Annotated in this window: 55 protein-coding genes, 2 tRNA genes and 1 pseudogene (2 of these 58 only partly in view); 20 read left to right on the forward strand and 38 right to left on the reverse strand. The window is 69.9% G+C overall.

Features of this window, described 5'->3' with window-relative positions:
- The 11 genes from MFF01_RS20040 to MFF01_RS20090 form a co-directional block, all read right to left on the reverse strand.
- Positions 1 to 151, reverse strand: the start of a protein-coding gene (locus MFF01_RS20040; protein ID WP_238228027.1) for a murein hydrolase activator EnvC family protein. Its footprint begins 1,220 nt before the window's first position; the window shows 151 of its 1,371 coding nt (coding positions 1-151); it begins with the start codon at positions 149 to 151; its stop codon lies off the left edge, out of view.
- 115 nt (positions 152 to 266) lie between these two features.
- On the reverse strand, positions 267 to 920 hold the full coding sequence (locus MFF01_RS20045; protein ID WP_238228029.1) for a protein-L-isoaspartate O-methyltransferase family protein: 654 nt from the start codon (positions 918 to 920) through the stop codon (positions 267 to 269).
- Between the two features lie 14 nt (positions 921 to 934).
- A complete protein-coding gene (surE, locus tag MFF01_RS20050) occupies positions 935 to 1,699 on the reverse strand; it encodes a 5'/3'-nucleotidase SurE (RefSeq protein WP_238228031.1) in 765 nt (254 codons plus the stop codon).
- Positions 1,699 to 2,982 carry a serine--tRNA ligase gene (gene serS / locus MFF01_RS20055; RefSeq protein WP_238228033.1) on the reverse strand — a complete coding sequence of 428 codons (1,284 nt, stop codon included), beginning with the start codon at positions 2,980 to 2,982 and terminating at the stop codon, positions 1,699 to 1,701. Before serS ends, surE begins: the two co-directional genes overlap by 1 nt.
- An 80-nt stretch (positions 2,983 to 3,062) precedes the next feature.
- Complete coding sequence (gene tatC / locus MFF01_RS20060) at positions 3,063 to 3,863, reverse strand: twin-arginine translocase subunit TatC (protein WP_238228034.1); 801 nt, start codon at positions 3,861 to 3,863, stop codon at positions 3,063 to 3,065.
- Positions 3,860 to 4,330, reverse strand: coding sequence for a Sec-independent protein translocase protein TatB (gene tatB, locus MFF01_RS20065; RefSeq protein ID WP_238228036.1), 471 nt, complete (start codon positions 4,328 to 4,330; stop codon positions 3,860 to 3,862). Before tatB ends, tatC begins: the two co-directional genes overlap by 4 nt.
- A gap of 170 nt (positions 4,331 to 4,500) precedes the next feature.
- Positions 4,501 to 4,752, reverse strand: a complete 252-nt coding sequence (locus tag MFF01_RS20070; RefSeq protein ID WP_238228038.1) for a twin-arginine translocase TatA/TatE family subunit — start codon at positions 4,750 to 4,752, stop codon at positions 4,501 to 4,503.
- Positions 4,753 to 4,961: 209 nt separating this feature from the next.
- Entirely contained in the window at positions 4,962 to 5,969 is a 1,008-nt protein-coding gene (gene nagZ, locus MFF01_RS20075; protein WP_238228040.1) for a beta-N-acetylhexosaminidase, read from the reverse strand.
- Positions 5,970 to 6,133: 164 nt separating this feature from the next.
- The gene (locus tag MFF01_RS20080; RefSeq protein ID WP_238228042.1) at positions 6,134 to 7,564 is read right to left on the reverse strand and encodes an SPOR domain-containing protein; all 1,431 of its coding nucleotides are present in this window, start codon (positions 7,562 to 7,564) and stop codon (positions 6,134 to 6,136) included.
- A gap of 30 nt (positions 7,565 to 7,594) precedes the next feature.
- Entirely contained in the window at positions 7,595 to 9,358 is a 1,764-nt protein-coding gene (gene argS / locus MFF01_RS20085; RefSeq protein WP_238228043.1) for an arginine--tRNA ligase, read from the reverse strand.
- A 100-nt stretch (positions 9,359 to 9,458) separates the two neighbouring features.
- Positions 9,459 to 10,706, reverse strand: coding sequence for a deoxyguanosinetriphosphate triphosphohydrolase (locus MFF01_RS20090; protein ID WP_238228122.1), 1,248 nt, complete (start codon positions 10,704 to 10,706; stop codon positions 9,459 to 9,461).
- Positions 10,707 to 10,802: 96 nt separating this feature from the next.
- On the opposite strand from MFF01_RS20090, the gene MFF01_RS20095 reads away from it, so the two are divergent.
- On the forward strand, positions 10,803 to 11,129 hold the full coding sequence (locus MFF01_RS20095) for a HesB/IscA family protein (protein WP_238228044.1): 327 nt from the start codon (positions 10,803 to 10,805) through the stop codon (positions 11,127 to 11,129).
- 117 nt (positions 11,130 to 11,246) lie between these two features.
- Complete coding sequence (locus MFF01_RS20100) at positions 11,247 to 13,061, forward strand: aq_1923 C-terminal domain (protein WP_238228045.1); 1,815 nt, start codon at positions 11,247 to 11,249, stop codon at positions 13,059 to 13,061.
- A gap of 24 nt (positions 13,062 to 13,085) precedes the next feature.
- Here MFF01_RS20100 and cuyB read toward each other — a convergent pair whose 3' ends face one another.
- The 3 genes from cuyB to rnd form a co-directional block, all read right to left on the reverse strand.
- Positions 13,086 to 13,784 (reverse strand): cysteate racemase, encoded by a 699-nt coding sequence (gene cuyB / locus MFF01_RS20105; protein ID WP_238228046.1) that lies wholly within the window; start codon positions 13,782 to 13,784, stop codon positions 13,086 to 13,088.
- 75 nt (positions 13,785 to 13,859) lie between these two features.
- Complete coding sequence (locus tag MFF01_RS20110) at positions 13,860 to 14,735, reverse strand: LysR family transcriptional regulator (RefSeq protein WP_238228047.1); 876 nt, start codon at positions 14,733 to 14,735, stop codon at positions 13,860 to 13,862.
- Between the two features lie 18 nt (positions 14,736 to 14,753).
- Positions 14,754 to 15,905 (reverse strand): ribonuclease D, encoded by a 1,152-nt coding sequence (gene rnd / locus MFF01_RS20115; RefSeq protein WP_238228048.1) that lies wholly within the window; start codon positions 15,903 to 15,905, stop codon positions 14,754 to 14,756.
- A gap of 258 nt (positions 15,906 to 16,163) precedes the next feature.
- Between rnd and aspS the strand changes: the two genes are divergently transcribed.
- From aspS to MFF01_RS20130, 3 genes are all read left to right on the forward strand, one after another.
- The gene (gene aspS, locus MFF01_RS20120) at positions 16,164 to 17,978 is read left to right on the forward strand and encodes an aspartate--tRNA ligase (RefSeq protein ID WP_238228124.1); all 1,815 of its coding nucleotides are present in this window, start codon (positions 16,164 to 16,166) and stop codon (positions 17,976 to 17,978) included.
- A 74-nt stretch (positions 17,979 to 18,052) separates the two neighbouring features.
- Positions 18,053 to 18,937, forward strand: coding sequence for a glycosyltransferase family 2 protein (locus tag MFF01_RS20125; RefSeq protein ID WP_238228049.1), 885 nt, complete (start codon positions 18,053 to 18,055; stop codon positions 18,935 to 18,937).
- Positions 18,934 to 19,266 (forward strand): hypothetical protein, encoded by a 333-nt coding sequence (locus MFF01_RS20130; RefSeq protein WP_238228051.1) that lies wholly within the window; start codon positions 18,934 to 18,936, stop codon positions 19,264 to 19,266. Before MFF01_RS20125 ends, MFF01_RS20130 begins: the two co-directional genes overlap by 4 nt.
- Positions 19,267 to 19,273: 7 nt before the next feature.
- Here MFF01_RS20130 and MFF01_RS20135 read toward each other — a convergent pair whose 3' ends face one another.
- Both MFF01_RS20135 and MFF01_RS20140 read right to left on the reverse strand, forming a co-directional pair.
- Positions 19,274 to 19,525 carry a DUF3297 family protein gene (locus tag MFF01_RS20135; RefSeq protein WP_238228053.1) on the reverse strand — a complete coding sequence of 84 codons (252 nt, stop codon included), beginning with the start codon at positions 19,523 to 19,525 and terminating at the stop codon, positions 19,274 to 19,276.
- Positions 19,526 to 19,574: 49 nt separating this feature from the next.
- Entirely contained in the window at positions 19,575 to 20,189 is a 615-nt protein-coding gene (locus MFF01_RS20140) for a CatB-related O-acetyltransferase (RefSeq protein ID WP_283207215.1), read from the reverse strand.
- A gap of 84 nt (positions 20,190 to 20,273) precedes the next feature.
- Between MFF01_RS20140 and MFF01_RS20145 the strand changes: the two genes are divergently transcribed.
- Positions 20,274 to 22,607 (forward strand): NADP-dependent malic enzyme, encoded by a 2,334-nt coding sequence (locus MFF01_RS20145; RefSeq protein ID WP_283207214.1) that lies wholly within the window; start codon positions 20,274 to 20,276, stop codon positions 22,605 to 22,607.
- A 114-nt stretch (positions 22,608 to 22,721) separates the two neighbouring features.
- Here MFF01_RS20145 and MFF01_RS20150 read toward each other — a convergent pair whose 3' ends face one another.
- From MFF01_RS20150 to MFF01_RS20170, 5 genes are all read right to left on the reverse strand, one after another.
- On the reverse strand, positions 22,722 to 23,636 hold the full coding sequence (locus MFF01_RS20150) for a PhnA-like protein (protein ID WP_373319824.1): 915 nt from the start codon (positions 23,634 to 23,636) through the stop codon (positions 22,722 to 22,724).
- Between the two features lie 351 nt (positions 23,637 to 23,987).
- Positions 23,988 to 24,062, reverse strand: a tRNA-Gly gene (locus MFF01_RS20155).
- 100 nt (positions 24,063 to 24,162) lie between these two features.
- Positions 24,163 to 24,237, reverse strand: a tRNA-Gly gene (locus MFF01_RS20160).
- A 127-nt stretch (positions 24,238 to 24,364) separates the two neighbouring features.
- Positions 24,365 to 24,850 (reverse strand): NUDIX domain-containing protein, encoded by a 486-nt coding sequence (locus tag MFF01_RS20165; protein WP_238228056.1) that lies wholly within the window; start codon positions 24,848 to 24,850, stop codon positions 24,365 to 24,367.
- Positions 24,851 to 24,852: 2 nt separating this feature from the next.
- The gene (locus MFF01_RS20170; protein WP_238228057.1) at positions 24,853 to 25,551 is read right to left on the reverse strand and encodes a fumarylacetoacetate hydrolase family protein; all 699 of its coding nucleotides are present in this window, start codon (positions 25,549 to 25,551) and stop codon (positions 24,853 to 24,855) included.
- A gap of 102 nt (positions 25,552 to 25,653) precedes the next feature.
- On the opposite strand from MFF01_RS20170, the gene MFF01_RS20175 reads away from it, so the two are divergent.
- The 3 genes from MFF01_RS20175 to MFF01_RS20185 all read left to right on the forward strand — a co-directional run bounded on the left by MFF01_RS20175 (position 25,654) and on the right by MFF01_RS20185 (position 29,075).
- Positions 25,654 to 27,144: an FAD-binding oxidoreductase gene (locus tag MFF01_RS20175; protein ID WP_373319828.1), complete on the forward strand. Its 1,491-nt coding sequence runs from the start codon at positions 25,654 to 25,656 to the stop codon at positions 27,142 to 27,144.
- A 265-nt stretch (positions 27,145 to 27,409) separates the two neighbouring features.
- On the forward strand, positions 27,410 to 27,703 hold the full coding sequence (locus MFF01_RS20180) for a DUF2218 domain-containing protein (protein ID WP_238228059.1): 294 nt from the start codon (positions 27,410 to 27,412) through the stop codon (positions 27,701 to 27,703).
- A gap of 97 nt (positions 27,704 to 27,800) precedes the next feature.
- Complete coding sequence (locus MFF01_RS20185; protein WP_238228060.1) at positions 27,801 to 29,075, forward strand: aminopeptidase; 1,275 nt, start codon at positions 27,801 to 27,803, stop codon at positions 29,073 to 29,075.
- A gap of 45 nt (positions 29,076 to 29,120) precedes the next feature.
- On the opposite strand, the gene MFF01_RS20190 is transcribed toward MFF01_RS20185, so the two are convergent.
- From MFF01_RS20190 to MFF01_RS20215, 6 genes are all read right to left on the reverse strand, one after another.
- Positions 29,121 to 30,101 carry a lipid A biosynthesis lauroyl acyltransferase gene (locus MFF01_RS20190; protein WP_238228061.1) on the reverse strand — a complete coding sequence of 327 codons (981 nt, stop codon included), beginning with the start codon at positions 30,099 to 30,101 and terminating at the stop codon, positions 29,121 to 29,123.
- Positions 30,102 to 30,204: 103 nt separating this feature from the next.
- A complete protein-coding gene (locus tag MFF01_RS20195; RefSeq protein WP_238228063.1) occupies positions 30,205 to 31,227 on the reverse strand; it encodes a zinc-binding dehydrogenase in 1,023 nt (340 codons plus the stop codon).
- A 19-nt stretch (positions 31,228 to 31,246) separates the two neighbouring features.
- Complete coding sequence (gene ppx, locus MFF01_RS20200; protein ID WP_238228064.1) at positions 31,247 to 32,800, reverse strand: exopolyphosphatase; 1,554 nt, start codon at positions 32,798 to 32,800, stop codon at positions 31,247 to 31,249.
- Positions 32,801 to 32,823: 23 nt separating this feature from the next.
- On the reverse strand, positions 32,824 to 35,223 hold the full coding sequence (locus MFF01_RS20205; RefSeq protein WP_373319825.1) for an RNA degradosome polyphosphate kinase: 2,400 nt from the start codon (positions 35,221 to 35,223) through the stop codon (positions 32,824 to 32,826).
- A gap of 117 nt (positions 35,224 to 35,340) precedes the next feature.
- Positions 35,341 to 36,051 (reverse strand): P-loop NTPase family protein, encoded by a 711-nt coding sequence (locus MFF01_RS20210; protein WP_238228132.1) that lies wholly within the window; start codon positions 36,049 to 36,051, stop codon positions 35,341 to 35,343.
- A gap of 5 nt (positions 36,052 to 36,056) precedes the next feature.
- Complete coding sequence (locus tag MFF01_RS20215; protein WP_238228065.1) at positions 36,057 to 37,148, reverse strand: AI-2E family transporter; 1,092 nt, start codon at positions 37,146 to 37,148, stop codon at positions 36,057 to 36,059.
- Positions 37,149 to 37,286: 138 nt separating this feature from the next.
- Between MFF01_RS20215 and purM the strand changes: the two genes are divergently transcribed.
- The gene (purM, locus tag MFF01_RS20220; RefSeq protein WP_238228066.1) at positions 37,287 to 38,354 is read left to right on the forward strand and encodes a phosphoribosylformylglycinamidine cyclo-ligase; all 1,068 of its coding nucleotides are present in this window, start codon (positions 37,287 to 37,289) and stop codon (positions 38,352 to 38,354) included.
- Positions 38,354 to 39,013 (forward strand): phosphoribosylglycinamide formyltransferase, encoded by a 660-nt coding sequence (gene purN / locus MFF01_RS20225; protein WP_238228067.1) that lies wholly within the window; start codon positions 38,354 to 38,356, stop codon positions 39,011 to 39,013. Before purM ends, purN begins: the two co-directional genes overlap by 1 nt.
- A 35-nt stretch (positions 39,014 to 39,048) precedes the next feature.
- On the opposite strand, the gene MFF01_RS20230 is transcribed toward purN, so the two are convergent.
- The gene (locus MFF01_RS20230; RefSeq protein WP_091973694.1) at positions 39,049 to 39,426 is read right to left on the reverse strand and encodes a hypothetical protein; all 378 of its coding nucleotides are present in this window, start codon (positions 39,424 to 39,426) and stop codon (positions 39,049 to 39,051) included.
- Positions 39,427 to 39,564: 138 nt separating this feature from the next.
- On the reverse strand, positions 39,565 to 39,987 hold the full coding sequence (gene ndk / locus MFF01_RS20235) for a nucleoside-diphosphate kinase (RefSeq protein ID WP_238228068.1): 423 nt from the start codon (positions 39,985 to 39,987) through the stop codon (positions 39,565 to 39,567).
- A 202-nt stretch (positions 39,988 to 40,189) separates the two neighbouring features.
- On the opposite strand from ndk, the gene MFF01_RS20240 reads away from it, so the two are divergent.
- Positions 40,190 to 40,756, forward strand: a complete 567-nt coding sequence (locus MFF01_RS20240; RefSeq protein WP_238228069.1) for a DUF2147 domain-containing protein — start codon at positions 40,190 to 40,192, stop codon at positions 40,754 to 40,756.
- A gap of 54 nt (positions 40,757 to 40,810) precedes the next feature.
- On the opposite strand, the gene MFF01_RS20245 is transcribed toward MFF01_RS20240, so the two are convergent.
- Positions 40,811 to 41,446 carry a glutathione S-transferase family protein gene (locus MFF01_RS20245; RefSeq protein ID WP_238228070.1) on the reverse strand — a complete coding sequence of 212 codons (636 nt, stop codon included), beginning with the start codon at positions 41,444 to 41,446 and terminating at the stop codon, positions 40,811 to 40,813.
- A 210-nt stretch (positions 41,447 to 41,656) separates the two neighbouring features.
- Here MFF01_RS20245 and MFF01_RS20250 point away from each other — a divergent pair, with 210 nt between their 5' ends.
- From MFF01_RS20250 to MFF01_RS20270, 5 genes are all read left to right on the forward strand, one after another.
- Complete coding sequence (locus MFF01_RS20250; RefSeq protein ID WP_238228071.1) at positions 41,657 to 41,908, forward strand: hypothetical protein; 252 nt, start codon at positions 41,657 to 41,659, stop codon at positions 41,906 to 41,908.
- Between the two features lie 160 nt (positions 41,909 to 42,068).
- Positions 42,069 to 42,482: a DUF4345 domain-containing protein gene (locus MFF01_RS20255; RefSeq protein WP_238228073.1), complete on the forward strand. Its 414-nt coding sequence runs from the start codon at positions 42,069 to 42,071 to the stop codon at positions 42,480 to 42,482.
- Positions 42,479 to 44,500 (forward strand): FUSC family protein, encoded by a 2,022-nt coding sequence (locus MFF01_RS20260; RefSeq protein WP_238228075.1) that lies wholly within the window; start codon positions 42,479 to 42,481, stop codon positions 44,498 to 44,500. The genes MFF01_RS20255 and MFF01_RS20260 overlap by 4 nt, the downstream gene beginning before the upstream one ends.
- Positions 44,500 to 44,694 carry a DUF1656 domain-containing protein gene (locus MFF01_RS20265; RefSeq protein ID WP_238228078.1) on the forward strand — a complete coding sequence of 65 codons (195 nt, stop codon included), beginning with the start codon at positions 44,500 to 44,502 and terminating at the stop codon, positions 44,692 to 44,694. Before MFF01_RS20260 ends, MFF01_RS20265 begins: the two co-directional genes overlap by 1 nt.
- 2 nt (positions 44,695 to 44,696) lie before the next feature.
- The gene (locus tag MFF01_RS20270; protein WP_238228080.1) at positions 44,697 to 45,668 is read left to right on the forward strand and encodes an HlyD family secretion protein; all 972 of its coding nucleotides are present in this window, start codon (positions 44,697 to 44,699) and stop codon (positions 45,666 to 45,668) included.
- Positions 45,669 to 46,424: 756 nt separating this feature from the next.
- Here the strand turns inward: MFF01_RS20270 and MFF01_RS20275 are convergent.
- The 6 genes from MFF01_RS20275 to MFF01_RS20300 form a co-directional block, all read right to left on the reverse strand.
- Positions 46,425 to 47,087 carry a hypothetical protein gene (locus tag MFF01_RS20275; protein ID WP_238228081.1) on the reverse strand — a complete coding sequence of 221 codons (663 nt, stop codon included), beginning with the start codon at positions 47,085 to 47,087 and terminating at the stop codon, positions 46,425 to 46,427.
- A 163-nt stretch (positions 47,088 to 47,250) separates the two neighbouring features.
- Entirely contained in the window at positions 47,251 to 48,723 is a 1,473-nt protein-coding gene (gene gatB / locus MFF01_RS20280; protein WP_238228083.1) for an Asp-tRNA(Asn)/Glu-tRNA(Gln) amidotransferase subunit GatB, read from the reverse strand.
- Between the two features lie 65 nt (positions 48,724 to 48,788).
- The gene (locus tag MFF01_RS20285; protein WP_238228084.1) at positions 48,789 to 49,088 is read right to left on the reverse strand and encodes a hypothetical protein; all 300 of its coding nucleotides are present in this window, start codon (positions 49,086 to 49,088) and stop codon (positions 48,789 to 48,791) included.
- Positions 49,089 to 49,098: 10 nt separating this feature from the next.
- On the reverse strand, positions 49,099 to 50,580 hold the full coding sequence (gene gatA, locus MFF01_RS20290; protein ID WP_238228085.1) for an Asp-tRNA(Asn)/Glu-tRNA(Gln) amidotransferase subunit GatA: 1,482 nt from the start codon (positions 50,578 to 50,580) through the stop codon (positions 49,099 to 49,101).
- Positions 50,581 to 50,674: 94 nt separating this feature from the next.
- Entirely contained in the window at positions 50,675 to 50,962 is a 288-nt protein-coding gene (gene gatC / locus MFF01_RS20295; protein WP_238228086.1) for an Asp-tRNA(Asn)/Glu-tRNA(Gln) amidotransferase subunit GatC, read from the reverse strand.
- A 112-nt stretch (positions 50,963 to 51,074) separates the two neighbouring features.
- A complete protein-coding gene (locus MFF01_RS20300) occupies positions 51,075 to 51,212 on the reverse strand; it encodes a hypothetical protein (protein ID WP_238228087.1) in 138 nt (45 codons plus the stop codon).
- Between the two features lie 188 nt (positions 51,213 to 51,400).
- On the opposite strand from MFF01_RS20300, the gene MFF01_RS20305 reads away from it, so the two are divergent.
- Positions 51,401 to 51,937 carry an SMI1/KNR4 family protein gene (locus MFF01_RS20305; RefSeq protein WP_238228134.1) on the forward strand — a complete coding sequence of 179 codons (537 nt, stop codon included), beginning with the start codon at positions 51,401 to 51,403 and terminating at the stop codon, positions 51,935 to 51,937.
- 67 nt (positions 51,938 to 52,004) lie between these two features.
- Positions 52,005 to 52,487: a Holliday junction resolvase RuvX gene (gene ruvX, locus MFF01_RS20310; RefSeq protein WP_238228088.1), complete on the forward strand. Its 483-nt coding sequence runs from the start codon at positions 52,005 to 52,007 to the stop codon at positions 52,485 to 52,487.
- 197 nt (positions 52,488 to 52,684) lie between these two features.
- Here ruvX and MFF01_RS20315 read toward each other — a convergent pair whose 3' ends face one another.
- The gene (locus tag MFF01_RS20315) at positions 52,685 to 52,942 is read right to left on the reverse strand and encodes a hypothetical protein (RefSeq protein WP_238228089.1); all 258 of its coding nucleotides are present in this window, start codon (positions 52,940 to 52,942) and stop codon (positions 52,685 to 52,687) included.
- A gap of 211 nt (positions 52,943 to 53,153) precedes the next feature.
- On the opposite strand from MFF01_RS20315, the gene MFF01_RS20320 reads away from it, so the two are divergent.
- Positions 53,154 to 54,326 (forward strand): hypothetical protein, encoded by a 1,173-nt coding sequence (locus MFF01_RS20320; protein WP_238228091.1) that lies wholly within the window; start codon positions 53,154 to 53,156, stop codon positions 54,324 to 54,326.
- A gap of 7 nt (positions 54,327 to 54,333) precedes the next feature.
- Here MFF01_RS20320 and dprA read toward each other — a convergent pair.
- Positions 54,334 to 54,641: pseudogene (dprA, locus tag MFF01_RS20325) on the reverse strand (DNA-processing protein DprA) (it continues 861 nt past the right edge of the window).

Raw genomic sequence — 54,641 nt, forward strand, 5'->3', positions numbered from 1 at the left:
CGGTCGCCATGTTGGAAGCGAACGGATTGCCGAACGGGTCGCCGAGGCGCGACGCATCCGACGAACAAGCGGCCGCGCCGCCTCCGATCACTCCGATGAGCGCGAAGCGCGACAGCGTCTTCAACCCTCGACCAGTCCCGCGAACCCGCATCGACGCACCTGTCTGACCTGACGCAACTTGATGACGTCATTCAAACGGGATTCAGGTTAAACAACCGTTCCGGTTTACTACGTTGGCAGCGTTCGGGAACAATCCGATCGTCCCGTTATAGGACGCGGGCACACCCCGGCGTCAGCGGCCCCAGGCGCAGACGCTCACCGAGCCGCTCTTCGACGATCCCGTTCGCATCCCGGGTCACGACCACCCGGTGTGTCGCCTCCTGTGTCCCCAGGGCTCCGACGAGGCGGCCGCCCGGCGCGAGAACGCCGGCGAGGTGCGGCGGCAGGGCGGCCAGGGCTCCGTTGAGGAGAATGCGGTCGAATCGCCCCTCGGGCAGACAGGCCGGGTCGAGGCCGTCGCCGACGGCGAGGGTCGCCCGCGCGCGATCCTCGGGCAGGAGCACGGTCCGGGCATCCTCCGCCAGGAGCGCGTAACGCTCGATGCTGTGGACGTGGGCCGCCCCCAGGCGCAGCAGCAGGGTGGTGACGTAGCCTGAGCCCGTGCCGATCTCGAGGAGGCGCATGCCGGGCCGCGTCCCGAGGGCCGTCAGCATGGCGGCGATGGCGCTCGGCGCCGTCATGGTCTGCCCGCAGGGAAGCGGCAGGGCAAGGTCGCGCCGGGCGAGGTCGCGGTAGGGGCCGGGGGCGAAGCGCTCACGCGGCACCCGCTCCAGGGCCCGGAGGGTGTCGGTGTCGCGGACCCCCCGCCCCCGCAGGGTCATGACGAAGGCCGCCGCCTCGATGGAGCCGTCCATCGTCATGGCGCGCGCGGGCCTCAGCCGGAAAAGCCCTGCGCGAATCGCGTCAGGCTCGGCTCGTCCGTGAGGTCGAGGCGCAGGGGGGTCACCGAGATGCGCTTCTCGGCGATAGCCTTGAGATCGGTGCCGTTCCCCGGCTGGAACGTCGCCTTGGCGAAGGCGAGCCAGAAATACGGGTTGCCGCGCCCATCCTGGCGCGCGTCGATGGCGAGAAGCGCCTGGTTGCGGAATCCCTGCGCCGTCACGGCGGTGCCCAGAACTTCGTGCGGCTCGCAATCGGGAAAGTTGACGTTGACGACGATGCCGGGCTCGATCCCGATCTCCAGGATCTTGCGGACGACCCCCGGGCCGTGCTCGGCGGCACAAGTCCACTTGATGGCGCCGCGCCCCCCGGCGCCGTAGGCCTGGCTCAGGGCGATGGAGCGCACGTTGAGGATCGTGCCCTCCATGGCGGCCGCGATGGTGCCCGAATAGGTCACGTCCTCGGCGACGTTCTGGCCGCGGTTGACTCCCGACAGGACGAGGTCCGGCCCGTGGTCCTTGAGGATGTGGCGCACCCCCATGATCACGCAATCGGACGGGGTGCCCTTCACAGCGTAGCGTTTTTCCGAGATCTCGCGTAGGCGCAGGGGGTCGTTCAGGGACAGCGAGTGCGACACGCCCGACTGGTCGGTCTCGGGCGCCACCACCCAGACGTCGTCGGAGATGGCGCGGGCAATCCCCTCCAGGGTCTCGAGCCCCGGCGCGTGAATGCCGTCGTCGTTGGTGACGAGAATGCGCATCAGACTGTGTGTCCCTCGATCCGGTCGATCCCGCCCATATAGGCCTTCAGGGCCGAGGGCACCGTGACGCTGCCGTCGGGATTCTGGTAATTTTCCATCACGGCGATGAGTGCGCGGCCGACCGCCACGCCCGACCCGTTGAGGGTATGGACGAAGTTCACCGCCTTGCCGTCCTTGCCCCGGAAGCGGGCGTTCATGCGGCGGGCCTGGAAATCGCCGCAGACGGAGCAGGACGAGATCTCCCGGAATGTCTCCTGGCCGGGCATCCAGACCTCGATGTCGTAGGTCTTCCGGCTCGCGAAGCCCATGTCACCGGTACACAGGGTCATGATCCGGTACGGCAGGTCGAGCTTCTTCAGCACGGCCTCCGCCGAGCCCAGCATCCGCTCGTGCTCGTCCGCCGACTGCTCCGGCGTGGTGATGGAGACGAGCTCGACCTTGTTGAACTGGTGCTGGCGCAGCATGCCGCGCGTGTCCCGGCCCGCCGAGCCGGCCTCGGCCCGAAAGCAGGCCGTGAGGGCCGTGAAGCGCAAGGGAAGCTCCTCCTCGCGCAGGATCGATTCGCGCACGAGGTTGGTCAGGGGCACCTCTGCCGTGGGAATGAGCCAATGCTCGCGCACGGCGAACTGGTCGTCCCGGAACTTCGGCAGCTGTGCCGTGCCGAACATCGCCTCGTCGCGCACCATCAGGGGGGGCGCCACCTCGGTATAACCGTGCTCGCCCGTATGGAGGTCGAGCATGAACTGGCCGAGCGCCCGCTCCAGCCGGGCGAGCTGGCCCTTCAGCACCACGAAGCGGGCGCCGGACATCCGTGCGGCCGCCTCGAAATCCATCAGTCCGGAGGCTTCGCCGATCTCGAAATGCTGCTTGCCGGTCGCGAGCTGCGGACGCTTGGCCTCGAACCGACGGTACTCGACGTTGCCGTGCTCGTCGGCGCCCTCGGGCACCTCGGAGCCGGGGCAATTCGGGATCGCCGCGAGCTTTTCGTCGAGGACACGCCCGGCCTCGGCCTGCGCCGCTTCCAGCCCCGGTGCCTCGTCCTTCAGGCGGGCGACCTCGGCCATGAGTTCGGACGCGCGGGCCTCGTCCTTGGCCTTCTTCGCGCTGCCGATCTCCTTGGCCAGCGCATTGCGCCGCTCCTGATTCGCCTGAGCCGCCGAGGTCGCGCCCTTGCGGGCATCGTCGAGGGCGATCAGTTCGGCCGCCAGCGCGGCCAGTCCGCGCCGACGCAGGGCGTCGTCGAAGGCGTCCGGGTTCTCGCGGATGGCGCGGATGTCGTGCATGGGGGCGCTCGGGGCAGGCTTCTGAACAGACGACGAGGCTTTGCAGCATCGCCACCGGCCCGACAAGGGCAGCGCCCCTCCTACGGGTCCAGCCCCTCGGCCTTGCGCCGTGCCGCGCGGATGCGCTCGACGCGGCTCACGGAGAAGATCGAGGCCTCGTAGAGGAGGATCATCGGGATCGCGAGGGAGAGCTGCGAGATGACGTCCGGCGGGGTGAGAACGGCGGCGACCACGAAGACGAGGACGATGGCGTAGCGGCGCTTCTCGCGCAGGAACGCCGCGTCGATGACGCCGATCTGACCCAGCAGCGTCAGGATCACGGGCAGCTGGAATGCGATCCCGAAGGCGAAGATCAGCGTCATGATGAGCGAGAGATACTCGTCCACCTTGGGCAGGAGGGCGATGGTCGCCTCCCCCGGCTGCCCGATCTGCTGCAGCGAGACCGAGAACTGGATCAGCAGCGGCATCGCCAGGAAGAACACCACCAGGGCGCCGAGGATGAAGAACACCGGCGTCGCCACGAGGTAGGGGAGGAAGGCTTGGCGCTCGTTGCGATAGAGGCCCGGCGCCACGAAGGCGTAGATCTGGGTGGCGATGACCGGAAACGCGAGGAAGCCGGCGCCGAACACACTGAGCTTGATGTTGGTGAACACCTGCTCGAGGAAGTGCGTGGCGATGAGCTTGGCGTTCTCGGCCCCCACGACGGAGACGTAGGGCCAGACGAGGATGTTGTAGATGTGCCGCGAGACGAAGAAGCACGCGAAGAACATCACCACGAAGGCGGCGAGCGACTTGATGAGCCGCGACCGCAATTCGATGAGATGGTCGAGGAGCGGAGCCCGCGACGCCTCGATATCGGCGTCATCCGTCGCGTTGGTCATCGGGCGGGATCGTGCTGCGGTTTGGCCGAAGCCGGAGAATCCGGCGTCGCGGCGGGCAACGGGGAAGCGAGGGAATCGGCGTCCGGGGCCGGCTCGGCCGGGGGCACCGGGTCCTTCTCGGCGAGTTGGGCGGCGACGTTCGCGAGCGGCTGGGTCGGGGACGGGGTGGTCCGGGTGTGGCCGTCCACTGCGCCCTTGATCTCGTCGCGGATGGTCTGGACCGGGTTGAACACCGGCCCCATGGTCCCGGCGGATTTGCGGACGCCGTCGACCTCGCGGCGGATCTCGTCGAACTCCGCCTCGCGGACCGCTTCATTGAACTGCGCCTGGAACTCGCCGGCCATGCGGCGCATCTTCGACGTGATCTGCCCGACCGTGCGCAGGGCCTTGGGCAGATCCTTCGGACCGATGACGATGAGGGCGACGCCGCCGATCAGCATCACCTCTCCCCAACTCATGTCAAACATAGGCTGATTGTCCCGCGGTCGCGCAATGCCCGTGGCAGCGGGTGCCTATCGCAGGTCGGGCGCGGATGCGCCAGACCCAGGCCCGGCCCCAAGCACCGAGTGCCCAAGCCCTCGGCGCCGGTGAACCGACGAGGCCCGGCGCCGCGAACTCCACGCCGCCCTCCCGATGCCTAGATGACCTTGCGATCGGCCGCGACGGTGTTGGCCGTGGCCGCCTCGTTCTGGTGAGGCAGGGTCCGCACGGGCTCGCCGGAGCTCGGGGGCGGCACGGCCGTGGGCGCTTCGTCCTCGGCCATGCCCTTCTTGAATGCCTTGATGCCCTTGGCGACGTCGCCCATCAGGTCGGAGATCTTGCCCCGCCCGAACAGCAGCATCACGATGCCGGCGACGATGATCCAGTGCCAGATACTCATGCTGCCCATGGCAACCTCCCGAGCCGTGGGAGCCTACGCCCGCACGGCACCCGCATGTGTCTAATTGCAGGGAACCTAAGGATCGCACTGCGGCAACACAAGAACCGCGTGGGTTTCGAGGCTCCTTCGCGCGTGGAGGAACCCGTTTTCGCCAGAGGCGGACGGCCGGCCGGTGCGACGATCGGTGGCGCGCAGGGCGCTCGTCGCGGGACGCCGGATCAGGCGGCGAGGGACAGGGCGGCCTCGAACCGGGCGCGGGCCTCGCTCACATCGAAGGCCGGGGCCGCGACGGCGAGACGCGCGAGGGCCTCCTGCGCCCGGCGCAGGGCCGGGCCGGCGAGCCCCGGGGCGCCCTCGACGACGCCCCGCATCTCCGTGAGGTCGCCGTTGCAGTGCAGGCCGACATCGATCCCGGCCGCGAACGCCGCCTCGGTGCGTGCACGAAAGCTACCCTGGAGCGCGTGCATGGACAGGTCGTCGGTCATCAGTAGCCCGTCGAAACCGATGAAACCGCGAACAACTCGCTCGATGACGATGGCCGACTGGGTCGCCGGATGGTCGGGATCGAGGGCGGTGAAGACCACGTGGGCGCTCATGGCGAGGGGCAAGTCGGCAAGCGCTCGGAACGGTGCGAAATCCTGTGCCGTCAGGGTCGCGAAATCGGCCTCCACCACGGGCAGTCCCTTGTGGCTGTCGCATCCCGCGCGGCCGTGACCGGGAATGTGCTTCATCACCGGCAGCACGCCGCCCTGCATCAGTCCACGCGCGACGGCGCGGCCGATCTCGGCGACACGCTCGGGCGTGGTGCCGTAGGCGCGGTCGCCGATCACGTCGTGGGCGCCAGCCACGGGCACGTCGAGCACGGGCGCGCAATCGACGTTGATGCCGACGCTGGCCAGATCGTGCGCCATGAGCCGGGCGCCGAGTTCGGCCATGGCGACGGCCGATCCGTCGAGGCGGCCGATGCGCCCGCCGGCCGGGTAGGCCGGCCAGTGCGGCGGCCCCATGCGCTGCACCCGCCCCCCCTCCTGATCGATGAGGATCGGCGCGTCGGCGCGGCCCACGGTGTCGCGCAGGGCCTGCGTCAGCGCCCGAACCTCGTCGGGCGTGCCGATGTTGCGCTTGAACAGGATGAAGCCCCACGGCGCCACGTCGCGGAAGAATGCGTTCTCCTCCGCCGAGAGAGTCTTGCCGGCGCAACCGAGGATGAGGGCACGGGTGGTCATGGGGCTGCGTCCTTGGGGACTTTGGTGGCGCTGGCCCGGATGCCGGCGCGATGAACGGAGGGTGGATCGACGCCCCTCGGAGCCGGAGGGCGATCACGCCCTCCGGACTGGCCCGCCCGACGGGTGACGACCGGGATCTTCGCGAGACTCTCCGGGTGAGCGCCTCAGTTCTTCGCCACGAAGCACTGACCGCCGGCCGCCTGGAGCTGGGTGCACAGGCTCGTCGCCTCGCCCTTGCCGAGGGGTCCGACGCGGACGCGGTAGAGCGCCTTGCCGTTCACCTCGGCCTGCCGGATCAGAGCCGGTTTGCCGGCCAGGAGGGCATATTTGCCCTGCATTTGGGTGAAGGCGGCCTGGGCCTCGCTGGCGCTGCCCCGCACGCCGAGCTGGACCGAGAAGGAGCCGGCGGCGGGGGCCGGGGATTCCACCACCGTCGCGGGCGGCGGAGCCACGGCGGCGGTGGTCTCGGGCGCGACGGCGGCGACGCGCTGGGGCGCCTTGGTGCGGGGAGCGGGGGCGGGAACCACTGCCGTGGGCGCCGGCGCCTCGGCCACGGGCGTCGCCGTGGGAGTGGAGATGGGCGCGCTCACCCGCGTGCCGCGCGGGCGAAGGGAAGCGGGGGCCGTCGTGCCCTCGGCGGATGTCCCCGGCAGGGTCATGGTCGGGATCACGGAAGCCGGCGGGGCCTCGGCGACCTCGGGCTGCGGCGGCGGCACCGGCGTATCCGGCTTGACCGAGACGGTCCGGACCCGGCGCGGTTCACCCAGCGATTCCGTCAGGGTGCCGGTCTGCGGCGCCCCGGTATTGCCGGTGGCGCTGCCGGGGGTGGCGCCGCCTTCGCCCGTTCCTTGGGCCGAGCGGGCGGCCTGCGCCACGTCGAGGGGCTGCTCCTCGCGGTTGACGATGCGGATCTGCCCGTCCTTGGCGGTGCGGTCGTAGATCTGCTTGTTCTGATCGGGAATCTCGACGCCGTCGGCCTTCTGCGGGGCGACCTTCAGGGGCGCGGTATCCGCCATGATGGTGGGAACGCCACCGGCATGTCCGCCGCCCGAATGCAGGCCGCGCCAGGCGAGGCCGCCGGTGATGCAGACGGCGACCACGCCGAGGCCGGCCCCGACGGAGACGAGGCGGCTGCGCTGGCGCGGGCGTGCGGTGGCCGTGCGGTCGCCGGAGGCGAACGCATCCTGCTCGGCCTGGGGCGGCCCGTCGGTGCCCTGGCTCGGATAGGGGTCCTGCTCCACGGAGGCGAGGTATTGGTCGAAGGCGTCCGTCGGCGAGGACGCGGCGGGCGCCCGGTAAGCCGGGGCCGGCTGCGCCGGGGCCGGGGCCGGGGCCTGGGCGAAGCTCGGCTCGACGCGCCGGCCCGGAGCCGGCTCGGACCGCGCGTCGCGAGCCGCGAGAATGGCCCGGAACGGATCGTCCTGACCGATGATGCGGGCGAGTTCCGACAGGGGATCGGACTTGGTCTGCGCCTGCGGTTCCGGGGTGGGCGTTCCGTGAGGCTCCGCCCCCTGAGGGTGCGGCATCCGGGGCTGCTGCAGATCACGCGCAAAGGCGTCGAAATCGACCGGCGCTCGCGAAGCGTTCGTCGTCATGGCAGCATTCCCCTTTACGCCGCAGTCACCTCACCGCATTTCGGCCGGCGCGGTGACGCCCAACACCGCGAGGCCGGAGGCGATCACGCCCCGCAATGCCTCCACGAGGGCCAGTCGGGCCCGTGTCGAGTTTCGGTCGGTTGGATTAACAAACCGTAATTGCGGCAAGTCTTTGCCCTTGTTCCAGAAACCATGCAGCGAAGAGGCCAGCTCGTAGAGATAGAATGCCACACGGTGTGGCTCGTGAGCCGCCGCCGCCGCTTCGATCACCCGCGGATACTGCGCGATGAGACGCATGATCTCGGCCTCGCCGGAATCGGCGAGCAGGGACAGGTCGGCCTCGCCCAGCAGGCCGTCGCGCGAAAAATCTTCGGCCGGCATCGCCTCGCGGGCCTGGCGGAACACCGAGACGCAGCGGGCATGGGCATACTGCACGTAGAAGACGGGGTTGTCCTTGGATTGCTCCACCACCTTGGCGAGGTCGAAATCCAGGGTTGCGTCGTTCTTGCGGTAGAGCATCATGAAGCGGATCGCGTCACGCCCGACCTCGTCCACCACCTCGGCCAGGGTGATGAACTCACCGGCGCGCTTGGACATCTTCACGGGCTCGCCCGCGCGCAACAGCCGCACCAGCTGGCAGAGCTTGACGTCGAGGGTCGCCCGGCCGTCGCTCACCGCCTTCACGGCCGCCTGCATGCGCTTGACGTAGCCGCCGTGATCGGCGCCGAGCACGTCGATGAGGTCGGTGGCGCCGCGCTGGATCTTGTCGCGGTGATAGGCGATGTCTGACGCGAAGTAGGTGAAGGAGCCGTCGGACTTCAGGAGGGGACGGTCAACGTCGTCACCGAATTCGACGGTGCGGAACAGCGTCTGCTCGCGGTCCTCCCAATCCTCGGGCAACTGGCCCTTGGGCGGCGGCAGACGGCCTTCGTAGACGAGGCCCTTTTCGCGCAGGTCGGCGAGGAGGACGGGCACGGCCTCTTGGAGGGTGGCTTCGGAGAAGAACACGTCGTGGTGGATGCCGAGCCGGGCGAGGTCGCCCCGGATCAGGTCCATCATCGCGTCGATGGCGAAGGCCCGCACGGTGGGCAACCACTGCGATTCGGGCTGGTCCAGCAAGGTGCGGCCGTGGGTGTCGGCCAGGGCCTGGCCCACGGGCACGAGGTAGTCGCCCGGATAGAGCCCGTCCGGCACCGGCCCGACCGCTTCGCCCAGCGCCTCGCGGTAGCGCAGAAACGCGGAGCGGGCGAGCACGTCCACCTGCGCCCCGGCATCGTTGATGTAGTATTCGCGCGTCACGTCGCGGCCCGAGGCCACGAGGAGGTTGGCCAGCGCGTCGCCGAACACGGCGCCGCGTCCATGGCCGACATGCATCGGCCCGGTGGGGTTGGCCGAGACGTACTCGATGTTGACCTTCCCGGCGGGGGCCTTCCCCTCCGGAACGGCGCCACGCCCGTAGGCGTCGCCCTCGGTCAGGGCCGCCCGCACCACGGCGTGGAAGGTGCCCGGCGCCAGGCGCAGATTGATGAAGCCGGGACCGGCGACGCTCGCATCGACCACGTCCGGATCCCGGCGCAACTCGGCCGCCAGGGCCTCGCCCAGGGCCTTCGGATTCGTCTTCGCCTCCTTGGCCAGCACCAGGGCGGCGTTGGTGGCGAGGTCGCCATGGCTCGCGTCGCGGGGCGGCTCCACCACCACGCGCGACAGGTCGAGCCCCTCGGGCAGCTGCCCGGCCTGGATGAGGCCCTGCACGGCCGCGCGCACGCGCGCCTCGAAGGTGGCGAAGATGTTCATCGGTGATCGGTTTCCGCTCGCGACAGCCGTCTCATTCCGACGGCCCACGTCTCAAGTGGTGGGCATATCAACCGGGAACACGGGTGTCACGGCCGGTCCCTCACGGCTCGGCCAGGGGCAGCCCCCGGCTCTCCGGGCTCCAGTGCAGGTCCGGCGTTGTCGCGAACAGGCGCTTGTGGGCCAGCACCGCGTAGGTGTCGGTCATGCCGGCGATGTAATCGGCGACCCGGCGGGCGATGCGGCCCTCGCCCGCCCCCTCCAGCCCGGCCGACCACTCCTCCGGCATGGCGCCGGGCTCGGCGGTGAACCGCGCGAACAGGTCGGCGACGATGATGTCGGCCCTCGCCCGCACGGCGAGCACGCCGGGGTGGCGGTACATGCGGGCGAACAGGAAGGTCTTGATCGCCCGGTCCGCCGCCGCGATGGCCGGCGAGAACGCGATGACGGGGGCCGACGCCGCCCGGATGGCGGCGACATCGATGGGCGCCAGGGCGGCGATGCGGCGCCCGCTCTCGGCGATGACGTCCTCGACGAAGCGGGTGATCACCCGCCGCGCCAGTTCGTGAATCTTGCGCGATGTGTCGAGGTTCGGATGAAGATGGTCGATCTCCGCCAGGATGTCGGCGAGGAACGGCACGGCGGCGAGGTCGGCGAGATCGAACAGGCCGGCGCGCAGGCCGTCGTCGAGGTCGTGGCTGTCGTAGGCGATGTCGTCGGCGAGCGCGGCCGCCTGCGCCTCCGGCCCGGCGAAGCGCGCGAGTTCGAGGTCGTTCTGGCCGTTGTATTCGAGGATCGCCGCCGGGATGCCGCGCGCCGCCCAGCGCGGGGTCGGCGTCCCGTCCGTCTCCAGCAGGGGGCCGTTGTGCTTGACCAGGCCCTCCAGGGTCTCCCAGGCGAGGTTCAACCCGTCGAAGCCGGCGTAGCGCCGCTCCAGGCGGGTGACGATGCGCAGGGCCTGGGCATTGTGGTCGAACCCGCCATGCTGGCCCATCAGGGCGTCGAGGGCATCCTCGCCCGTATGGCCGAAGCAGGTGTGGCCGAGGTCGTGGGACAGGGCCAGGGCCTCGGCCAGGTCCTCGTCGAGGCCCATCGCCCGGGCGAGCGCCCGGGCGATCTGGCTCACCTCCAGGGTGTGGGTGAGGCGGGTGCGGTAATGGTCGCCCTCGTGGTGCACGAAGACCTGGGTCTTGTGCTTGAGGCGGCGGAAGGCGGAGGAATGGATGATCCGGTCGCGGTCGCGCTGGAAATCGCTGCGCGTCGGCGAGGCCGCCTCGGGGATCAGGCGCCCGCGCGTGGCGGCCGGGTTCGTCGCATAGGGCGCCCTCCAGCGCTCACCATTCTGCCGCACATCGTCCCCCTGTCGCGCCGCGTTGCAGCGCGTGCCCACCGGGCTTATCTTGTGTGTGACAACGTTTCTGGCAATCGACGAGACCCGAGCATCACGATGGCCGACATCACCCTGACCCCACGCGCCGCCAAGCGCATCAACGAGATCATGGGCGCCGAGCCGCCCGGGGCCTCCTTGCGGATCAGCGTGAACGGCGGCGGCTGCTCGGGCTTCTCCTACGCCTTCGACATCGAGCGGGCGCGGGCCGACGACGACGTCGCCATTGAGCGCGACGGGGCCACCGTCCTCGTCGACCCCACATCCCTCGAATACATGAGCGGCGCCGTCATCGATTTCGTGAACGACCTCATCGGCCAGTCGTTCAAGATCGAGAACCCCCTCGCCACTGCCTCCTGCGGCTGCGGCACGTCGTTCTCCCTGTAGCGGCGTCGGGCGACGCACCCGCGCAGGTGATGCACCCGCGATTGCAACGCACGCGAAAACGCGGCACGGATGCGCCCTCCCCTTGAGGCGGCGTTTGCCAGCGATCCGGAAAATCCCATGATCCCCTCGAAAGGCCGCCCCCTCCTGCGTTGGGCGACCGGCGCCTCGGCCTGCGTCCTCGTCCTCCTCGGCGCCGGGCTCCCCGCGCAGCCGGGTGTCGCCTGGGCGCAGGAGGCGGCCTCCGCCGTCCAGGACGTGACTCTGACGGACGTCACCCTGCCGCTCGGCGACAAGGTGCTGAAAGCCCCGCGCGTGACGGTGAGCGGGACGCGCCTGTCGAAGGACGAACTCCTCGCTCTGATCCGGCCCGGTCCCGAGCCCGTGGCGGCCCGCCTTGCCCGGCTCGATGCCGCGAGCCTCGTGATCCCGGACCTGCGCATCGAAGGGGCGATCAAGGGCGCGCGCGATACGGTGAGCTACAGCAACGTGGTGGCCAAGGACGTGCGCGCCGGCCGGATCGCCGAGCTGACCGCCACGGGGGCCGTCCTCACGGTGGAGGGCGAGCGCAAGGGGGCGGGGTCCTACGGCCCGCTCCAGGCCACCGACCTCGATCTCACGGCGCTTGCCCGCCTCTACGGCGAATCCGGCGACGGCAAGGGTGCGCTTCAGCGGATCTACGGCGCGTTCTCGGTTTCGGACGTGGCCTTCGTCGACACGAACGGCACGGCGGTGAAGTTCGCCCGCATCCAGGGCCGCGACCTCAGCGCCCGCCCGGTGCCGGGCAGCTGGGCCGGTGCCCTCGCGGCGCTCACAGCCCCCGGCCTTGCCGAGGCACCGCCGGCCACCCGCGCCAAGCTCTCCGGGACCGTGGCGGATCTCGCCGAAGCGGTGACGCTCGGCAGCTTCGAGGCCACGGGCCTCAGCGTCCAGCACACCAAGGGGCCGTCGCCGCTCAACCTCGGCATCGGCCTGATCCGGGGCGGCGGTTCGGAGGCGAGCCTCGAGGACATCACCCTCACGGGCAACGGGATCGCCGCGAAGGCGGCCCGCCTGTCGCTCAACGGCTTCTCCCTCGCCCCCACCATCGCGGCCCTGCGCAAGCTCGCCACGACCCCCGACGCCACGGACGACGATCTGCGCCTGCTGACCCCGGTGATCGGCACGATGGCCCTGTCGGATCTCAGCCTCGACCTGTCCGACGATCCGGCGGCAGCGCCGCGAAATCCGGCCGCGCAAGATCCGGCTGTGAAGGCGGTGCCGACGCATTTCGGCCTGCGCACGGCGACGGTGAACTTCGCCCCGCCCCGGGAAGGCGTTCCGACCGCCGGGCGGATCGACCTGTCGGGCTTGACCCTGCCGGCCTCCGCCGTGGCCGGCGTGCCCGGCCTCGGATCCCTCGGCCTCTACGGCTACGCAGACCTCGACCTCAAGGTGGTGGCCGACACCGCCTGGGATGCGGCGGCCAAGGAACTCAAGTTCGGGGAAATCTCCATCTCCGGCAAGGATATGGGCACGGTGCGGATCAACGGCCTGCTCGGCGGCATCGGCCCCGAGGTGTTTGATCCCGATGCCGGCGTGTCGGGCTTCGCCATGCTGTCGGCGACGGCCAAGGCCCTCGACCTCACCATCGAGAACACCGGCCTGTTCGAGCGGTTCATCGCGGCGCAGTCGAAGGTGCTCAGCCTCAAGCCCGAGGAACTGAAGCAGGAATACGTCACGGCGAGCCTCTACGGCGTGCCGGCGATCCTCGGAAACTCGGCGGGGGCGAAGGCCATCGGCACGGCCATGAGCCAGTTCGTGTCCAAGCCCGGAACGCTGTTCCTCAGCGTCCGCCCCAAGAACGGTGCCGGCATCGGCATGCTGGAATTTAGCGCGGCCCCGACCCCGGCCGCCGTGCTCGACCGTCTCACCGTCGACGCCAAGGCGAACTGACCGAGGCGAACCGGAGCGCAGCGCCTACGCGACGAGGCGTTCGGGCGCGCCGGCGCCCGAGACGCAGGCCTGGGCGAGGGCCTGTGTCGCATCGAGCAGCCCATCGCCGAAGCCTTCGTCCGAGGCCGAGAGGGCGAGGGGAATCTCCGTGCAGGCGAGAATCACCCGTCCGCATCCCGCCGCGATCAGACCGCGCGCCTGATTGCGCAGGATGGCGCCAGCCTCGGCCACTCTGCCGGCCTTCACGAGGCGGATGGCGCGCATCACCGCATCCTGATCGATCGGTGCGACGCAGGTGAAGCCGTGGCGGGCGAGGCGCCCGGAATAGATGCCGGCCTTCAGCGTTCCGCCGGTCGCCAGCACGCCGATGGAACCGCTTCGGTATCCCCGGACGAACAGTGCTTCGGCCACGGCATCGACGATGTGCAGGATCGGCAAGGCGGTGCGGGCCTGGAGCGCGCCGTGCCAGTGGTGAGCTGTGTTGCAGGGAATCGCGATACGGGTGGCGCCCGCCGCTTCGAGCCGGCGCAGGCCCGCCACCATGGCGGGCAGGGGGTCGGGGCCGCCGGCGAGGATCGCCCGGGTCCGGTCGGGGATGTCGGACGCCTGAAGCACCAGGGCGCCGGGATGGTCCTGGTCGCGCGATGCCGGGGTGGCCTCCACAAGTTTGCGCATGAAGTCGACGGTGGCCATTGGCCCCATGCCGCCCAGGACTCCCAGCATCGTTCCCCTCCTCCGCGTGACGGAGCGAGGCATGACGCGGCACGGCACGCGAGGCCAATGCCAAGTCGGAACGCCTCATGCGGTTTGCGAATACGCCCCGGCTGCAGCCCAAACCGTCTCGACGGCGGGGCGGGTGCGGGCGCAGCTGCGGTAGAGGCGGATCTCCAGGGGCACCTCCGGTCCGGCCATGATCAAGCGACCCTCGGCGAGTTCGCGGATGACGAGGCTGCGCGGCACCCAGGCGAGCCCGTGCCCCTCCAAGGCCATGGCTTTCAGAGCCTCGGCCATGGCGTTGGTGTGGGAAACGTGTCCGAGGGCGCCGACCTGGGCCTGCGCGAACAGACTCACGCGCCCGAGGAAGGTGTCGGGCGCATAGGCGAGGTGCGGCAGCGGCCCGTTCGCCCGCTGTCCGGATAGGGCCGGACTGTGCACGGCCACCAACCCATCTGTTCCGACCACGCGGTGGGGATGGAGGTCCGGATCCAGGAGGATCGGCACGCTCGGGTGATGGAACGTCAGGAGGAAATCATAGGCGCCCTCGGCGAGGGCCTGGAGGCAGTTGTGAAAGTCGTCCGCCAAAAGGCGCGTCTCGACGGGGCCGGTGCGTGCCTCGATGCCCCGCAACCAAGCGGGAAAGAAAGCGAGAGACAGGGTGTGCAGGGCGGCGACGCTCACCATCGCCCCGCCCGATTCGGTCCCGGCGCGCAGGTCCACGCGGCTGGCGTGGAGCATCCGCACGGTCTCCTCCGCGGTCTCGCGAAAACGCCGGCCCGCTGGCGTCAGGGTCGTCGGATAGGTACTGCGGTCGATGAGCGCGACGCCGAGCCAGAGTTCCAAGGCCTGGATCCGGCGGCTGAAGGCCGATTGCGTGACATGACGCGCCTCGGCCGAGCGGGAGAAGCTGCGGGTTTCGGCGAGGCTGAGGAAATCCTCGAGCCATTTCAGCTCCACCGCGCGCCTCCGCGAAGGTCAGTTCAGTTCGCGCACCACCACGCAACCGCGCTCGGCCGAGAGGGCGAGGCGGCCGGCCTTGAGGGCAAGCGCCTTCTCGCCGAACAGAGCCCGGCGCCAGCCCTGCAGCACGGGCACGTCGGCCGCGTCATCGTCCGCGATGGCTTCAAGGTCGTCCACGGAGGCGATGATCTTCGGAGCGACGCCCTCCGTCTCGCACACGGCCTTGAGCAGAACCTTCAGGAGTTCGACCAGGGCCCCATTGCCGCCGCGGCCGCGGGTCCGCTCCGGCAGGGCGATGTCGGCGAGGTCGCGGGCAAAGCCGCGCTCCACCGCCGCCAGGATGTCGGTGCCCGTGCGCGACCGCTCGAAGCCGGCGGGAATCGAGCGCAGGCGCCCCAGGGCCTCGACGCTGCGCGGCGCCGAGGAGGCGACGTCGATCACCGCCTCGTCTTTCAGGATGCGCCCGCGCGGCACGTTGCGGCTCTGGGCCTCGCGCTCGCGCCAGGCGGCGACCTCGATGAGCACGGCGATCTCGCGGGGCTTGCGCATTCGCCCGGCGAGGCGCCGCCAAGCTTGGCTCGGATCGGCCCGGTAGGTCTCGGGCGAGATCAGCACGCTCATCTCCTCGTCGAGCCACTCGCCCCGGTCCGTCGAGAGCAGCTGACTCGCCAGCACCTCGTAGACCTTCACAAGGTGGGTGACGTCGGAGAGGGCGTAGGTGAGCTGCGCGTCGGAAAGCGGCCGGCGCGACCAGTCGGTGAAGCGCGAGGACTTGTCGATCTTGGCCTTCGCCACGTCGTTGACCAGTTGCTCGTAGGAGACCGAGTCGCCGTAGCCGCACACCATGGCGGCGACCTGGGTGTCGAAGAACGGCTGCGGCAGCAGGCCGCCGAGCAGCCAGATGATCTCGAGGTCCTGCCGGGCGGAATGGAACACCTTCACCACGCCCTCGTCGGCCATCAGGGCGAAGAACGGCGCGAGGTCGAGGTCCGGCGAGAGCGGATCGACGAGCACCCCCGACCCGTCCGGCCCCGCCATCTGGATGAGGCAGAGCTTCGGATAATAGGTGGTTTCCCGCATGAACTCCGTATCGACCGTCACGAAGGCTTGCGCGGCGAAATGAGTGCAGGCGTCGGCTAGCGCCGGCGTGGTCGAGATGAGGTCCATGAAAATCGGCTATATCGAAGGTTGACGCCGCACGCGAGATCGGATCGCCGAATCGGCGTGGATGCCGCCGAGCGAAGCGTGTTCAGGGCGCAGCCCCGGCTTTCGCCCTGGCATGCGGCAGGCCATCCATCGGGCCGCGTGAGGCGTCCGAACGAGGCGGCGCGCCGGTCCGCCTCCCGATGCCTCGCCTTGACTTCGCTTCCCCCGCGTGAATGGTGCGCCGCTCAATCCCAAGAGCCCGTGATGCAACAGCCCGCCATGCACCGTTACCGGACCCACACCTGCGGGGCGCTGCGCCCCTCGGACGTCGGCCAGACCGTTCGCCTCTCGGGCTGGTGCCACCGCATCCGCGACCATGGCGGCGTGCTGTTCATCGACCTGCGCGACCATTACGGCCGCACGCAATGCGTGGTCGATTCGGATTCCAAGGCGTTCCAGGGCGCGAACCTCGCCCGCTCCGAATGGGTGATCCGCCTCGACGGTCGAGTGCGCACCCGGCCCGCCGGCACCGAGAACCCCGACCTGCCGACCGGCACCATCGAGGTCTACATCGACGATCTCGAGGTGCTGGGGCCGGCGGGCGAGCTGCCGGTGCCGGTGTTCGGCGACCAGGAGTATCCGGAAGAGACGCGGCTGAAGTACCGCTTCCTCGATCTGCGCCGCGACAAGCTGCACGCCAACATCATGAAGCGCGGCGCGATCATCGATTCGCTCCGCCGCCGCATGCGCGAGGGCGGGTTCTTCGAGTTCCAGACCCCGATCCTCACCGCTTCCTCGCCGGAGGGCGCCCGCGACTACCTCGTGCCGTCCCGCGTGCATCCGGGCAAGTTCTACGCGCTGCCCCAGGCGCCGCAGCAGTTCAAGCAGCTGACGATGATCGCCGGCTTCGACCGCTACTTCCAGATCGCGCCCTGCTTCCGTGACGAGGATGCCCGCGCCGACCGCTCCCCGGGCGAGTTCTACCAGCTCGACATCGAGATGAGCTTCGTGACGCAGGAGGACGTGTTCCAGTCCGTGGAGCCGGTGCTGCGCAGCGTCTTCGAGGAATTCGCCGACGGCAAGCGCGTGACGAAGGACTTCCCGCGCATCCCCTATGCCGAGGCGATGCTGAAATACGGCGTCGACAAGCCGGACCTGCGCAACCCCCTCATCATCGCCGACGTGACCGACCTGTTCGCCCGCGAGGACGTGGCGTTCAAGGCGTTCAAGGGCGTGATCGCGTCGGGCGGCGTGGTGCGGGCGATTCCGGCGACGGGTGCCGCCGGCCAGTCGCGCTCGTTCTTCGACAAGCTCAACGACTTCGCCCGCTCGGAGGGCGCGCCCGGCCTCGGCTATATCGTGTTCGAGGACGTCGACGGCGTGCTCACCGGCAAGGGACCCATCGCCAAGTTCATCCCGGCCGAAGTCCAGGCGTCGATCGCCGAGACCACGGGCACGAAGGCCGGCGACGCGGTGTTCTTCTCCGCCGGCACCGAGGCCAAGGCGGCCGCGCTCGCCGGCAAGGCGCGCAACCGCATCGCCGACGAACTGAACCTCTCCGACAAGGACCAGTTCGCGTTCTGCTGGATCACCGACTTCCCGATGTACGAGTGGAACGAGGACGACAAGAAGATCGACTTCTCCCACAACCCGTTCTCGATGCCGAACTTCGATCGCGAGGCGTTCCTGGCCCTCGACCCGGCAGACGAGAAGACGATCCTGGGCATCAAGGCGTTCCAGTACGACATCGTCTGCAACGGCACCGAACTCTCGTCGGGCGCCATCCGCAACCATCGCCCGGACGTGATGGAGAAGGCCTTCGGCATCGCCGGCTACGGCGTCGAAGTGCTCGAGGAAAAGTTCGGCGGCATGCTCAATGCGCTCAAGCTCGGCGCCCCGCCGCACGGCGGCATCGCTCCGGGGATCGACCGCATCGTGATGCTGCTCTGCGGCGAACAGAACCTGCGCGAGGTGGTGCTGTTCCCCATGAACCAGCGCGCCGAGGACCTGATGATGGGCGCCCCCGCCGAGGCGACCCCGAAGCAGCTGCGCGAACTCCATATCCGCCTGAACCTGCCCGAGAAGAGCGCGTAAGGGCGAAGCCCTCCCCCGGCCGGGGGGAGGGCCGCGTTCCGCGTGCCCCCGCCACGGGAGATGTTGCCCGAGCCGTGCCGAGCCTCGTCGCCATCGTCGTCGCCCATGACAGCGCGCAGGCCCTACCCGGCTGCCTCGCGGCCTTGGCTGCCGAGCACGTGCCGGCCCTCGTCGTCGACAATGCCAGCCGGGACGCGTCCGTGGCGGTGGCGGAGGCAGCGGGCGCGCGGGTGGTGCGGATGCCCCGCAACGAGGGCTATGGCCGGGCGAACAACCGCGGCGTCGCCGCCGCGTCCCAGGCCGAGCGCGTCCTCATCCTCAACCCCGACGTGACGCTGCGGCCGGGCGCCGTCGATGCCCTGCTCGCCGCCGCACGCGCCTATCCGGATGCCGGGCTCCTCGCGCCCCGCCTCGTGGAGCCGGACGGACGGTTCTTCTATCAGCCGCGCTCGCTGCTCGCGCCCTATTTGACGAACCCGAAGGGCCGGCGGTCCCTGCCCGAGGGCGATGCCTGCGCGCCGTTCCTGTCCGGCGCCTGCCTGATGATCCGCCGCGACCTGTTCCTGGCGCTCGGCGGCTTCGACCCGAACCTGTTCCTGTTCTATGAGGACGACGACCTGTGCCGGCGGGTGGCGGATGCGGGCCACGCCCTCGTGCATGTCCACGGGGCGCAAGCCCTGCACGGGCGCGGACGCTCGTCGGCGCCGGACCCCGGCCGGGTGTTCCGCACCCGCTGGCATCAGGCGTGGTCGCGCGCCTACGTCTCCGCCAAATACGGCCTGCCCGACCCGAGCCCGGGCATGCTCGCCGTCAACGCCCCGAAGGCGGCCCTGGCGCGCCTCATCCGCCACCGCGGGTTATGGGAGCGCTACGGCGGCTCGGCGGCGGGAGCATTCGCCGCCCTGCGCGGCCGCACGGCGCTTGCCCGCGAGGGATTGGACCGGGAGGCGTCCCGGTGAGCGCAAGCGGCGGTGTCGTAAGCATCCTCGCTCCGCAGGCAGCCCTGGCGCATGCGGTGGCCCGCGTGGCCGCGCACAGCTTCGCGATCGTCGCCCGCAACACCCGGGGCGACAGCGTCTACCTGAAGCCCGAGGGTTGCGCCTTCGCGCTCCGGATCTCCAACCACGCCCGCACCCCGAAGCAGCGCAAAAACCACCCCGACGCCATCACCAGCCTCGTGATCCGGACGCCTCAGACGGAACGCAGCGTCGACGCGCTCGTCGAGCAGGCCCTGCAGAACTTCGCCGGTGCGCGCCGGACGCGCGAGGCGAGCGAGCAGTCCGCCTGAACCGCCCTCAGCCCTCGGCGGGCTCATCGCGAAAATACGGCTCGACGGCACCCTTCAGCTTCACCGTCATCGGGTTGCCGGCCCGGTCGAGGGTCTTGCCGGCAGAGAGGCGGACCCAGCCCTCGCTGACACAATATTCCTCGACGTTGGTCTTCTCGACGCCCTTGAAGCGAATGCCGATGCCGCGCTCGAGGATCTTCTCGTCGTAGTACGGGCTGTTCGGGTTCACGGCGAGGCGGTCGGGAAGCGTGTCGGACATCGTCGGGCGGCCCTGTCGATCAGTTTGGGTGGGGAAGCGGGTAAGGGATTCAGGCGCCGCCCGCAACGTCGAGCGCCCGCGCCGCCGCGATCAGGTCGGCCGTTCGCCCGCTCTGGAGGAGGGGCACGAGGCCCGCCACGGCCGCGTAGGGCCTGTCCCACCAAGCGGTTTCGAGAAGAGCCGCGACGGTCTCGGGGTCGAAGCGATGGCGCACCACCCGGGCGGGGTTGCCGGCCACCACGGCGTAGGGCGGCACGTCCCGGCTCACCACGGCGCGGGCCGCCACCACGGCGCCGTGGCCGATGGTGACGCCCGACAGGATGAGGCAGCCCGAGCCGAGCCAGACGTCCGAGCCGATGGTCACGCCGCCGCGCGAGGCATGGTAATCCGCCGGGGCCTCGACGTCCGGCCACAGGCCGCGCATGGCGGCGAACGGATAGGTCGAGACCCAGTCGAGGCGATGCCCGCCGCCCAGCAGGATTTCGACCTTGTCGGCGATGGAACAAAATCGGCCGATCGTCAGGCTCTGGCCGGATTCGGGAAACCGCACCTTCGGCCGTCCGTAGGAATACGCGCCGATGGAGAATCCATGGCGTTCGACCCCTCGCGCAAGGTGAATCCGGGTCTCGTTGTTCGGGTTGCGCCCACTCCGCAGGCGGTGCAACAGGGTTTTCAACCGACGCACCCCGGATCCGACCGGAACGGTGCTCCGCTGCGCGCACGGCGCAACATCCAGGGAGTGAGGCCCATGGGCGACAACATGTCCGACGATCTCAAGTCCGGGGCGCTCATCTACCATCGCCTGCCGCGTCCCGGAAAGCTCGAGATCCAGGCGACCAAGCCCCTCGGCAACCAGCGCGACCTCGCGCTGGCCTATTCCCCCGGCGTCGCCGCCGCCTGCGAGGCCATCGCGGCCGACTCTCAGGAGGCCGCCAACCTCACCATCCGCCAGAACCTCGTCGCCGTCCTCACCAATGGCACGGCCGTGCTGGGCCTCGGCAACATCGGCCCCCTCGCCTCGAAGCCCGTGATGGAGGGCAAGGCGGTCCTGTTCAAGAAGTTCGCCGGCATCGACGTGTTCGACATCGAAGTCGCGCAGAACGACGTCGACAAGCTCGTCGACGTGGTCTGCGCCCTGGAGCCGACCTTCGGCGGCATCAACCTCGAGGACATCAAGGCCCCCGAGTGCTTCGAGGTCGAGGAGCGCTGCCGGGCGCGTATGAACATCCCGGTCTTCCACGACGACCAGCACGGCACCGCCATCATCGTGGCGGCGGCCGTCCTCAACGCCCTCGAACTCTCCGGCAAGCAGCTCGGCGAGGTCCGCATCGTCACCTCGGGCGCCGGGGCGGCGGCGCTGGCCTGCCTCAACCTCCTCGTCTCCCTCGGGGCGAAGGTCGAGAACATCACCGTCACCGACATCAAGGGCGTGGTCTACAAGGGCCGCCCCGAACTCATGGACCGGTGGAAGGACATCTACGCCCAGGAGACGCAGGCCCGCACCCTCGCCGAGGTCATCCCGGGCGCCGACGTGTTCATCGGCCTCTCGGCCGGCGGCGTGCTCAAGCCCGAATACCTCGAGACCATGGCTCCGAACCCGCTGATCATGGCGCTGGCCAACCCCTACCCCGAGATCATGCCGGATCTGGCGCAGGAGAAGCGCCCCGACGCGATGATCTGCACCGGGCGGTCGGACTTCCCCAACCAGGTCAACAACGTCCTGTGCTTCCCCTACATCTTCCGGGGTGCCCTGGATGTCGGCGCCACCTCGATCAACGAGGAGATGAAGCAGGCCGCCGTGAAGGCCATCGCGGCTTTGGCCCGCGAGACGCCCTCCGACGTGGTCGCCCGCGCCTATGGCGGCGAGGCCCGGCCCTTCGGGCCCCGCTCGCTGATCCCGAGCCCGTTCGACCCGCGCCTCATCCTGCGCATCGCCCCGGCGGTGGCCCAGGCGGCCATGGATTCGGGTGTCGCCGGCCGGCCCCTGGAGAACCTCCAGGCCTATGCCGACAGCCTCGACCGCTTCGTGCACCGCTCGGGCTTCATCATGAAGCCGATCTTCTCCAAGGCGAAGGAGGCCCCCAAGCGCGTCATCTACTCCGAGGGCGAGGACGAGCGTGTCCTGCGCGCTGCCCAGGCGCTCACCGAGGACGGGGTGGCGCGGCCCATCCTCGTCGGCCGCCCGCGCGTCATCGAGACCCGGATCAAGCGCTTCGGCCTCACCCTGCGCCAGGGCGAGCACTTCGACCTCATCGATCCCGAGGACGATCCGCGCTATCGCGATTACGTCGCAACCTACCTCGAGGTCGCCGGCCGGCGCGGCATCACGCCGGACGCCGCCCGCACCCTCGTGCGCACCAACAACACGGTCATCGGCGCCATCGCCGTGCGCCGCGGCGAGGCCGATGCCCTGATCTGCGGCCTGGAGGGCCGGTTCGAGACGCGCCTGCGGGTCATCCGCGACGTGATCGGCATGGCGCCGGGCGTCCTCGATTTCGCCGCCATGAGCCTCATCGTCACGAAGAAGGGCGCCTACTTCCTCGCCGACACTCACGTGCGCCAGGACCCGAGCGCCGAGGAGATCGCCGACGTGGCGGTGGCCTGTGCCGAGCATGTCCGGCGCTTCGGCCTCACCCCCAAGATCGCGCTCCTGAGCCACTCGGATTTCGGCCAGTCGGATTCGCGCTCGTCGCTCAAGATGCGCTCGGCCCTCGGCCTCATCCGGGCCCGCGCGCCGCAGCTGCAGGTCGACGGCGAGATGCAGGCCGATACCGCACTCTCCGAGATCATCCGCGACCGGGTGATGCCGAATTCCTACCTCAAGGGCTCGGCCAACGTGCTGATCCTGCCCAACCTCGACGCGGCCAACATCGCGTTCCAGTTCGCCAAGGTGCTGGCCGATGCCCTGCCGGTGGGGCCGCTGCTCATCGGCCCGGCCAGACCCGCCCACATCCTGTCGCCCTCGGTGACGGCGCGCGGCATCGTCAACATCACCGCCGCCGCCGTGGTCGAGGCCCAGGCCAGCCAGGTGACCGCCGTCGCGGCCGTGGCCGAGCCGGGAGCCGCACCGACTGCCGAGTAGAACCGACCCGCCGACGGGCGGAGCGATCGAGACGTAAAAAAAGGCCCCCGGATCGCTCCGGGGGCCTTTCTCGTTCGGCGATGCCCGCCGGCGCAGCGCCGGCGGGAGGCGCGATCAATCGCGGCGGGTGCCGGAGGCGAGGGCCGGATCGACAGCGCCGAAGCGACCACCGAGGAAGGCCGCGAGGGCACCGAGGACGAGGGCGAGGGCGGCATAGAGCGAGCCCTGAGCCGCCGCCTTGCGGGTCGTCTCGGCGGCGGCGGTCGCCTTCTGCTTGGCCTCGGCCGCGGCCTGCTCGTACTGCTTGCGGTAGTTCTGGACCTGAGCCTTTGCCTCGTCGGGAGAGATGCCCTGCGCCTTGGCCAGAGCATCCGCGGCGCGGGCCTCGGCCTGGGCCTGCTGGGCCGCATCACCCGAGAGATAGGCGCGCACGGCCTGGGCGGCGGTGTCCCGCAGGGCTGCCGGATCCTGGCCGCCCGACGTCTGGCGCACCTGGTTCTCGATGCCGTCGAGGGGGTTCGCCAGCTTGGTGAGCGAGGGCGCGGCAGTCTGAGCCGCCGTCTGGGCGGCCCCGCCGATGGCCGAGCCCGCGCCGCCGATCACGCTGGACAGGCCACCGAAAGCACCGCCCACGAGGCTGCCGGCCGCCGAGGTCAGCAGATAGACGATGACGAGGGTGGTGACCGCCCAGGAGACGAGACCATGGTAGCCGCTGGTGCCGGCGGACGGCTTGCCCGACAGGCGGCCGGCGAGGAAGCCGCCGATGAGCGAGGCGACGATGCCCGAGCCGACCCACCACAGACCCGCGCCCGTGGACAGGCTGGCGATGGACGGCGTGTCGTTGCCCGTGGGGTCGAGGGTCGCCATGCCGACGCCGAGGCCGACCATGTTGAGGATCATCTGCGCCACGAGGGCGATGACGGCGCCGGCGAAGACCGCTCCCCATGAGACCTGATGCAGCAGGAGCGTGCTGCGCGGTTCGATGGCGGTGGTCGAGACGACGGACGTGCGTGCGGGTGTAACGGCCAAGGGGGAACTCCTGGAAAACGGTCGCGGAAGTCGGATCGGGATGCACCCGGAAAAGCCGGGTCGGCATTCCGACCGTGAAGATGGAGGCGATGCGTCGGATGACACGAAAACGGGCACACCCTGCCCAATCGCGCGGCATCGTACGCCCTCGACCTCCCAACGTGCGGTTCCGCAAAATGTTCGCGACGTTTCGCCGTTCTTGCGGTCGACGGCGATTTCCGGTGAAGACTGCGCCCAAGCGCGGTGGCTTCAGGCCTGCGGTCCAACGGATCGGCCGGGGAAGCGGAGCACCCGCGCTCGGCTGTTGGCCCCGGAAGGGACCGTTCAAGATATTCGATGGTTTAGTGAAAATGGAGCGGGCGAAGGGATTCGAACCCTCGACCCCAACCTTGGCAAGGTTGTGCTCTACCCCTGAGCTACACCCGCTCACACCACGATACCGGCGCGAAGCCGACGATCGGGATCTTCTCTATCACGACGCCAGTAAACCTGGGCGGTTTCCAGCCTCGTTTCGTCTCGGTTCAATTGGAGCGGGCGAAGGGATTCGAACCCTCGACCCCAACCTTGGCAAGGTTGTGCTCTACCCCTGAGCTACACCCGCTCACAACCGTATGCCGCTGGTGGAAAGAACCGCCGGCGGCCCCGGACGGCGTCTCTAAACACCATTCCGCGGAGCGTTGCAAGGGCCGAACGGGCGATTCCCGTAGCCGGCGCGTTTCGGCGCCCGGCTACCACCGCGCGGCCGGCGACGCGCCGTCGCGGATTTCGCGCAGGCGGGCACGGGTGGCGGCCGTGGTCGCCTCCGGCAGGGCGTCGAGGGGAAAGAATTCGCACGCCGCGATCTCCCGGTCGGCGGCCTTCGCCCGCGCCACGTGGAAGGCGGGCGCCACATACAGGGCGACGTGGTCGCGGCCGGCCGCCGCCTCGTTGTGGTAGAACCCGTGGAGCCGCAGGCCCCGGGCCGGATCGACGACGATCTCGGCCTCCTCGCGGAACTCGCGGATCATCGCCGCCACGGCGTTCTCCCCCACCTCGATGCCGCCACCGGGCAGGTGCCAGCCGGCGACGTAGGTGTGACGCACGAGACAGACGCGGCCCTGCCCGTCGATGGCGGCCCCCCGCACCCCCAGCGTCATCCCGCGCGTGGCCAGCGCCCCGAGGTGGAACAGCCGCCGCAGGAGCGGCCGGTCCAGTAGCGCTCGGCCCGAGGTCATTCCTAGACCACCCGGAGTTCGATGGCGCCGAGGCCCTCGATGGCCGCCCGCATGGTCTGCCCCCGCGTCACGGCGCCGACGCCGGACGGCGTGCCGGTGAAGATGAGATCGCCCGGATGCAGGGTGAAATACGCGGACAGGCAGGCGATCTGCTCAGGGATCGACCACAGCATCTCGGAGAGGTCTCCGCGCTGGCGCTCCGCGCCGTCGACGCCGAGGGTGATGGCGCCGTGGGCCGGGTGGCCGATGGCCGCGGCGGGGTGCAGGGGCCCGATGGGCGCGGAGGCGTCGGCAGCCTTGGCGAGGTCCCAGGGCCGGGCGAGGCGCTTGGCCTCGTCCTGGACGTCGCGCCGGGTCATGTCGAGGCCGACCGCGTAGCCGTAGACGTAATCGAGGGCGGAAGCCGGCGCGATGTCGGCGCCGCCGACCGACAGGGCCGCCACCATCTCCACCTCGAAATGGTAGTTCTCCGTGCGCGGCGGATAGGGATGGTCGGCCACCTCTGGGCCCACCACGACCTGAAGCGCGTCGGCGGGCTTCATGAAGAAGAACGGCGGCTCGCGCTCGGGGTCCTTGCCCATCTCGCGGGCGTGGGCCGCGTAGTTGCGGCCCACGCAGTAGACGCGCCGCACGGGAAACAGGTCCGCGCTGCCGACGATGGGCAGGGCGATACGCGGCGGGTTGGGAATCACGGACAGCATCGCCTTTGGGAACTCCCGGTTCTGAGGATGCACGGCGGAACGCCCTGCACGCAGGCCGTTCGCCCCCTATCATAGGGAGAGCGCCCGGCCGTGCCATCCCGGATGCCCGTGAAGACCACGTCACGAAACCCCTTACGAGAACCGCCCGTGTCCGCTTCCCCCGACCTTCTCGCCGCCCTGACCGAACGCCTCGGTGCGGCCCATGTGCTCACGGCACCGGAGGATGTGGCCCCCTACCTCGTCGAGACGCGCGGTCTGCATCGGGGCCATGCCCTCGCCGTAGCGCGCCCGGCCGATGCGGCGGAGGCCGCCTTCGTCGTGGCGCGATGCGCCGAGGCGCGGGTGCCGGTCGTGGCGCAGGGGGGCAACACCGGTCTGGTGAGCGGCGGGGTGCCCCAGGGCGGCCTCGTCCTGTCGCTCGCCCGCCTCGACCGGGTGCGGGCCGTCGATCCCCTCGACGCCACCATCACCGTCGAGGCCGGCGTCACCCTGGCGGACGTGCAGGCGGCGGCGGATCGGGCTGGAATGCTGTTTCCCTTGTCGCTCGCCTCGGAGGGGTCGTGCCGCATCGGCGGCAACCTCGCGACCAATGCGGGCGGCACGGCGGTGCTGGCCTACGGCAACGCCCGCGACCTCGTGCTCGGCCTCGAGGTGGTGCTGGCCGACGGCCGGGTCTGGAACGGCCTCAAGGCCCTGCGCAAGGACAATGCCGGCTACGACCTGAAGCACCTCTTCGTCGGTTCGGAGGGGACGCTCGGGATCATCACGGCGGCCGTCCTGAAGCTGTTCCCGAAACCGCTGAGCCGGGGGGTGGGCTTCGTCGGCCTCGCAGATCCGGCCGCCGCGCTCGCACTGTTCGCGCATCTGCGCGACCGGGCCGGGCACGACCTCACCGCCTTCGAGGTGATCCCGCCTTTCGGCCTGGAGATCGTCCTGCGCCACACGCCCGGCGCGACGCCACCCCTGGCGCAGGCCCACGGCACCTATGCCCTCGTGGAGTTCTCCTCGACGCGGACCGACGCACCGGCCGCCGCGGCCCTGGAGGCGGCCCTCGCCGGGGCCATCGAGGCCGGCCTCGTGGAGGATGCGACGCTCGGCGCCAGTGAGGCCCAGAACCAGGCCCTGTGGGCGCTACGCGAAAACCTCTCCGAGGTGCAGCGGCGCGAAGGCGGCTCGATCAAGCACGACGTCTCGGTGCCGCTGTCGCGCCTGCCTAAATTCCTCGCGACGGCGACCCAGGCCTGCGAGGCGGAGATGCCGGGCCTGCGCGTCTGCGCCTTCGGGCATTTCGGGGATGGCAACATCCACTTCAACCTGAGCCAACCCGTCGGCATGGACCGGGCGGCGTTCCTCGCTCAGTGGAGCCGCTTCAACCGCATCGTCCACGACGTGGTGCATGCGCTGGGCGGCTCCATCGCCGCCGAACACGGAATCGGTCTCATCAAGCGTGATGAACTCACCCGCTACACCGACCCCGTCGCCCTCGATCTCATGCGCCGCCTCAAGGCGGCCCTCGACCCGGACGGCCTCCTCAATCCGGGCAAGGTCGTGGTGCCCGAAGGCGGTGGACCGCCCGCCCTGCCCTCGTCCTGACCCGGGCGCGAAGTTTTGCCGGAACCGGAACAGGTCTCGACAGCTTGTTATTGTGCGTCGCACCAATTCGAGCCAGAATGGTTTATCGCGACGCGCCATGAATTGGACGCCATGGGCGCCAAGGATGTGTGGGTTCGGTGGTTTTACGGAGAGTGCGGTGCGGCAGGTTACCCGGCCTTAACCGTTGCGATCCTTCAATCGCCCGAGGATCAGACCGCGCTGCGACGCGACACCGCCCCGCCGAGGGCACGAAGGAGACCCCAGGATGCCGATCTCCCAGGCACGAGTTCCCACCGCCGAGGCGAGCCGCTACCTCAAGCAACTCTGCCGGCACTGGAGCCACAAGTTCCCCGTCGAGGCCACCGAGGCCGCCGGCCGCGTGCCGTTCGGCGAGGACCGGGTGTGCACCTTCGAGGCCGAGGCCGATGCCCTGGTGATGCAGGTTGCGACCCCCGATCCGGCGGCCCTGACGCGCCTCGAGAACGTGGTCTCGGACCACCTCCTGCGCTTCGCCTTCCGCGAGAACCTCGGCGAGATCACCTGGTCGCGCGCGGCCTGACCCAGCGTCCCCGGACTTGACCTCCCCTCTCTGGATCTGATCCTGCCGAAACCCGATCTAAGGTGGAGGCCGAGGATCGGTCGAGGGAGATGCGGACATGGACACACACGGGCAGACCGGCGGAGCGGGCACGGCTTCGACGCTCCACGCGGAGCGCCTGGAGCGCCTCGCGGAAGTCGCCGTCAAGGTCGGCCTTGGGCTGCGCCCCGGCCAGGAACTCGTGATCACGGCGCCCCTGGAGACCGTCCCCCTCGTGCGGGCGATCACCGCGCAGGCCTACCGGGCCGGGGCCTCCCTCGTCACGACCTTCTATTCCGACGATGCCGCGACCCTGGCGCGGTTCGCCTACGCGCCGGAGGAGGCCTTCGATACGGCCGCAGGCTGGCTCTATTCCGGCATGGCGGAAGCCTATCGCAACGGCGCCGCGCGGCTCGCGGTCGCGGGTGACGACCCGTCGCTTCTGGCCGGCCAGGACACCACGCGGGTGTCGCGCGCCAACCGGTCCCGCTCGCAAGCCTACGTACCGGCCCTCGAACTCATCGCTAATTTCTCCACGAACTGGACCATCGTGTCGGCGGCGACCACGCCCTGGGCCCGCACGGTGTTCCCGGATCTGCCCGAGGAGGCCGCCGTGGCCCGCCTGTGGGACGCGATCTTCGCGGCCTCGCGGGTCGACGGCCCCGATCCCATCGCCGCCTGGGAGGCGCACAACGCCGCCCTGCACGCGCGCATGGGTGCCCTCAACGCCCACCGCTTCGCGGCCCTGCGCTTCACCGGGCCGGGCACCGACCTCACCGTGGGGCTCGCCGACGATCACGAATGGTGCGGCGGCGCCTCGGTGTCCCGCAGCGGCATCACCTGCAACGCCAACATCCCCACCGAGGAGGTGTTCACCACGCCCCACAAGGACCGGGTCGACGGCGTCGTGACGAGCACCAAGCCCCTGTCCTATCAGGGCACCCTCATCGAGGGTATCCGCGTGCGGTTCGAGGGTGGACGCATCGTCGAGGCCGAGGCCCGCACGGGCGGCGACGTCCTCGCCAAGGTGTTGGAGACCGATGCGGGCGCGCGCCAGCTCGGCGAGGTCGCCCTGGTGCCGGCCTCCTCGGCGATCTCCGCCTCGGGTCTGCTGTTCTACAACACCCTCTACGACGAGAACGCCGCGAGCCACATCGCGCTCGGCCAAGCCTACAGCAAGTGCTTCCTCGACGGCGGCGCGGCGTTCGGCGAGGCGGACCTCGTGGCGCGGGGCGCCAACCGCAGCCTGATCCATATCGACTGGATGATCGGCTCGGCCGAGATCGACGTCGACGGCCTCACGGCGGAGGGCCGGGCGATCCCGGTCATGCGCGCGGGCGAGTGGATCGACTGAACGCCGTCCCGGGATTCCGAAGGGCTTAAGCCCTTCGGACCCGCATCAGGCGACGGGCAAGGCCGTCTCGGGGGCGGACGCCGCCGGAGTCTTCGGCTTCGGCAGCATCGCCGGGCGCCAGCGCCGGTGCATCCAGAGCCACTGGCCGGGATTCTCGCGGATCCAGTCCTCGACGACGCGGGTCATGGCCTGCATGGCGCCCTGGACGTCGATGGCGCCCGTCGCGTCGCGCGGCAGGTCGAGGGGCGGGGTCAGTTCGAGGGCGAAGCGCGCGTCGTCCCGCCGCACCACCCGGACGCCGTGGACCGGGCATTCGTAGTGCCGGGCGAGCTTGCCGAGGAGCGGATTGACGAGGACCGGGCGGCCGAAGAACTCGACCACGACGCCCCGGGTGAAATGCTGGTCGATGAGCTGGCCGAGATGGCCGCCGCGCTCCACCACGCCCCGCATGGCGAAGACGGCGCCCTGCCCGGCCGCCGCAAGGCCGCCCATGGTCTGGCGGCGCACCTCCTGGACGAGGCGAGCGGAGGCTGCGTCGTTGGGCGGGCGGAAGATCGCCGTGGCGTCGAGGCCGTAGCGGGCGGCGCAGATCGCCGGCAGCTCCCAGTTGGCGAGATGGGCCGAGAAGATGAGCCCTGGCTTGTCGTCGTCGCGCAGGTCCGCGAAGTAGTCCTCTCCCGAGACCTGCATGCGCTGGCTCGCCGGGTCGGCCGCGTCGAAATCGAACAGGGTGTGCAGATGGGCATACTCGGCGCCCGTGCGCCCGAGATTGTCCCAGGCTTGCGCCGCGATCGCCCGCCGCGCCGCCGGATCGAGGTCGGGGAACGCGAGCGCGAGGTTGGCCATGGCGGTGCGGTGGGCGGGCAGGAACGGCCCCACGGTCCGGACGATACGTCCGCCCACCCGGCTCGCCCGGTCGGTCCCGAGCCGGCGCGCCAGCCAGAACAGGGTCCGGATCAGGGGAATCATCGCGAGTCCGGCCAGACGCGGCAGATGACGTTTCAAGACCAGGGCGAGACGGAGCAAGGCAAATCCCGTGCGGGGGAGCGTTCCGGGCGACGCTCCGCCCTCCCCGCTTAGATCATTTTTTCGCGGCGGTGCACCCTCGCGCGGCCTCCGCCGGCCGGGGTCACAACGTCACGAGGATCTTGCCGAACACCTTGCGTGACTCGAGGCGCTCCAGCCCTTGCGCGAAATCGGCCAGCGGCAGCACCGTATCGACGACGGGGGTGAGGCCCTCGGCCATCTTGGCCAGGGACTGGCGAATGTTGGCGATGGAACAGCCGAACGAACCGGTGATGCGATATTGCTGCTGGAACAGCTGCATCAGGTTCATGGTGGTGGAGACGCCCGAGGTCGAGCCGCAGGTGACGAGGCGCCCGCCGCGCTTGAGGCACAGGAGCGAGCCGTTCCAGGTGTCGGGCCCGACATGCTCGAACACCACGTCGACGCCCTTGCGCTTCGTCAGCCGACGGACCTCGCCCTCGAAGCGCTCGTCGCGGTAGTTGATGACGTGGTCGGCGCCGAGCGCCCTGGCCTTCTCGCCCTTGGCATCGTCCCCCACCGTGGTGAACACCGTGCAGCCGATGGCCTTGGCCATTTTGATGGCCGCCGTGCCGATGCCGGAGCCGCCGGCATGCACGAGGAGACTCTCGCCGGGCTCGAGCTTGGCGTTGTCGAACAGCATGTGCTGCACGGTGCCGAAGGCGATGGGCGCGCAGGCGGCATCGGTGAAGCTCACGCCCTCCGGCACCCGAACCACGAGGCGGGCCGGCATGGTGACGAACTCGCGGGCGAAGCCGTCGATGTGGAAGCCCATGACGCCCGCGACGTTCTCGCAGAGGTTGTCCCGCCCTTCGCGGCAGGCCTTGCAATGTCCGCAGGTCTGGGCGCCGTAGAGCGCCACGCGGTCACCCGCGCGCAGATCCGTGACGCCCTCGCCGACGCAGGCGATCTCGCCGGCGGCTTCCGCCCCTACGGTGAGGGGCAGCTTGCGCTTGGCGAACGCCATGCCGCGAAAGCCCCAGACGTCGATGAAGTTGAGGCCGACGGCGCGCACGCGAACCTGAACCTCGCCGGGGCCGGGGGCCGCCGGGGTCTCGATCTCGCTGACGCGCAGGTCGCGGTCGCCGAAGAGCTGGAGCGCTTGCATGGGGGCTCGATCCGAAAAATCAGGCGACCGTGATGCGGCCGTCGAGACCGACGACGCGGCCGATCCCGCGCACGCGGTTGAGGATGCGGTCGCCCGCCAGGGCCTCGCAATCCGCCGGCAGGGTGAGGGTGATGCGCCCGTCCTCGACGGTGACGGGCAGGCTTCCGAGAGCTCCCTCCATCCCGGCCGTCAGGGGGAAGGCGAGGCGCAGGAGGGCACCGAGCAGGCGGGCCCGGTCGAACAATCGGGTCCCCGCGAGGCCGCGCAGCATCGGGCTCGCCTTCTCGGGTGCGACGCCCTCGTGGCGGAAATAGATGGCCAGCGCGAGATAGGCCCGCCCCGGATGGTCGATTCCGACGAAGGCCGCATGGGTGATGACGTTGACGCTCTGCTCGCCGCGATAATCGGGATGCGCCCGCCAGCCGATGTCCGAGAGCAGGCAAGCGGCGTGGCGCAGGCGGCGCTCGTCAGCCGTCTCGGGCGCATCGAGGGTGGCGATGAAGCGATCGGTCCAGGCGATGAGGTCGGTGGCGTGGCCCGGCGAGCGGGCCCGCTGGGCGTTGAGTTCGGCCGCCGCCACCAGCAGGGGGTCGGCCAGCCGCGCGTCGCGGTCGAGCCGCTCGTAGAGCAGGCCCTCGCGCACGCCGGCGGCCGAGACCGCGAGTTCGCGCGGCCGCCCGACCCGGAGGATCTCCTCCAGAACCAGGGCACCGTAGGCCAGCAGCGGCCGGCGCGCCTCGGACACGCTCTCGACATCCTGAAGCAGGGCCGCGTCTGTTCGCTCCACCACTTCGAGGAAGTTCAGTTCGTCCGAGGGCTCGACGCTGTAGCCGTGCATGACGTGGAGCGGGTAGCCCCGGGCGGCCTGATGCAGGCGCGCCAGCGCCCGCCAGGTTCCGCCGACGGCATAGAAGCTGCGCCCGCGCAGGGTCTCGAGCTGGGGCGCGGCCTTCTTCAGGTGCTCGCGCACGATCTTGATGGCCTTCTTGGGCGAGTTGCCCGAGAGGTCCTGAAGCGCGAGGCCGCCGAGCGGCATGGTCACGCCCATGCCGACGGTGGCACCGCGCACGTCCACGAGTTCGAGGGAGCCGCCGCCCATATCGCCCACGACCCCATCGGGCGCATGGAAGCTCGACACCACGCCGAGTGCCGACAATTCGGCCTCGCGCCGCCCCGACAGCAGCTCGATGGGGTGCCCGCAGGCGGCTTGCGCCGCGCTCAGGAATTCCGGACCGTTGGCGGCGTCGCGCGCGGCCGCCGTGGCCAGCACGAGCACCTGGGTCACCTGCATGATCTCGCACAGGACCCGGAAGCGGGCGAGCGCCACGAGGGCGCGCTGGACCGCCTCCTCATTGAGCCGCCCCGTGGTGAGCACGTTCCGGCCTAGCCCGCACAGCACCTTTTCATTGTAGAGGGGGGTCGGCGCCCGGGTCAGCCCGTCATAGGCGACGAGCCGCACGGAATTCGAGCCGATGTCGATGATGGCCACGGGCTCGCGTCGAATCCGGGCCGCAGACGCGTCGGCGTCGGCGCCGGAGTCGAGGCGGGGGAGGCCGGCATGGCGGAAGCCCATGCGAGTTCCTTCGAAGGCGGTCTTCAGGCGCGCTGGGCCCGGCGGCTCAGGGCACGGGGACTCGATTTCTTCGACGATTTCCCGCGCCCGGACAGGCTCGGATTCGTCATGAAATATTTATGGGCGTTGAACGGCTCCTCGCCCTCGGCCGGCTGGATCCGCTCACTCGCACCGGACGCCAGTACACGCCAGCTCTGCCGGTTGTCGAGGAGGTTGGCCAGCATGATCTGGTCGAGCACCTGCTGATGCACCGTCGGGTTGGTGATCGGCAGCAGGGCCTCGACCCGGCGGTCGAGGTTGCGGCTCATGAGGTCGGCCGACGAAATGTAGACCGTGGCTTTGGGGTGGGGCAGGCCGACGCCGTTGCCGAAGGCGTAGATGCGCCCGTGCTCCAGGAACCGCCCGACGATCGATTTGACCCGGATCGTCTCGGAAAGGCCGGGGATGCCGGGTCGCAGGCAGCAGATGCCGCGCACCACGCAGTCGATCTGCACGCCGGCGGCACTCGCGTCGTAGAGGGCGTCGATGATCTGCGGATCGACCAGCGAGTTGCACTTGATCCAGATCGCCGCCGGGCGCCCCGCCTTGGCGTGGGCGACCTCCTGTTCGATGTTCTCCAGGAGCCGGGGCTTCAGGGTCAGGGGCGAGACCGCCATGCGCTCGAGGCCCGCGGGCTCGGCGTAGCCGGTGATGTAGTTGAAGATGCGCGACACGTCGCGGGCCACCACCGGGTCGGCGGTGAAGAACGACAGGTCGGTGTAGATGCGCGCCGTGATCGGGTGATAGTTGCCGGTGCCGACGTGGCAGTAGCTCACGAGCTTGTCGCCCTCGCGCCGGACCACCATCGACAGCTTGGCGTGGGTCTTCAGCTCGACGAAGCCGAACACCACCTGTGCGCCGGCCTTCTCGAGGTTGCGCGCCCAACGGATGTTGGCCTCTTCGTCGAAGCGGGCCTTGAGCTCCACCAGGGCCGTCACCGACTTGCCGAGTTCGGCGGCTTCCGCCAGGGCCGCCACGATGGGCGAGTTCGAGGAGGTGCGGTAGAGGGTCTGCTTGATCGCCACCACGTTGGGGTCGCGGGCGGCCTGGCCTAAGAACTGCACCACCGCGTCGAACGACTCGTAGGGGTGGTGGACGGTGAAGTCCTTCTGCCGGATGGCGGCGAACACGTCACCGCCGCTCTCGCGGATGCGCTCGGGGAAGCGCGGGTTGTAGGCCTTGAACTTGAGTTCCGGCCGGTCGATCCCGACGATCTGCGACAGCTCGTTCAACGCCAGCATGCCCTCGATGAGGAACACCGCGTCGGGGCTGATCTCGAGTTCGTCGGCCACGAAGGCGCGCAGATCCTCCGACATGCCGGCCTCGACCTCGAGGCGGATGACGACGCCGCGCCGGCGCTGCTTCAGGGCCGTCTCGAAATGCAGGACAAGGTCCTCGGCCTCCTCCTCGATCTCGAGATCGGAATCGCGGATTACCCGGAACGCGCCGTGGCCGCGCAGGGAGTAGCCGGGGAACAGGCGCCCGGTGAACAGGACGATCACCTGCTCGATGGCGATGAAGCGGGCGGTGGCGTCCCCTTCGGCATCGGGCAGGCGGACGAAGCGGTCAACCAGGGCCGGCAGGCGAATGAGGGCGCGCAGCACCCGGCCGTCGCGCGGGCGCATGAGCATCAGGGCGATGGTCGAGCCAAGATTCGGGATGAACGGGAACGGGTGCGCCGGATCGATGGCGAGCGGCGTCAGCACTGGGAAGACGTGGTTGAGGAAATACTCCTCGAGCCAAGCCTTGTGCTCCGGCGTGAGGCCGGCGGGCTCCGTGAGCTCGATGCCGACGCCGAGGAGTTCGCCGCGCAATTCGCGCCAGCGCTGCTGCTGGTCGAGGGCGAGGCGCGACACCTCCGTGCCGACGCGGGCGAGCTGCTCGGCGGGGCTCAAGCCGTCCTGCGACGGGGTGACGAGGCCCGACCGGACCTGATCGTGCAGGCCGGCGACGCGCACCATGAAGAACTCGTCGAGGTTGTTAGCCGAGATCGAGAGGAAGCGCAGCTGTTCGAGCAGAGGGTGGTTGGGGTTGGAAGCCTCCTCCAGCACCCGGCGGTTGAACTGCAGCCAGGACAGTTCGCGGTTGACGAAGCGTTCGGGCGAGTGACGCAGGGCGAGGCCCGCCTCGCGCACGGTGCCGCGGACATCCGCCTCGGCCGGCAGGTCGGGCGCGGGCTGGGGCGCCTCCGTCAGAGGCAGGTCGACGTCGGGCGCCTCGGCGGCATCGATGGCGATGGGCCCCTCCGCATCGGAGACGGGCTTCTCCCGCGCCACGCGCTTCGGCGCGGGCCGCGCGGACCGGGTCCGGGCCGCCGCAGGCGTGGCCTCGCCCTCGATGGGACCGGTCTCCGGTGCGGTCGCGTCCGATTCCATATCCGCCAAGGGGGTTCTCCTGAAAGCTGCGGGGCGGCTTCCTAGCATGGGGGACGCCGCGATTCTTGACGGTTCGATGACAGTCTGTCCGTGTCCCCGCCGGAGGGGATCTCGAGGGCGTGCCCTCTAATCCGCCTCGTCGTCGCAGGCGTCGAGGCCGAGGCGCTCCAGCACGGCGAGCGCCAGGGGCCGGGTGATGCGCCGGCCGCGCCCGAGGGCGTCGCGGTCGAGTTCGGTCACCACCCGCCGGGCGAGGTCGAACGAGCGGTCGATGCGCAGAACCAGGGCCTCGACCACGGCAAGGTCGACCACGAGCTGGCGGTCGACGAACAGCTTGACGAGGACCGCGCGCAGAAGCGCATCGTCGGGGGCCAGGATGGTGGCGCCCGGCGCCAGGCGCAGGCGCGAGCGCAGATCGGCGGTGGCGAGCCCCATGGCCTCGACGGGCCGGGCGGCGGTGACGAGGACCGGCCGTCCCCGCTCGCGGGCGAGGTTGAGGAGGTGGAACAGGGCCGCCTCGTCGCGTCCCTCGGGGCGGTCGATGTCCTCGATGACGAGGGCGCCGTTGGAAACGAGGTGGGGCACCGTCGCCGCCTGGACCTCGGCGGCGGCGGCGGTCCAGGCATGGGCCCGCGTCGCCCAGATCGAGGCGAGGTGGCTCTTGCCGCTGCCGGGCGGGCCGGTGAGGAGGCAGACCGTGTCGGGCCAGTTCGGCCAGGCCTCGACGAGGCCGTAGGCCGCCTCGTTGGCGGGGCCGACCAGGAAATCCTCACGGCCGTAGCGGGGATCGGCCGGCAGGTCGAAGGCGAGCTGTTTGGGCGGCGCGTTCTCGCGGATGGCCATCAGATCTCACGGTTGGGAAGAAGCACGGGTGCGCCCGCGTGATAGAGCGGGCTCTGCAGGTAGCGGCTCAGGGCGAAGCGCACCACCACGCCAATGGAGGCGGCCACGGGGACGGCCAGCAGCAGGCCGAGGAAGCCGAACAGCGATCCGAACGCCAGAAGGGCGAACATGAGCCAGACGGGATGGAGGCCGACCGATTCGCCCACCAGCTTCGGCGAGATCACGTTGCCCTCGAGGAATTGTCCGACCCCGAAGACCCCGATGGTGAGACCGATATGGAGCCAGTCGGACCCGGGCCAGAACTGAGCCAGGGCGACGCCCACGGAGAGCAGGAAGCCCGTGAGCGTGCCGACATACGGGATGAAGGTGAGAAACCCCGCGATGAGGCCGATGAGCACGCCGAAGTTCAGTCCGACGCAGAACAGGCCCACGGCGTAGAAGGTGCCGAGAATCAGGCAGACCAGGGTCTGGCCGCGCACGAAGCCGGTCACCGCCCCGTCGATCTCGCGGCCGAGGCGGCGCACCACGGTGCGGTGGCGCGGCGGCACCCAGCCGTCGAGGGTCGCGATCATCCGGTCCCAGTCGACGAGGAGATAGAACGCCACCACGGGCGTCACCACGAGGAGCGAGGCGATGGAGATCAGCGCCTGACTGCCCGACCACAGGGACTTGAGGAAGGCGAGGAACCACGTGCCGCCCTGACCCACCAGGGAGCCGACGGAGGATTGCAGTTCGGTGAGCACGTCCGCGCCGCCCACGCGCTGGAGGAGCGGACCGGCCTGCTCCGTCAGAATGCCCTGCAGGCGCGCCACCATCCCCGGCAGGGTGGCGACGAGGGCGGCGATCTGGCTGGCGGCCAGGGGCACGACGATGAGGAGCGCCACCACGAGGGCCACCACGAACACCGCCAGGATGAGGAGCGAGGCCGCGAGCCGCCCGAGCCCGAGGCGCTCCAGGCGGTCGGCGATGGGGTCGAGGAGGTAGGCGAGCGCGAGGCCGGCCACGAAGGGCAGCATCACGTCGGCGAGGAGATAGAGGAGCAGGGCGACCCCACCCAGAGCCAGACACCCGATCACCGCCCTGCCGCGCATCGGCCGTCCCCCGTCACCACTCTCCTCGGAGAGTGGGAAGCCGGTGCGGTGCGGTCAAGGCGTGTCGCAGAAGACTCGCGAAGGCGCGCGGGAATGGGTAGAGGTCGCCAAAGAGCGGATCGGAAGAGAGCGGCGCGGATGACCGGCGAGCCCAAACACGGAATGACCTACGCAGAAGCGGGCGTCGACATCGATGCCGGCAACGCCATGGTCGAGACGATCAAGCCGTTGGTGCGGGCCACGCGCCGGCCGGGGGCGGATGCCGAGATCGGCGGGTTCGGCGGCCTGTTCGACCTCAAGGCGGCGGGGTTTCGCGATCCGATCCTGGTGGCGGCCAACGACGGCGTCGGCACCAAGGTCAAGATCGCCATCGAGACCAACCGCCACGACACCATCGGCATCGACCTCGTGGCCATGTGCGTCAACGACATCATCGTCCAGGGCGCCGAGCCGCTGTTCTTCCTCGACTATTACGCGACCGCCAAGCTGGTGCCGGGCGTCGGCACCGACATCGTGCGCGGCATCGCGGCGGGCTGCCGGCTCGCCGGCTGCGCCCTCATCGGCGGCGAGACCGCCGAGATGCCGGGGCTCTACGACGGGGCCGACTACGATCTCGCCGGGTTCAGCGTGGGGGCCGCCGAGCGCGGTACCCTGCTGCCGCGCGGCAACATCGTGCCGGGCGACGTGGTCCTCGGCCTGCCCTCCTCGGGAGTTCATTCCAACGGCTTCTCGCTGGTCCGCCGCATCGTCGAGCGCAGCGGCCTGTCCTACGACGATCCGGCCCCGTTCGATCCGATCCGGACGCTCGGCGAGGCCCTCCTAGAGCCGACCCGAATCTATGTGAGGCCGCTGCTGGCCGCCCTGAAATCCACGGACGGCATCAAGGCGCTCGCCCACATCACCGGCGGCGGGTTCCCCGACAATCTGCCCCGCGTGCTGCCCGACGGGGTCGGCATCGCCATCGACCTCGACGCGATCATGCCGCCGCCGGTGTTCGGCTGGCTCGCCGAGGTCGGCGGCGTCGCCGAAGCCGAGATGCTGCGCACCTTCAACTGCGGCATCGGCATGGTGGTGGTGGTCTCGCCCGACAGCGTCGGCGCGGTGTCGAAGGCGCTGGATCTCGGCGGGGCATCGCCCGTGGTCCTCGGCCGGATCACGCCGCGCGGCCCGGAGGCCGTGACCTTCGAAGGCCGGCTCACGTTCTGATGGCGACCGCGAAGAAGACCCGGGTCGCGATCCTGATCTCGGGGCGCGGCTCGAACATGGCCTCGCTCATCGCGGCGGCGGCCGAGCCGGAGTTCCCCGCCGAGATCGTGCTGGTGGCCTCGAACCGGCCCGAGGCCGGGGGCCTCGCCACGGCGGCGGCCGCCGGTATCCCGACCCGCGCCCTCGACCACAAGACCTATCCGAGCCGGGCCGCCTTCGACGAGGCGCTCCACGCCGAACTCGTGGCCGCCGACATCGACCTCGTGTGTCTGGCCGGTTTCATGCGGATCTTCTCCGCCGGCTTCGTCGAGGCCTGGGCCGGGCGGATGATCAACATCCACCCCTCCCTGCTGCCCCTGTTCAAGGGCGTGCACACCCACGAACAGGCGCTGGCCGCCGGGGTGCGCCTCCACGGCTGCACGGTGCATTACGTGGTATCGGAACTCGATGCCGGGCCCATCGTCGCCCAGGCCGCCGTGCCGGTCCTGCCGGGCGACGATGCCGATGCGCTCGCCGCCCGCATCCTGGTGCAGGAGCACCGGCTCTACCCGGCGGCCCTGGCGCTGATCGCCTCGGGCCGCGCCCGCCTCGACGGCGACCGGGTGGTGTTCGGGAACGACGTGAGCCGGGCCGAGGGGGCGCTGCTCAGTCTTTCCTGAAAAGGCGGACCCGGTCGGGTCCGCCTTGGGGCTGATCAGGCCGGTCGCGGCAGCTGGCAGCTGTCGAGGGCGCCGAGCGCCTTGGCGCGGGCCGAATCATTGAAATAGCCGGTGGTGCGGTAGGCGGCGAGCTCGGACTGGTCGAGGCTCGCCAGGGTGCGCTGGGCATAGCAGCCGCACGGACGGGCGAGGGACACCTCGGAGACGCCCTGGAGCTTGGCCTGGGTCACGGTGCAGGCGTGGCGCACGCGGCCGGTCAGGTTGCTCGTGGAGGCGGTCTTGAGGGCCGGGTCGGGCGTGTACCCGGCGAGATCCGCCGTGGGGCCGGCCTTGTTGGCATTGCAGGCCGCGACGGTGGCGAGGAGGCCGGCGGCGAGCAGAAACCGGCCGGTGCGCGGAGCGAGGAAGCGCATGGTGCGATGGGTCCGTGAAAGCGATTCGGGAGAGAGCCCGGTTTCACGGAGCCTCCGGGGCCGCGCAAGGGCAGCGCGGCCACAGCGCGGCGACAAATGTCGCGCCGCCCGGGTGGTGGGCGACGCGACGGTCCCGGCTCAGCCGGCGATGTCGGAATCCTGGAAGAACTGCGCGATCTCGATCTTGGCGTTCTCGGCGCTGTCGGACCCGTGGACGGTGTTCTCGCCCACCGACTCGGAGAAGGTCTTGCGGATGGTGCCCTCGTCGGCATTGGCCGGATTGGTGGCGCCCATGACCTCACGGTAGCGGGCAATGGCGTTCTCGCCCTCGAGCACCTGCACCACCACGGGGCCGGAGATCATGAACTCCACGAGCTCGCCGAAGAACGGGCGCTCCTTGTGGACCTCGTAGAACTTCTCGGCCTGGGCGCGGCTCATCTGGATGCGGCGCTGACCGACGATGCGCAGGCCCGCCTTCTCGATCACGGCGTTGACCGCGCCGGTCAGGTTCCGCTTCGTCGCGTCGGGCTTGAGGATGGAGAAGGTGCGCTCGGTGGCCATGAATGCGTCCGGTTCTGATTCTGGGGCCGAAACTGAGGCTCCGGCGCCGGGCTTATAGCGGGGGCGCCCCCGCCCCTCAACCCGAAGGCGAAAAAGCCTTGGCCATGGCTTGAGCGCAACAGTGCCGGAAAATCGCCCCAATGCGCGGGCCTTCTGGGGCCAACGACATCACCCCCTTTCGCCACTTCACGGAGACCAGCTCATGCGCGCTGTCCTGACTGCCGCCCTGCTCCTGTCCGGCCTCTCCGGGGTGCAGGCTGTCCCCGCCCTCGCCGCCCCGGCCCAGGACCCCTCCGGCACCTGGCTCACGGGCGACGGCCGGGCTAAGGTCCGCATCGATCGCTGCGGCCCGGCGGGCGCCAACATCTGCGGCAAGGTGGTCTGGCTGAAATCCCCCACCACCGAGGACGGCAGCCCGCGTACGGACATCAAGAATCCCGATCCGAAGAAGCGCAACCGCCCGGCGCTGGGCCTCACCCTCCTCGACAACCTGAAGCCCGAGGAGTCGAAGTTCTCCGGCGAGATCTACAACGCCGACGAGGGCAAGCTGTATCAGGTCAGCCTGGAGCGCGAGAGCGCCTCGGAACTGTCCGTCTCCGGCTGCCTCCTCAAGATCCTGTGCGGCTCCCAGACCTGGACCCGGGTGCCGGACGTGAACCAGCAGGCCGCCAACGTGGCCGGCGAGACGACCGCACCGGTCCCGGCCCCGAAGGCCGCCAAGGCCGCCCCGAAGCCCGCCGCCAAGGCGGCCGTGCCGACGGACCACTAGTCCGCTCCGACGGAGCATCGGAAAGGCCGGCGAGGGGAAGAGTCCGCCCTTCCCTCAGATCGCCGAGAATCCACGCTGCACGGCCGGACGCGCCAGCATCCGGTCGAGCCACGCGCGGACGTGGGGCAGTCCGGCGAGGTCGACGCCCTGCTTCTCGTGGTACTTGGCCCAGGGCAAAATCGCGATGTCGGCGATGGACAGCGCACCCGCCACGTAGTCCCGGCCGGCGAGCTGGCCGTCGAGGACGCGATAGAGGCGCTGGGCCTCCGTGGTGAACCGCTCGATGGCGTAGGGGATCTTCTCCTGCGCGTAGATGCGGAAATGGTGAGCTTGGCCGAGCATGGGCCCGAAGCCCGCCACCTGCCACATCAGCCATTCCTCGACGGCGACCCGCGCCCGCTCGTCGGCCGGCGAGAGGCAGCCGGTCTTGCGGCTGAGATATTGCAGGATCGCGCCCGACTCGAACACCGTGATCGGCTGGCCGTCCGGACCGTCGGGATCGACGATGGCCGGAATCTTGTTGTTGGGCGAGATGGCGAGGAAATCCGGCGCCATCTGGTCGCCCCGGCCGATATTCACCGGCACCACCCGGTAGGGCAGGCCGCACTCCTCCAGCATGATCGGAATCTTCCAGCCGTTGGGCGTGCTCCAGGTGTGTACGTCGATGGGTCGTCCCGGAGCGTGTGCCATGCGGATCATCCCGGCCAAGGTTGGACACTCTTCATGTGCCGGATCAAACCGGAACGCCAGTCGATGGTTGCAGCGGACGGGTCACCCGCGGTGGATCGAACGGGTCGGCCCGTGCAAGGCCCGTGAAAAGCTCTTGCCGAACCCTGTAGTTGTGGGTGTGATGCGCGGCCCGTCGCGTCGCGGGCCAAGCCACCATCGAGGGTTGTCACGATGCCATTCCGTTCCGTCCTGGTCGCCTGCCTCGCCGCCCCACTCCTCCTGACACAGCCGGTGATCGCCAAGGAGAAGGACGGGGCCGCCGCGAAGGAACCGAGCGTGACCCAGAGCGCGGCGCGCGCCCGACAGAAGGCCTGCGGCGCGGAATGGCGGGCCCTCTCCGTCGCCGACAAGGCCGCCAAGGGACCGAAATGGCCGCAATACTACAGCAAATGCGTGAAGCGCCTGAAGGAACAGAAGGCCTGATCCGGCGTCCCCTCGATCGAGGCGGGGCTGGATCACGAAGCCAAATCCGCCATTTCGAAGAGATGCCCCGGATTTGGGATGATGGCGTGCGCGAACGCAGGAACGCTTGTGCGCCTGCCCGGTTGCCCGTCGGGCGGGTGATGGAGCACGAGTCGGGACGATGCGGGAGCGGCAGGCCTTGCAGCGGGTGGTGGCGGTCGTCGCCCTCGTGCCCGTCGTGTCGGGTCTCTACGGCGTCCTGACAGGCGTGGGCGGCACGGGTGGCCTCGTCGACGTCTCGGCCGACAGCCATTACCGCTACCTGTCGGGCCTCCACATGGGCATCGGCATCCTGTTCTGGACCTGCGTGCCGGGGATCGAGGCCAAGACCGGACTGTTCCGCTTCCTCACTCTGGTGGTGGGGCTCGGCGGCCTCGCCCGGCTGCTCGGCCTGGCCCTCACTGGCCTGCCGTCCCTCACCATGATGGCGGCGCTCGCGGTGGAACTCGTCGTCACGCCGCTCCTGTGCCTGTGGCAGGCCCGCGTCGCCGGGCGAGTCCCGACGGTCGCCCCGGCCGGGCCGCGCTCCGCATGAGCGAGGCGGCGGAGGAAGCGCCCTCCCCCCTCGAACGCGCCCTCGCCTTCGCCGAGCGGATCGTGCCGGCCCCCGCCGCCTGGGCCTTCGCGGTGCGGATCTGGCTCGCCATGGTGCTGGCCCTCTACGCGGCGTTCTGGCTGCAGCTCTCCGGCGCCTCCTCGGCCATGGTCTGCGTGGCGATCCTGGCCCAGCCCAAGCGCGGGCAGGCCCTCTCAAAGGCCCTCTACCGCTTCGTCGGCACCCTGGTCGGCGCCGTGGCGGCCATCGTGCTCATCGCCCTGTTCGCCCAGGATCGGGTGCTGCTGCTCGTGTCGTCCGCGACCTGGCTCATGCTCTGCGTCTTCACCGCCCATTTCCTGCAGGACACCCGGGCCTACGGGGCGATGCTGTCGGGCTACACCGTGGCGATCATCGCCGTCGCGCATATCGATGCGCCGCAGGAGGTGTTCGATGCCGCCGTGGACCGGGTGGCGGCCATCGCCATCGGCATCGTCGCCATCACCTTTATCAACGACGCCCTCGCCTCTCCCAGCACGTGGCGCGCCCTGCGCGGCCCCCTGGACGACGCCGTCGCGGCCACCCGGGCCTTCGCCCGCGACACCTTCACGACGGGTGATCCCGGATCGGAGCGCACGGCCGCCCTCATCCGCCGCATCGCGGTCATGCGGGGCGACGCCAGCGCCATCGCGGGCGAGCTCGACGATGGCCCCAACCGTGCCGCCGGCGCCCGCAGCGCCATCGCGGCCCTCTACGGCATGGCGGCGTCCGCCCGCGCCCTCACGGCGGCCATCGATCGGCTCGCGGGCCCCGGCCCCGCCGTGGCGGAGGCCCGCGCCCTGTGCGTCGCCCTCACCCGGGAGGAGGGGCCCGACGCCGCCGCCGAGGTCGCCGAGCGCCTGCGCGAGGGACTGGCCGACCGCATCGGGCAGGGCGATGCCGGCCTCGGCGAGATCCTGGTCCTGCAGCGCGCCGTCGATTTTGCCCGCAACGTCGCCTTCGCGCAGGACGGCGCCGCGGCCCTCGCCACGGGGAACCGCCCTTCACGCGACGTGCCCCTGCCGACCCACCGTGATTTTCCCGTGGCCCTGCGGGGGGCCGCGCGGGTGGGCATCGCCTTCGGCACGACGGCGCTCCTCCTCATCCTGGCGGGCTGGCCGGCCACCTCCTTCGCCCTGGTGCAGGTGGCGGCCACCTGCGCCCTCTCCTCCATCAACCCGGATCCGAAGGCGTTCGCCCGGGGCGTGCTCATCGGCATGCCCCTCGCCGCCCTCTGCGCGGGAATCGTCCTGTACGGACTGCTCGCGGGCGTGCAGGGCTTTCCGCTGCTGGCCATCGCCATCGCACCCGTGGTGTTCGCGGCCTGCTTCCTCAGCCTCAACCCGCCGACCTTCGGCGTCGGCTTCATCCTGCTCGTGTTCTTCCCCGTGCTGCTCTCGCCCTCCAATCCCCAGACCTACGACCCGCAGACCTTCCTCACCAACGCCCTGCTGGTGGTGGTGGCGGCCTTCATCCTGTTCGTCACCGTGCGGATCGTCCTGCCGATTTCGGCCTCCCAGCACCGGGCCTTCGCCCTCGATTCGGCGCGCCGCGCCCTCGTCGACGCCCTGGCGGGCGAAGGCGGCGACGCCACCACCCGCACCAGCCTCAACAGCGATCGCCTCCTCCAGTTCGCGCAGTGGAGCTCGCAAAGCGGCGCCGTGCGGGCGGCGAGCCTCGCCCGCGCCTTCGACCTCGCCCGGATGGAGGCGGCGGCCGCCCGCGCCCACGCGGAGCTGCGCGCCCTGGCGGGCGATCCCGCCCTGGCCGCGGCCGCAGGGGCGGCCCGGCAGGCGATCGAGGCCGTGGACCGGCGGGACATCGAAGGGGCGGCGGGCGCGCTCCTGGCCGCGGGCCCGGGTGCCGACCGGGCCACGCGTCTGGCCATCGCCCGGGCGGCGAGCGATCTCGCCACCCTCGCCAACGTCGCCGCGACCCAGGGCCGGTTCCTCCGCCGCCTCGGCGTGAGGGCCACCTAATGCGCCAAGACCTCGATTTCGGCGGCGTCCTCGTCTCGCCCTTCGTCGCCTACGCGGCCGGGGCGCTGGCGCTCCTCGTTCTCCTGCGCATCGTGTTCAACCGCCTTCACTTCAGCCGCTACGTCGCCAATCCGCCGCTCGCGGAAGCCGGCCTCTACGTCTGCCTCCTCGCCCTCCTGATCGTGTTCCTCTGACGATGTCCGACGACTCCCGCCCCGCGAAACGGACGCGCCGGTTCGGCCGCGTCCTGCGCCTCCTCGCCACCGGCGTGATCCTCGCCTGCGCCGGCGTGGCGGCGGTCCTCGTCTGGCAATTCTACGTCACGGCGCCCTGGACCCGGGACGGCCGGGTGCGCGTGCAGGTGGCGGGCATCGCCCCCCAGGTCTCCGGCCAGATCACCGACCTGCGCGTCGTCGACAACCAGGCGGTGAAGAAGGGCGACGTGCTCTACGTCATCGATCCGTTCGACTTCGACGTCGCCATCGCGTCGGCCCGGGCCGAGGTCGAGAACCGCGAGGCCGACCTGCAGGTCAAGCGGACCCAGGCCGCGCGGCGCGAGGCGCTCACCACGCTCTCGACCTCCGTGGAGGAGAAGCAGCAATACGCCGGCACCGCCAAGATCGCGGAGGCCGCCCTCGCCTCGGCCAAGGCGCAGCTCGCCCAGGCCGAGATCAACCGCAAGCGCACCGAGGTGCGGTCTTCCGTGAACGGCCGGGTGACGAACCTGCTCCTGCGGGTGGGAGACTACGCCACCACGGGCACGGTCAACATCGCAGTGATCGACACGGATTCATTCTGGATCGACGGCTATTTCGAAGAGACCAAGATGGCCCACATCCATGTGGGCGCCCCCGTCACGGCCGAGCTGCTGGGCTACGATCCCGTGATTTCCGGTCGAGTCGAGAGCATCACGCTGGGCATCAGCATCGCCAACGCGGCGCCGAGCACGCAGGGGCTGCCGAGCGTCGATCCCGTCTACACCTGGGTGCGCCTCGCCCAACGCGTGCCCGTGCGCATCCGCATCGAGGGCGTGCCCAAGGGCGTGACCCTGGTGGCGGGCATGACCGCGACGGTCTCGGTGGGAGAGCCCGGCGCGCATCGGCGCAACTGGTGGGCGAGCCTGCGCGGACGATTTACCGGCCTGATGGCCTCCACACCGGGATCGTGAGGACGACGCCCCCTGTGGATCAGGGCCAAGCCCCTGCCCGGAAACGGCGTTTCCTCGTCATACCTCCTCCGGACCGGAGACTTTTCGAATAGCCGGCGAATAGGGGGTTGACGCCTCCCTCCGACAGTCGCAGTCTGCACCTGTGCTTCGAAACCAAAGCACAGCCAAAGCAAAAAGGTCACCAGCAGCGACGTTTACGTTCGATTGCCGCCAACCCGATTGTGGGAGACGAGGATGACTCCACCCCAGCAGGCTGCTGCGCCGATGATCCAGGTCTGATTCGATCCGGATCCGAGCAGCGAAGACGCGAATGACGGCACGGAAGCGGCTCACAGGGGCGCAGAAGCGGCCTTCACGGCACGACTTCGAACACGCGAAATGCCCCACCTCGACCACTTCCGCCGCCGGTTCCAGCTTCGTTTGAAGATGATCATCGCAAACTACGAGGCGATACCCAGCGACGTCGAGAATCGATCTCAGTCCATCGAATGGCGGGAGACGCGGATGACTCCACCCCAGCAGGTTGCTGCCTAGACGATCCGGGCCTGATTCGACCCGGACCCGAGCAGCGCAAACGCACATCACCGGACGGAAGCGGCCACAGGGGCGTAGAAGCGGTCTTTCACGACACGACTTCGAACACGCGAGATGCCCCAACTCGACCGCTTCCGCCGCCGGCCTTTCCGAAAGCCACTTTAAGATTTCGCCGTGTGATCGTTCCGATCGGGCGTCGAACGGCGCAATAGCTCTTTTAGGTCAAGGCCCTGCGCAATCGGCCAAGCGGCCGACCGATCGCGTTGAGAGGAGCGGTGTCCGGTTCAGAACCGCGAGATCGTCCGCGAGCAGCGTGGCATTGGGGTAGGTGATATACCCATGCATCATCAGTGCGGCTGAGCGGCACTGAGGGGTCTGGCAGGCCGGCGATCTGTCCGGATGGATCAGCCCCAGCGTGTGCAACAATTCATGCGCCATCCCGCCGATCCATCGGCAGCGCCCCGCGATCTCGGCCGTATTGGCCTGCCGGCAAGCGGGGACGATGGCTTCACCGCTGATCCCCCGGAGATCATTGGCCGAGACGATGGCCACGCCATTGCCGCCCGCTCCGGATTGCCCGCAGGCATGGTCGGCGTCCACGTAGACGATGACGCGGGCTTCCGGATCGTTCAAACGCCCGGCACCCAGGCGACCGAGTTCGTCCAACGTCTTCCTGTAGAATCCATTGAACCCGGCGGTGCCCTCCGGCGAGCTGAACCAGCGCGCCGGCTTGTCGGACCGGACGATCCGGACGGCGGGGCTCGCCAGCCGAAACGTCCGTCCGTCGAGCTTCAGGGCCAGCCACGATTGGACATGCCGGGCCGCGAACAGGATTCGTTCGGGGTAGACGACGGACACGGCGCGGTCACTGGGGACCAGATACACGAACCGAACCTCGGCGGTGGCCGGAGCGGCGACCGCCCTCTGGGCCGCGAGGGCTATTCCGAGAGCCAGGACGGAAAGACGTTTCCCACGCATTCGGCACCCTAACCGCGTCGGATTGCCGAATGCTCACCAGGGCCGCGAAGACGCCCCGCTCTTCCCCGCCCTACTCGATCCCGAGCTTGGCCTTCAGCAGGGCGTTCACCGCCGCCGGGTTGGCCTTGCCGCCCGTGGCCTTCATGGTCTGGCCGACGAACCAGCCGAGCAGGGTCGGCTTTTCCTTCGCCTGGGTCACCTTGTCGGGGTTCTTCGCGATGATGGCGTCGATGGCCGCCTCGATGGCGCCCGTGTCGGTGACCTGCTTCAGGCCGCGCGATTCGACCAGCGCCCGCGGGTCGCCGCCCTCGGTCCAGACGATCTCGAACAGGTCCTTGGCGATCTTACCCGAGATCGTGCCCTCGCCAATGAGGTCGACCACGGCGCCGAGCTGGTCCGCCGAGACCGGGCTCGTCTCGATGGTCTTGCCCTCCTTGTTGAGGCGGCCGAACAGTTCGTTGATCACCCAGTTCGCCGCCGCCTTGCCGTCGCGGCCCTGGGCCACCGCCTCGTAGTAATCGGCGCTCGCCCGCTCGGCGATGAGCACGCCGGCATCGTAGGGGCTGAGGCCGTAATCAGCGATGAAGCGCGCCTTCTTGGCGTCGGGCAGTTCGGGCAGGCCCTCGGCGAGGGCGTCGACATAGGCCTGGTCGAATTCGAGCGGCAGCAGATCGGGATCGGGGAAGTAGCGGTAATCGTGCGCCTCTTCCTTGGAGCGCATGGAGCGGGTCTCGCCCTTGCCCGGATCGAACAGGCGGGTCTCCTGGGAGATGGTGCCGCCATCCTCGATGATGGCGATCTGGCGTCTTGCCTCGACCTCGATGGCCTGACCGATGAAGCGGATCGAGTTGACGTTCTTGATCTCGCAGCGGGTCCCCAGCGGGTCGCCGGGCTTCCTCACCGACACGTTCACGTCGGCCCGGAGCGAGCCCTTCTCCATGTCGCCGTCGCAGGTGCCGAGGTAGCGCAGGATGGTGCGCAGCTTCGTCACGTAGGCGCGCGCCTCCTCGGAGGAGCGCAGATCCGGCCGCGACACGATCTCCATCAGGGCGACGCCCGAGCGGTTGAGATCGACGAAGCTCTGGGTCGGGTTCTGGTCGTGGAGCGACTTGCCCGCATCCTGCTCGAGGTGCAGGCGCTCGATGCCCACCGTGATGGACTCGCCGTCCACGAGATCGACCAAGACCTCGCCCTCGCCGACGATGGGGTCCTTGAACTGCGAGATCTGGTAGCCCTGGGGCAGGTCCGGATAGAAGTAGTTCTTCCGGTCGAACACCGAGCGGTGGTTGATCTGCGCCTTGAGGCCGAGGCCCGTGCGCACGGCCTGGGCGACGCACTCTTCATTGATGACGGGCAGCATGCCAGGCATGGCCGCGTCCACGAGGGAGACGTGGTCGTTGGGCTCGGCCCCGAATTCCGTCGAGGCGCCCGAGAACAGCTTCGAGCGGCTGGTGACCTGGGCATGGATCTCCATGCCGATCACGACCTCCCAGTCGTGCAGGCCGCCCTTGATGAGTTTCTTGGGGTTCACGGCTGCGGTCATGATGGCCCGGATTCAGGGTTGGAAGCGCCAAGGCGCCATGAAGGTGAGAGCCGTCGCCCGCACGGTCAAGCGAGGCGCCGGTAGATCTGATGAGCGACGAACCCCAGGGTGCCCCAGAGGAAGCCCGCGATCCAGCGCACGGGGAAGAAGGTCGGCCCGTCGTGGCTCACGGGCGCCGGCCAGGGGATGCCGATGGCGGTGACGGCCCACGAGACGAGCACCGAGACCGCGAAGGCCATGAGCGAGACGAGGATGACCTTCACGAACTGGTCCGACTTCCAGCCCATGACCAGGGCGATGCCGATCAAGACCGGATCGAAGGCGGCCCAGATCCAGACCTCGAAGGGATAGATCGGGACGGTCATCGGCGCGCTTTCAAGCCCACCATGCGGCCGGCAGCTTCGTGCGCCCGGCCGCCGTCTCGATCACCTGGGCGGCGGCGAACAGGGTTTCCTCGTCGAAGGGCCGGCCGATGAGCTGCAGGCCGAGCGGCAGCCCCTGCGCATCGAGGCCGGCCGGCACCGAGAGACCGGGGAGACCGGCCATGTTCACCGTGATGGTGAACACGTCCTGCAGGTACATCTCGACGGGGTCGCCCGAGCCCTTCTCGCCTAGGCCGAAGGCGGCGGACGGGGTCGCGGGGGTGAGGATCGCGTCGATGCCGGAGGCGTAGGCCTCCTCGAAGTCGCGCTTGATCAGGGTGCGGATCTTCTGGGCGCGGACGTAATAGGCGTCGTAGTAGCCGGCCGACAGCACGTAGGTGCCGATCATGATCCGGCGCTTGACCTCGCGGCCGAACCCTGCCGCGCGGGTGTTCTCGTACATCCCGGCGATGTCCTTGCCGGGGACCCGCAGGCCGTAGCGCACGCCGTCGTAGCGGGCCAGGTTCGAGGACGCCTCGGCCGGGGCGACGATGTAGTAGGCCGGCAGGGCGTAGGGCGTGTGCGGCAGGGAGATCTCCCGCACCGTGGCGCCCGCGTCCTTCAGCATTTCGGCGCCGCGATCCCACAGGGCCTGGATCTCGGCGGACATGCCGTCCACCCGGTACTCCTTCGGGATACCGATGGTGAGGCCCTTCACCCCGCGCGACACCGCCGCCTCGAAGTCCGGCACGGGCAGGTCGGCGCAGGTGGTGTCGCGCGCGTCGGGGCCCGCCATGGAGCCGAGTAGGATGGCGCAGTCGCGTACCGTGCGGGCGATGGGGCCGGCCTGGTCGAGGGAGGAGGCGTAGGCCACCGTGCCCCAGCGCGAGCAGCGCCCGTAGGTCGGCTTGATGCCCACCGTGCCGGTCAGGGCGGCAGGCTGGCGGATGGAGCCGCCGGTATCCGTGGCGGTGGCGCCGAGGCAGAGATGCGCCGCGACCGCCGCCGCCGAGCCGCCCGACGAGCCGCCCGGCACCAGCTTGGTGTCGGACTTGTTGCGCCGCCAGGGCGAGACGACGTCGCCGTAGGCCGAGGTCTCGTTCGAAGAACCCATGGCGAATTCGTCGAGGTTGAGCTTGCCCAGCATCACGGCGCCATCGCGCCAGAGATTGTGGGTCACGGCCGACTCGTAATGCGGCTGGAACCCTTCGAGGATCTTCGAGCCCGCGGTCGTGACGACCCCGTGGGTGCAGAACAGGTCCTTGATGCCCAGCGGAATGCCCTCGAGGGGACGCGCCTCGCCGGCGGCGATCTTGGTGTCGGCCACCTCCGCCATGGCGAGGGCCCGCTCCGGCGTCTCCAGGATGTAGGCGTTGAGGCCGCGCGCCTTCTCCATGGCGGCAAGATGCGCTCTGGCGAGCTCGCCGGCGGAGAAATCCTTGGCCTTCAGGCCGTCGCGGGCTTCCGCCAGGGTGAGTTCGTTGAGGCTGGTCATGGGGGCTTCGGGTCCTCGGGGCCGCGATCCCGTCGCCGTCACCGGCGCCGAACGATCCGGCGAAATCTTGAGCGATGCGGAATCGGCGGCGACGCTACTCGACCACCTTGGGCACGAGGAAGTAATTGTCCTCGGTCTCGGGCGCGTTGAACACCACGTCCGAGGCGTAGCCGCCATCCGTCACCGTGTCGGCGCGCTTCTTCATCGCCATGGGGGTCACCGAAGTCATCGGCGCGACACCCGTGACATCGACGGCACCGAGTTGCTCGACGAAGGCCAGGATCGCATTGAGTTCGCCCTGGAGGGGGGCGACCTCCTCCTCGCTCACCGCGATGCGCGCCAGATGCGCGATGCGCCTCACCGTCGTTGCGTCGACCGACATGCTGCCTTCAGCCCCCAACCCAGATGCGCCGGGGCTCGGAGGCCGCGACGGAACATCGCCGGCCTATAGCACCCGCCTTCGCGGGCTCGCAACGCCGGGTCGGGTGCGGCTCTCAGGTGATGACATGGCCGGAGCGGGCGGGCGTCTCGACGGTGACGCCGGTGTGGTAGGGCTTCCGATCGGCCTGCTGCAAGCCGACGGCGACGAGTTCGACGGCGAGCAGCAGCATGAGCTTGTGCCGGAACGGCATGGAACGGCGGAGACCGGCTGCGGCGACGGGATGTGTTCCGGACGGGTTCATGGGCGCCCCTGCGACGTTAACGTTCCGTTAACGATGCTATGGACCGGCCGATCCCGGCAAGGCCAGGGTTACGTCTGCGTAAGGTTAATCTCCACGGAGTCGAAGACATGAAGGCGGACGGCAGGGAGGATGGGGGGATGTGGGAGGCGGTGTTCGCGCAGGGCGTGCCCGGGCCGGTCGCGGGGGAGGCGGACCTCACCCGCGCCGAGGCGGAGCTGGGCTTTCCCCTCCCCGCCTCCTACCGGACGTTCTGCCGCCGCTGGGGCGCCGGGCTCGCGGCCGGACATGTCCGGGTGCTGACGCCGGGCTCCGAGCCGGAGACCGACCTCGTAACCGGCTCGGAGCTCATCGCCCACAGCATCGGCGCCGTCGTCGCCGCGCGTCCCGATCCCGCGTTCGAGGTGGAGGGCGACGATCCCTCCGTGGTGGAGCGGGCCTGTTTCTTCGGCCGTACGGAGGCCGGCGAATTCCTGTTCTGGGACGTGGTTCCGGACCGGCCCGAATACGAAATCTGGGTGATGGGCGCCGATCTCGAATCCGTCCGCTTCGGCGGCGCGGACCTCGCCGACCTGATGCGGCGGCTCCAGGGGCCGGCCGTGCGCGGCATCCTCGGGATGGCGGCGGCCCCCCTGCCCTCGACCTTCGTGGGCGACGCGGTTCCCGTCACGCACTGACGGGCGGAGCGGATTGCCACCCGCCCCCGGATCGATCAGGACGGCGGATCACGGGAGAGCGAGACACATGACCGAGGCCGAGATCCGTGCCTTCGCGGAGGCGTCGCGGGGCGGGCGCCGCCTCATCGGGATCGATCTCGGCACCAAGACCATCGGGCTCGCTTTGTCGGATGTCGGGCGCCAGATCGCCTCGCCCCTCGAGACTATCCGCCGGGTGAAGTTCACCCCCGACGTCGCCCGCCTGCGTCAGCTCTGCGAGACCCACGGGGTCGGCGGTCTCGTCATGGGGCTTCCCCTCAACATGGACGGGAGCGAGGGGCCGCGGGTGCAATCCACCCGCTCGTTCGTGCGCAACCTCAAGCCGCTCCTCGACCTGCCGGTGCTGTTCTGCGACGAGCGTCTGTCCACGGCCGCCGTCACCCGCGCCCTCATCGCCGCCGACGCCTCGCGCGCCAAGCGCGGCGAAGTCGTCGACATGCTGGCCGCGGCCTACATCCTGCAGGGTTGCCTCGATCAGATGCGGGGCGTGCTCGAGGTGGACGACGCCTGAGTCCGGAGCCGGATGCGCAGGCGGCGGAGCCTTGGCCCCGCCGTTTGTCTCCAGGCTGTCGTTCGGTCGATGTGCCTACAGGTTCAGCAGAACCTGGGACGCCCCGACGAGGGTGTAGACGAGGCCGCCCGCGAAGGCAGCAATCATCGCGTAGGAGAAGCCCTTCAGAACCATGCCTGTCGCCTCACCCGTCCGGATCAGCAGCGGTTCCCGCCGGAGGTCTGGCCGTACTGCATCACGGGGAAGTTCTGCTGGTTCGCGTTGCCCTCGGCGGCCGAATTCATCGGGCACCCGAACGTGGACGGAGCACGCGGGGCGGTGACCGACCCCGTGGTCTCGACGTCGGAGGAGGTGAATCCGGTGTAACGGCCGGTGCGCTCGAAGGCCATAGCAGACGAGATCGGAGCAACGCCAAGAACAACGGCGGCGGCGATGGCGGCGATACGGGTCTTCATTTTAGGTCTCAAGCTCCTTCACAGGACAAGACGGCGATCCGGCTCGTTTCTTTCTGTCTGGACTTGAGATAGGAAGTCGTTGTCCGTCATGACGTGTCGAAGCGCACGCAACCTCCTCACCCTGGGGGATCGGTCGCGCTCCGGACCCTCGCCCGGACCCCGAATGGCTCCACGGCGAGCGATGGCAGCGGACGAAGCAGGGAAACCGGGCATGGGTCGGCAGACGGTCGAGGGAGGGGTCGGGCGACGGGTCCGCGCGGCCTGCGGCGCCCTCATCCTGTCCGTCGCGGCCGGCGCGGCGGCCAAGGCCGAGGGCGTCGATCCGCGCATCCTGCCGGCCCATCCGGCCTACGCCCGCAACCCCGAATGCGGTCCGGTGCGGATCGCCCTGCCGCCCAGCACCCACCGGCTCCCGGGCGGGGTTCTGATCTCGCCCAAGCCCACCGAGATCCCCGTCGGGCAGGGCGACAGCGCCATCTGCTTTGCCTACGCCACCGCCGACATGATCTCGCAGCGCGTCGGCCGGGCGGTCTCGCCCCTGGACGTGGCGGGCAAGTTCTACTTCGCCGATCCCGCCCGGCTCGCATCCCTGCCCGATCCGGCCCTGAGGGCGCATCTGAGGGCGCATCCGGCCTACCCCGCCGACATCGCCTGGGGCCGGAACGCCGCCGACATCAACCCCGTCGGCAATCCAGGCCTGCAGCCGTATTTCGACAAGCTGGAGGGGGGCGAGGAGGATGCCGCCGCCCTGCTCTACAACCTCGGCGGCCTGTGCGAGGAGCGCGACCTGCCCTCGCACGAGGGCTACGCGCATTTCCTCCCCACCTACGCCGCCCTGCGCTACGGCGCCCCCTTGCGGGCGCCGAACCAGTGCCCGCGCCGCGTCGGCGCCACGGTGGACAAACTCCGCTCGCGGCGGGCGGACGCCTTCAACGACGCGTGGCTACGGCGGGTCGAGACCCTGTGCCGGCGGCTCCCCCTGCCCGTGCCCCTGCTGCCGGTCTCCTCCCGCGTCGCCGCCAACCAGCTCGACTTCATGGCGATGCTGGAAGCCGGGAAACCGCCGGCGCGCCGCGAGATCGCCCGCCTGCTGGCCCGGGTCGATTACGCCCTCGACCATGGCCGGGCGCCGGCCATCGGCTACAGCTGGTACATCCTGCAGGACCGCGACCCGAAGGATCCGGACCTCGCCGCCGACCATTCGAGCGTGGTCATCGGCCGGCGCAAGCGAGCGGGCACGTGCGAGTACCTGGTCCAGGACAACACCGGCGAGTATTGCGCCCGGATGCGGGCGGGCATCCGTGCACGCTGCCACAACGGCCGGATCTGGCTGCTGGAGGGCGAGCTGCGGCGGACCCTCTACAGCGTGATCTACCTGCGCTGAGGCGCCCTCACCCCACGAGCGATACTGCCCCGCTGCCGTGCCGCTCGATCCGCCCGTCGAGTTCGAGTTCGAGGAGCGTCGTCTGTACCACCCGCACACTCAGGCCCGCCGCGCGGGCAAGGTCGTCGGTGCCGATGGGGTCGGGCTGAGCAGACCGACGAGGCGGGCGCGGTCGTCCGTGGGTTCGGGCGGGTCGAAGGACTCCGCCGCCATCGGCAGTACGATCCCGTCGACGTCGAGTTCGTCCCAGAAGATCGGCGCGTCGGCGAGATCCGGACGGTCGAGGGCGAGGGGCGCGGCGCCGAACAAATCGCG

Origin of the sequence: Methylobacterium adhaesivum, assembly GCF_022179065.1 — a bacterium.
Classification (GTDB): Bacteria; Pseudomonadota; Alphaproteobacteria; order Rhizobiales; family Beijerinckiaceae; genus Methylobacterium; species Methylobacterium adhaesivum.

Excerpts from the sequence above, each read along its gene's own strand:
- MFF01_RS20045 (WP_238228029.1), bottom strand. The coding sequence starts at position 920 with ATGACGATGGACGGCTCCATCGAGGCGGCGGCCTTCGTCATGACCCTG.
- surE (WP_238228031.1), bottom strand. The coding sequence starts at position 1,699 with ATGCGCATTCTCGTCACCAACGACGACGGCATTCACGCGCCGGGGCTC.
- serS (WP_238228033.1), bottom strand. The coding sequence starts at position 2,982 with ATGCACGACATCCGCGCCATCCGCGAGAACCCGGACGCCTTCGACGAC.
- tatC (WP_238228034.1), bottom strand. The coding sequence starts at position 3,863 with ATGACCAACGCGACGGATGACGCCGATATCGAGGCGTCGCGGGCTCCG.
- tatB (WP_238228036.1), bottom strand. The coding sequence starts at position 4,330 with ATGTTTGACATGAGTTGGGGAGAGGTGATGCTGATCGGCGGCGTCGCC.
- MFF01_RS20070 (WP_238228038.1), bottom strand. The coding sequence starts at position 4,752 with ATGGGCAGCATGAGTATCTGGCACTGGATCATCGTCGCCGGCATCGTG.
- nagZ (WP_238228040.1), bottom strand. The coding sequence starts at position 5,969 with ATGACCACCCGTGCCCTCATCCTCGGTTGCGCCGGCAAGACTCTCTCG.
- MFF01_RS20080 (WP_238228042.1), bottom strand. The coding sequence starts at position 7,564 with ATGACGACGAACGCTTCGCGAGCGCCGGTCGATTTCGACGCCTTTGCG.
- argS (WP_238228043.1), bottom strand. The coding sequence starts at position 9,358 with ATGAACATCTTCGCCACCTTCGAGGCGCGCGTGCGCGCGGCCGTGCAG.
- MFF01_RS20095 (WP_238228044.1), top strand. The coding sequence starts at position 10,803 with ATGGCCGACATCACCCTGACCCCACGCGCCGCCAAGCGCATCAACGAG.
- MFF01_RS20100 (WP_238228045.1), top strand. The coding sequence starts at position 11,247 with ATGATCCCCTCGAAAGGCCGCCCCCTCCTGCGTTGGGCGACCGGCGCC.
- cuyB (WP_238228046.1), bottom strand. The coding sequence starts at position 13,784 with ATGCTGGGAGTCCTGGGCGGCATGGGGCCAATGGCCACCGTCGACTTC.
- rnd (WP_238228048.1), bottom strand. The coding sequence starts at position 15,905 with ATGGACCTCATCTCGACCACGCCGGCGCTAGCCGACGCCTGCACTCAT.
- aspS (WP_238228124.1), top strand. The coding sequence starts at position 16,164 with ATGCACCGTTACCGGACCCACACCTGCGGGGCGCTGCGCCCCTCGGAC.
- MFF01_RS20135 (WP_238228053.1), bottom strand. The coding sequence starts at position 19,525 with ATGTCCGACACGCTTCCCGACCGCCTCGCCGTGAACCCGAACAGCCCG.
- MFF01_RS20145 (WP_283207214.1), top strand. The coding sequence starts at position 20,274 with ATGGGCGACAACATGTCCGACGATCTCAAGTCCGGGGCGCTCATCTAC.
- MFF01_RS20165 (WP_238228056.1), bottom strand. The coding sequence starts at position 24,850 with ATGACCTCGGGCCGAGCGCTACTGGACCGGCCGCTCCTGCGGCGGCTG.
- MFF01_RS20170 (WP_238228057.1), bottom strand. The coding sequence starts at position 25,551 with ATGCTGTCCGTGATTCCCAACCCGCCGCGTATCGCCCTGCCCATCGTC.
- MFF01_RS20175 (WP_373319828.1), top strand. The coding sequence starts at position 25,654 with ATGCCCGTGAAGACCACGTCACGAAACCCCTTACGAGAACCGCCCGTG.
- MFF01_RS20180 (WP_238228059.1), top strand. The coding sequence starts at position 27,410 with ATGCCGATCTCCCAGGCACGAGTTCCCACCGCCGAGGCGAGCCGCTAC.
- MFF01_RS20185 (WP_238228060.1), top strand. The coding sequence starts at position 27,801 with ATGGACACACACGGGCAGACCGGCGGAGCGGGCACGGCTTCGACGCTC.
- MFF01_RS20195 (WP_238228063.1), bottom strand. The coding sequence starts at position 31,227 with ATGCAAGCGCTCCAGCTCTTCGGCGACCGCGACCTGCGCGTCAGCGAG.
- ppx (WP_238228064.1), bottom strand. The coding sequence starts at position 32,800 with ATGGGCTTCCGCCATGCCGGCCTCCCCCGCCTCGACTCCGGCGCCGAC.
- MFF01_RS20215 (WP_238228065.1), bottom strand. The coding sequence starts at position 37,148 with ATGCGCGGCAGGGCGGTGATCGGGTGTCTGGCTCTGGGTGGGGTCGCC.
- purM (WP_238228066.1), top strand. The coding sequence starts at position 37,287 with ATGACCGGCGAGCCCAAACACGGAATGACCTACGCAGAAGCGGGCGTC.
- purN (WP_238228067.1), top strand. The coding sequence starts at position 38,354 with ATGGCGACCGCGAAGAAGACCCGGGTCGCGATCCTGATCTCGGGGCGC.
- MFF01_RS20230 (WP_091973694.1), bottom strand. The coding sequence starts at position 39,426 with ATGCGCTTCCTCGCTCCGCGCACCGGCCGGTTTCTGCTCGCCGCCGGC.
- ndk (WP_238228068.1), bottom strand. The coding sequence starts at position 39,987 with ATGGCCACCGAGCGCACCTTCTCCATCCTCAAGCCCGACGCGACGAAG.
- MFF01_RS20240 (WP_238228069.1), top strand. The coding sequence starts at position 40,190 with ATGCGCGCTGTCCTGACTGCCGCCCTGCTCCTGTCCGGCCTCTCCGGG.
- MFF01_RS20245 (WP_238228070.1), bottom strand. The coding sequence starts at position 41,446 with ATGGCACACGCTCCGGGACGACCCATCGACGTACACACCTGGAGCACG.
- MFF01_RS20250 (WP_238228071.1), top strand. The coding sequence starts at position 41,657 with ATGCCATTCCGTTCCGTCCTGGTCGCCTGCCTCGCCGCCCCACTCCTC.
- MFF01_RS20255 (WP_238228073.1), top strand. The coding sequence starts at position 42,069 with ATGCGGGAGCGGCAGGCCTTGCAGCGGGTGGTGGCGGTCGTCGCCCTC.
- MFF01_RS20260 (WP_238228075.1), top strand. The coding sequence starts at position 42,479 with ATGAGCGAGGCGGCGGAGGAAGCGCCCTCCCCCCTCGAACGCGCCCTC.
- MFF01_RS20265 (WP_238228078.1), top strand. The coding sequence starts at position 44,500 with ATGCGCCAAGACCTCGATTTCGGCGGCGTCCTCGTCTCGCCCTTCGTC.
- MFF01_RS20270 (WP_238228080.1), top strand. The coding sequence starts at position 44,697 with ATGTCCGACGACTCCCGCCCCGCGAAACGGACGCGCCGGTTCGGCCGC.
- gatB (WP_238228083.1), bottom strand. The coding sequence starts at position 48,723 with ATGACCGCAGCCGTGAACCCCAAGAAACTCATCAAGGGCGGCCTGCAC.
- MFF01_RS20285 (WP_238228084.1), bottom strand. The coding sequence starts at position 49,088 with ATGACCGTCCCGATCTATCCCTTCGAGGTCTGGATCTGGGCCGCCTTC.
- gatA (WP_238228085.1), bottom strand. The coding sequence starts at position 50,580 with ATGACCAGCCTCAACGAACTCACCCTGGCGGAAGCCCGCGACGGCCTG.
- gatC (WP_238228086.1), bottom strand. The coding sequence starts at position 50,962 with ATGTCGGTCGACGCAACGACGGTGAGGCGCATCGCGCATCTGGCGCGC.
- MFF01_RS20300 (WP_238228087.1), bottom strand. The coding sequence starts at position 51,212 with ATGCCGTTCCGGCACAAGCTCATGCTGCTGCTCGCCGTCGAACTCGTC.
- MFF01_RS20305 (WP_238228134.1), top strand. The coding sequence starts at position 51,401 with ATGTGGGAGGCGGTGTTCGCGCAGGGCGTGCCCGGGCCGGTCGCGGGG.
- ruvX (WP_238228088.1), top strand. The coding sequence starts at position 52,005 with ATGACCGAGGCCGAGATCCGTGCCTTCGCGGAGGCGTCGCGGGGCGGG.
- MFF01_RS20315 (WP_238228089.1), bottom strand. The coding sequence starts at position 52,942 with ATGAAGACCCGTATCGCCGCCATCGCCGCCGCCGTTGTTCTTGGCGTT.
- MFF01_RS20320 (WP_238228091.1), top strand. The coding sequence starts at position 53,154 with ATGGGTCGGCAGACGGTCGAGGGAGGGGTCGGGCGACGGGTCCGCGCG.